The 56,556-nt window shown below is 74.8% G+C and carries 54 protein-coding genes (2 of these 54 running past the window's edge); 40 read left to right on the forward strand and 14 right to left on the reverse strand.

Features of this window, described 5'->3' with window-relative positions; translation table 11 throughout:
• A protein-coding gene (locus AC3WT4_RS10065) for a HelD family protein (protein WP_492315375.1) crosses the window boundary here: on the reverse strand, positions 1 to 5 show its start. 2,260 nt of this gene lie to the left of the window's left edge; only the first 5 of its 2,265 coding nucleotides appear in the window; the start codon lies at positions 3 to 5; its stop codon lies off the left edge, out of view.
• 167 nt (positions 6 to 172) lie between these two features.
• Here AC3WT4_RS10065 and AC3WT4_RS10070 point away from each other — a divergent pair, with 167 nt between their 5' ends.
• From AC3WT4_RS10070 to AC3WT4_RS10090, 5 genes are all read left to right on the forward strand, one after another.
• On the forward strand, positions 173 to 1,501 hold the full coding sequence (locus tag AC3WT4_RS10070) for a PP2C family protein-serine/threonine phosphatase (RefSeq protein WP_492315376.1): 1,329 nt from the start codon (positions 173 to 175) through the stop codon (positions 1,499 to 1,501).
• A complete protein-coding gene (locus tag AC3WT4_RS10075) occupies positions 1,498 to 3,168 on the forward strand; it encodes a sensor histidine kinase (RefSeq protein ID WP_108050191.1) in 1,671 nt (556 codons plus the stop codon). The genes AC3WT4_RS10070 and AC3WT4_RS10075 overlap by 4 nt, the downstream gene beginning before the upstream one ends.
• Positions 3,165 to 3,605, forward strand: a complete 441-nt coding sequence (locus AC3WT4_RS10080; protein WP_021482350.1) for a response regulator — start codon at positions 3,165 to 3,167, stop codon at positions 3,603 to 3,605. Before AC3WT4_RS10075 ends, AC3WT4_RS10080 begins: the two co-directional genes overlap by 4 nt.
• A gap of 111 nt (positions 3,606 to 3,716) precedes the next feature.
• Positions 3,717 to 4,643 carry a proteasome assembly chaperone family protein gene (locus AC3WT4_RS10085; RefSeq protein WP_492315377.1) on the forward strand — a complete coding sequence of 309 codons (927 nt, stop codon included), beginning with the start codon at positions 3,717 to 3,719 and terminating at the stop codon, positions 4,641 to 4,643.
• 302 nt (positions 4,644 to 4,945) lie between these two features.
• Positions 4,946 to 5,149 (forward strand): cold-shock protein, encoded by a 204-nt coding sequence (locus AC3WT4_RS10090; protein ID WP_074810042.1) that lies wholly within the window; start codon positions 4,946 to 4,948, stop codon positions 5,147 to 5,149.
• 87 nt (positions 5,150 to 5,236) lie between these two features.
• On the opposite strand, the gene AC3WT4_RS10095 is transcribed toward AC3WT4_RS10090, so the two are convergent.
• Complete coding sequence (locus AC3WT4_RS10095) at positions 5,237 to 6,283, reverse strand: spermidine synthase (RefSeq protein ID WP_167405777.1); 1,047 nt, start codon at positions 6,281 to 6,283, stop codon at positions 5,237 to 5,239.
• Positions 6,284 to 6,363: 80 nt separating this feature from the next.
• Between AC3WT4_RS10095 and AC3WT4_RS10100 the strand changes: the two genes are divergently transcribed.
• From AC3WT4_RS10100 to AC3WT4_RS10110, 3 genes are read left to right on the forward strand one after another with little or no spacing between them, the layout of a single operon-like run.
• Complete coding sequence (locus tag AC3WT4_RS10100) at positions 6,364 to 6,807, forward strand: SAV_6107 family HEPN domain-containing protein (RefSeq protein ID WP_074810044.1); 444 nt, start codon at positions 6,364 to 6,366, stop codon at positions 6,805 to 6,807.
• A gap of 39 nt (positions 6,808 to 6,846) precedes the next feature.
• The gene (locus tag AC3WT4_RS10105; protein WP_108050178.1) at positions 6,847 to 8,103 is read left to right on the forward strand and encodes a DNA polymerase IV; all 1,257 of its coding nucleotides are present in this window, start codon (positions 6,847 to 6,849) and stop codon (positions 8,101 to 8,103) included.
• A 37-nt stretch (positions 8,104 to 8,140) separates the two neighbouring features.
• Complete coding sequence (locus AC3WT4_RS10110) at positions 8,141 to 8,536, forward strand: SCO2097 family morphological protein (protein WP_074810134.1); 396 nt, start codon at positions 8,141 to 8,143, stop codon at positions 8,534 to 8,536.
• Here AC3WT4_RS10110 and AC3WT4_RS10115 read toward each other — a convergent pair.
• From AC3WT4_RS10115 to AC3WT4_RS10125, 3 genes are all read right to left on the reverse strand, one after another.
• Complete coding sequence (locus tag AC3WT4_RS10115) at positions 8,484 to 10,784, reverse strand: transglutaminase TgpA family protein (RefSeq protein ID WP_492315378.1); 2,301 nt, start codon at positions 10,782 to 10,784, stop codon at positions 8,484 to 8,486. The two genes, AC3WT4_RS10110 and AC3WT4_RS10115, sit on opposite strands and share 53 nt — an antisense overlap.
• Positions 10,781 to 12,040, reverse strand: a complete 1,260-nt coding sequence (locus AC3WT4_RS10120; protein WP_167405778.1) for a DUF58 domain-containing protein — start codon at positions 12,038 to 12,040, stop codon at positions 10,781 to 10,783. The genes AC3WT4_RS10115 and AC3WT4_RS10120 overlap by 4 nt, the downstream gene beginning before the upstream one ends.
• Before the next feature lie 82 nt (positions 12,041 to 12,122).
• Positions 12,123 to 13,130 carry an AAA family ATPase gene (locus AC3WT4_RS10125; RefSeq protein ID WP_074810136.1) on the reverse strand — a complete coding sequence of 336 codons (1,008 nt, stop codon included), beginning with the start codon at positions 13,128 to 13,130 and terminating at the stop codon, positions 12,123 to 12,125.
• Between the two features lie 473 nt (positions 13,131 to 13,603).
• Between AC3WT4_RS10125 and mraZ the strand changes: the two genes are divergently transcribed.
• The 23 genes from mraZ to AC3WT4_RS10240 all read left to right on the forward strand — a co-directional run bounded on the left by mraZ (position 13,604) and on the right by AC3WT4_RS10240 (position 40,047).
• Positions 13,604 to 14,038, forward strand: a complete 435-nt coding sequence (mraZ, locus tag AC3WT4_RS10130) for a division/cell wall cluster transcriptional repressor MraZ (RefSeq protein ID WP_031316739.1) — start codon at positions 13,604 to 13,606, stop codon at positions 14,036 to 14,038.
• A gap of 160 nt (positions 14,039 to 14,198) precedes the next feature.
• Positions 14,199 to 15,260 (forward strand): 16S rRNA (cytosine(1402)-N(4))-methyltransferase RsmH, encoded by a 1,062-nt coding sequence (rsmH, locus tag AC3WT4_RS10135; RefSeq protein WP_108050182.1) that lies wholly within the window; start codon positions 14,199 to 14,201, stop codon positions 15,258 to 15,260.
• Positions 15,257 to 15,706, forward strand: a complete 450-nt coding sequence (gene ftsL / locus AC3WT4_RS10140) for a cell division protein FtsL (RefSeq protein ID WP_074810049.1) — start codon at positions 15,257 to 15,259, stop codon at positions 15,704 to 15,706. The genes rsmH and ftsL overlap by 4 nt, the downstream gene beginning before the upstream one ends.
• 431 nt (positions 15,707 to 16,137) lie before the next feature.
• Positions 16,138 to 17,856, forward strand: coding sequence for a peptidoglycan D,D-transpeptidase FtsI family protein (locus AC3WT4_RS10145; RefSeq protein WP_286186431.1), 1,719 nt, complete (start codon positions 16,138 to 16,140; stop codon positions 17,854 to 17,856).
• Between the two features lie 115 nt (positions 17,857 to 17,971).
• Positions 17,972 to 19,627: a UDP-N-acetylmuramoyl-L-alanyl-D-glutamate--2,6-diaminopimelate ligase gene (locus tag AC3WT4_RS10150; protein ID WP_108051772.1), complete on the forward strand. Its 1,656-nt coding sequence runs from the start codon at positions 17,972 to 17,974 to the stop codon at positions 19,625 to 19,627.
• Positions 19,624 to 21,072: a UDP-N-acetylmuramoyl-tripeptide--D-alanyl-D-alanine ligase gene (locus AC3WT4_RS10155; RefSeq protein WP_108051770.1), complete on the forward strand. Its 1,449-nt coding sequence runs from the start codon at positions 19,624 to 19,626 to the stop codon at positions 21,070 to 21,072. The genes AC3WT4_RS10150 and AC3WT4_RS10155 overlap by 4 nt, the downstream gene beginning before the upstream one ends.
• Positions 21,069 to 22,151, forward strand: coding sequence for a phospho-N-acetylmuramoyl-pentapeptide-transferase (mraY, locus tag AC3WT4_RS10160; RefSeq protein WP_108051768.1), 1,083 nt, complete (start codon positions 21,069 to 21,071; stop codon positions 22,149 to 22,151). Before AC3WT4_RS10155 ends, mraY begins: the two co-directional genes overlap by 4 nt.
• A 26-nt stretch (positions 22,152 to 22,177) precedes the next feature.
• Complete coding sequence (gene murD / locus AC3WT4_RS10165) at positions 22,178 to 23,599, forward strand: UDP-N-acetylmuramoyl-L-alanine--D-glutamate ligase (RefSeq protein WP_492315379.1); 1,422 nt, start codon at positions 22,178 to 22,180, stop codon at positions 23,597 to 23,599.
• A 12-nt stretch (positions 23,600 to 23,611) separates the two neighbouring features.
• Positions 23,612 to 24,958 (forward strand): putative lipid II flippase FtsW, encoded by a 1,347-nt coding sequence (ftsW, locus tag AC3WT4_RS10170; RefSeq protein ID WP_108051764.1) that lies wholly within the window; start codon positions 23,612 to 23,614, stop codon positions 24,956 to 24,958.
• Between the two features lie 127 nt (positions 24,959 to 25,085).
• Positions 25,086 to 26,234: an undecaprenyldiphospho-muramoylpentapeptide beta-N-acetylglucosaminyltransferase gene (gene murG, locus AC3WT4_RS10175; protein WP_108051762.1), complete on the forward strand. Its 1,149-nt coding sequence runs from the start codon at positions 25,086 to 25,088 to the stop codon at positions 26,232 to 26,234.
• A gap of 77 nt (positions 26,235 to 26,311) precedes the next feature.
• On the forward strand, positions 26,312 to 27,709 hold the full coding sequence (gene murC, locus AC3WT4_RS10180; protein WP_108051774.1) for a UDP-N-acetylmuramate--L-alanine ligase: 1,398 nt from the start codon (positions 26,312 to 26,314) through the stop codon (positions 27,707 to 27,709).
• Positions 27,709 to 28,755, forward strand: coding sequence for a cell division protein FtsQ/DivIB (locus tag AC3WT4_RS10185; RefSeq protein ID WP_492315380.1), 1,047 nt, complete (start codon positions 27,709 to 27,711; stop codon positions 28,753 to 28,755). Before murC ends, AC3WT4_RS10185 begins: the two co-directional genes overlap by 1 nt.
• Positions 28,756 to 28,904: 149 nt before the next feature.
• Complete coding sequence (gene ftsZ / locus AC3WT4_RS10190) at positions 28,905 to 30,242, forward strand: cell division protein FtsZ (protein WP_076406550.1); 1,338 nt, start codon at positions 28,905 to 28,907, stop codon at positions 30,240 to 30,242.
• 34 nt (positions 30,243 to 30,276) lie between these two features.
• On the forward strand, positions 30,277 to 31,083 hold the full coding sequence (gene pgeF / locus AC3WT4_RS10195) for a peptidoglycan editing factor PgeF (RefSeq protein WP_492315381.1): 807 nt from the start codon (positions 30,277 to 30,279) through the stop codon (positions 31,081 to 31,083).
• Between the two features lie 139 nt (positions 31,084 to 31,222).
• Complete coding sequence (locus AC3WT4_RS10200; protein WP_034652914.1) at positions 31,223 to 31,708, forward strand: cell division protein SepF; 486 nt, start codon at positions 31,223 to 31,225, stop codon at positions 31,706 to 31,708.
• 151 nt (positions 31,709 to 31,859) lie between these two features.
• Positions 31,860 to 32,150 (forward strand): YggT family protein, encoded by a 291-nt coding sequence (locus tag AC3WT4_RS10205; RefSeq protein ID WP_240696747.1) that lies wholly within the window; start codon positions 31,860 to 31,862, stop codon positions 32,148 to 32,150.
• Between the two features lie 226 nt (positions 32,151 to 32,376).
• Positions 32,377 to 33,051: a DivIVA domain-containing protein gene (locus AC3WT4_RS10210; RefSeq protein ID WP_074810057.1), complete on the forward strand. Its 675-nt coding sequence runs from the start codon at positions 32,377 to 32,379 to the stop codon at positions 33,049 to 33,051.
• Positions 33,052 to 33,188: 137 nt separating this feature from the next.
• Positions 33,189 to 33,650 carry a TraR/DksA family transcriptional regulator gene (locus AC3WT4_RS10215; protein WP_021482712.1) on the forward strand — a complete coding sequence of 154 codons (462 nt, stop codon included), beginning with the start codon at positions 33,189 to 33,191 and terminating at the stop codon, positions 33,648 to 33,650.
• Positions 33,651 to 33,709: 59 nt separating this feature from the next.
• Positions 33,710 to 34,396, forward strand: a complete 687-nt coding sequence (locus AC3WT4_RS10220; protein WP_083385412.1) for a signal peptidase II — start codon at positions 33,710 to 33,712, stop codon at positions 34,394 to 34,396.
• Positions 34,393 to 35,322, forward strand: a complete 930-nt coding sequence (locus AC3WT4_RS10225; RefSeq protein WP_108051453.1) for an RluA family pseudouridine synthase — start codon at positions 34,393 to 34,395, stop codon at positions 35,320 to 35,322. The genes AC3WT4_RS10220 and AC3WT4_RS10225 overlap by 4 nt, the downstream gene beginning before the upstream one ends.
• The gene (locus AC3WT4_RS10230) at positions 35,319 to 35,840 is read left to right on the forward strand and encodes a GNAT family N-acetyltransferase (RefSeq protein WP_286186342.1); all 522 of its coding nucleotides are present in this window, start codon (positions 35,319 to 35,321) and stop codon (positions 35,838 to 35,840) included. The genes AC3WT4_RS10225 and AC3WT4_RS10230 overlap by 4 nt, the downstream gene beginning before the upstream one ends.
• Positions 35,841 to 35,939: 99 nt before the next feature.
• Positions 35,940 to 39,476 (forward strand): DNA polymerase III subunit alpha, encoded by a 3,537-nt coding sequence (gene dnaE / locus AC3WT4_RS10235; RefSeq protein WP_108051451.1) that lies wholly within the window; start codon positions 35,940 to 35,942, stop codon positions 39,474 to 39,476.
• 166 nt (positions 39,477 to 39,642) lie between these two features.
• Positions 39,643 to 40,047 carry a pyridoxamine 5'-phosphate oxidase family protein gene (locus tag AC3WT4_RS10240; RefSeq protein WP_074810060.1) on the forward strand — a complete coding sequence of 135 codons (405 nt, stop codon included), beginning with the start codon at positions 39,643 to 39,645 and terminating at the stop codon, positions 40,045 to 40,047.
• Between the two features lie 27 nt (positions 40,048 to 40,074).
• On the opposite strand, the gene AC3WT4_RS10245 is transcribed toward AC3WT4_RS10240, so the two are convergent.
• Complete coding sequence (locus AC3WT4_RS10245; protein WP_074810061.1) at positions 40,075 to 40,311, reverse strand: RNA-binding S4 domain-containing protein; 237 nt, start codon at positions 40,309 to 40,311, stop codon at positions 40,075 to 40,077.
• A 211-nt stretch (positions 40,312 to 40,522) separates the two neighbouring features.
• Between AC3WT4_RS10245 and hisD the strand changes: the two genes are divergently transcribed.
• Together hisD and AC3WT4_RS10255 are read left to right on the forward strand one after the other, a co-directional pair.
• Positions 40,523 to 41,848, forward strand: a complete 1,326-nt coding sequence (hisD, locus tag AC3WT4_RS10250) for a histidinol dehydrogenase (protein ID WP_108051449.1) — start codon at positions 40,523 to 40,525, stop codon at positions 41,846 to 41,848.
• Positions 41,845 to 42,384: a GNAT family N-acetyltransferase gene (locus tag AC3WT4_RS10255; RefSeq protein ID WP_286186340.1), complete on the forward strand. Its 540-nt coding sequence runs from the start codon at positions 41,845 to 41,847 to the stop codon at positions 42,382 to 42,384. The genes hisD and AC3WT4_RS10255 overlap by 4 nt, the downstream gene beginning before the upstream one ends.
• A gap of 27 nt (positions 42,385 to 42,411) precedes the next feature.
• On the opposite strand, the gene AC3WT4_RS10260 is transcribed toward AC3WT4_RS10255, so the two are convergent.
• The gene (locus tag AC3WT4_RS10260; RefSeq protein ID WP_108051463.1) at positions 42,412 to 44,679 is read right to left on the reverse strand and encodes a RecQ family ATP-dependent DNA helicase; all 2,268 of its coding nucleotides are present in this window, start codon (positions 44,677 to 44,679) and stop codon (positions 42,412 to 42,414) included.
• Between the two features lie 367 nt (positions 44,680 to 45,046).
• Positions 45,047 to 46,069, reverse strand: a complete 1,023-nt coding sequence (adhP, locus tag AC3WT4_RS10265; RefSeq protein ID WP_108051461.1) for an alcohol dehydrogenase AdhP — start codon at positions 46,067 to 46,069, stop codon at positions 45,047 to 45,049.
• Between the two features lie 294 nt (positions 46,070 to 46,363).
• On the opposite strand from adhP, the gene AC3WT4_RS10270 reads away from it, so the two are divergent.
• The 6 genes from AC3WT4_RS10270 (at position 46,364) to AC3WT4_RS10295 (ending at position 50,861) form a co-directional block, all read left to right on the forward strand.
• Entirely contained in the window at positions 46,364 to 47,527 is a 1,164-nt protein-coding gene (locus AC3WT4_RS10270) for a histidinol-phosphate transaminase (protein WP_492315382.1), read from the forward strand.
• Positions 47,524 to 48,123: an imidazoleglycerol-phosphate dehydratase HisB gene (gene hisB, locus AC3WT4_RS10275; RefSeq protein WP_074810064.1), complete on the forward strand. Its 600-nt coding sequence runs from the start codon at positions 47,524 to 47,526 to the stop codon at positions 48,121 to 48,123. The genes AC3WT4_RS10270 and hisB overlap by 4 nt, the downstream gene beginning before the upstream one ends.
• The gene (locus AC3WT4_RS10280; RefSeq protein WP_074810065.1) at positions 48,120 to 48,632 is read left to right on the forward strand and encodes a hypothetical protein; all 513 of its coding nucleotides are present in this window, start codon (positions 48,120 to 48,122) and stop codon (positions 48,630 to 48,632) included. The genes hisB and AC3WT4_RS10280 overlap by 4 nt, the downstream gene beginning before the upstream one ends.
• Positions 48,629 to 49,303 (forward strand): imidazole glycerol phosphate synthase subunit HisH, encoded by a 675-nt coding sequence (gene hisH, locus AC3WT4_RS10285; protein ID WP_492315383.1) that lies wholly within the window; start codon positions 48,629 to 48,631, stop codon positions 49,301 to 49,303. The genes AC3WT4_RS10280 and hisH overlap by 4 nt, the downstream gene beginning before the upstream one ends.
• Positions 49,304 to 49,386: 83 nt before the next feature.
• Positions 49,387 to 50,118, forward strand: coding sequence for a bifunctional 1-(5-phosphoribosyl)-5-((5-phosphoribosylamino)methylideneamino)imidazole-4-carboxamide isomerase/phosphoribosylanthranilate isomerase PriA (gene priA / locus AC3WT4_RS10290; RefSeq protein ID WP_074810154.1), 732 nt, complete (start codon positions 49,387 to 49,389; stop codon positions 50,116 to 50,118).
• Positions 50,115 to 50,861: an SseB family protein gene (locus AC3WT4_RS10295; RefSeq protein ID WP_492315384.1), complete on the forward strand. Its 747-nt coding sequence runs from the start codon at positions 50,115 to 50,117 to the stop codon at positions 50,859 to 50,861. Before priA ends, AC3WT4_RS10295 begins: the two co-directional genes overlap by 4 nt.
• 73 nt (positions 50,862 to 50,934) lie before the next feature.
• Here AC3WT4_RS10295 and AC3WT4_RS10300 read toward each other — a convergent pair whose 3' ends face one another.
• The 6 genes from AC3WT4_RS10300 to AC3WT4_RS10325 all read right to left on the reverse strand — a co-directional run bounded on the left by AC3WT4_RS10300 (position 50,935) and on the right by AC3WT4_RS10325 (position 55,686).
• Positions 50,935 to 51,462, reverse strand: coding sequence for a hypothetical protein (locus AC3WT4_RS10300; protein WP_492315385.1), 528 nt, complete (start codon positions 51,460 to 51,462; stop codon positions 50,935 to 50,937).
• Between the two features lie 94 nt (positions 51,463 to 51,556).
• Positions 51,557 to 52,318: a S1 family peptidase gene (locus tag AC3WT4_RS10305; protein WP_492315386.1), complete on the reverse strand. Its 762-nt coding sequence runs from the start codon at positions 52,316 to 52,318 to the stop codon at positions 51,557 to 51,559.
• Positions 52,315 to 53,013 (reverse strand): hypothetical protein, encoded by a 699-nt coding sequence (locus AC3WT4_RS10310; protein WP_257417903.1) that lies wholly within the window; start codon positions 53,011 to 53,013, stop codon positions 52,315 to 52,317. The genes AC3WT4_RS10305 and AC3WT4_RS10310 overlap by 4 nt, the downstream gene beginning before the upstream one ends.
• A 62-nt stretch (positions 53,014 to 53,075) precedes the next feature.
• Positions 53,076 to 53,438, reverse strand: coding sequence for a DUF1844 domain-containing protein (locus tag AC3WT4_RS10315; protein WP_074810159.1), 363 nt, complete (start codon positions 53,436 to 53,438; stop codon positions 53,076 to 53,078).
• Positions 53,439 to 53,593: 155 nt separating this feature from the next.
• Positions 53,594 to 55,108, reverse strand: coding sequence for a catalase (locus AC3WT4_RS10320; protein ID WP_074810070.1), 1,515 nt, complete (start codon positions 55,106 to 55,108; stop codon positions 53,594 to 53,596).
• 113 nt (positions 55,109 to 55,221) lie between these two features.
• Positions 55,222 to 55,686 carry a Fur family transcriptional regulator gene (locus tag AC3WT4_RS10325; RefSeq protein ID WP_081600341.1) on the reverse strand — a complete coding sequence of 155 codons (465 nt, stop codon included), beginning with the start codon at positions 55,684 to 55,686 and terminating at the stop codon, positions 55,222 to 55,224.
• Positions 55,687 to 56,119: 433 nt separating this feature from the next.
• Here AC3WT4_RS10325 and infC point away from each other — a divergent pair, with 433 nt between their 5' ends.
• Positions 56,120 to 56,556, forward strand: the 5' end (the start) of a protein-coding gene (gene infC, locus AC3WT4_RS10330; RefSeq protein ID WP_492315403.1) for a translation initiation factor IF-3. It continues 580 nt past the right edge of the window; the window shows 437 of its 1,017 coding nt (coding positions 1-437); it begins with the start codon at positions 56,120 to 56,122; the stop codon falls past the right edge of the window.

The following is a 56,556-nucleotide window of genomic DNA, read 5'->3' on the forward strand; positions in this document are numbered from 1 at the left end:
CCCACGCTGTCCCTTCCTCGACCTGCGGCGCGCCGCTCGCGCGGCCGTCCATTATGGCGTACGACCGCCGTCCGGGGGACCGGCGCCCGGCGCGTCCCGGACCCGTGACCGGGCCGGACGCGCGCCTGCGGCTAGGATCGTGGCCCATGGCGACCAGAGGGGAGCGGGCGTCGTGACCGGGAGCGAGCGTCGAGCCCCGGGCCGACCCTCCGCGCGCGGCGACGACGCCGCCGGACCGGACCAGACGCACTCCGGGCGCGCCGTGCTCGCCCCGACGGACGAGCTCCGGATCCTGCTCGTGGAGGACGACGACGGCGACGCGATCCTCGTCGAGGAGCTGCTGGCGGACGGCGACCTCAAGGTCGAGCTGCACCGCGCGACGACCCTCGACGGCGCCCTCGAGATGGTCGCGTCCCACGACGTCGACTGCGTCCTGCTGGACCTGGGCCTGCCCGACTCCGTGGGCCTGTCCGCCGTCGAGCGCGTGCGTGCCGGGTCGCGGCCGCCCGCGCTCGTCGTCCTGACCGGCCACTCGGGCATCGACCTCGGGGTGCAGGCGGTCGCCGCGGGCGCGGACGACTACCTCGTCAAGGGCGAGGTCGACGGCGACCTGCTCGGGCGGTCGGTGCGCTACGCGATCCAGCGGCGCATGTCCGTCGAGCAGCAGCGCGCGCTGTACCGCAGCGAGGTCCGCGCGGCCGAGACGGCGCGCCTCGAGCGCGCGCTCCTGCCGACCCCGCTCGTGCAGGACGTCCGGCTCGACGTCATGGTGGGCTACGTGCCCGGCGGCAACGGCCTGCTCGGCGGCGACTTCTTCGACGCGGTCGAACGCCCGGACGGGACCGTCCTGTGCGTCATCGGGGACGTCGCCGGGCACGGTCCGGACGAGGCCGCGCTCGGTGCGACGCTGCGCACGGCCTGGCGCACCATCGTGCTCAGCGACACCCAGCCGGAGGCGATCCTGCCGCTGCTCGAGCGCGTGCTCGTGCCCGAGCGCGCGCGGCCGGAGGTGTTCGTCACGCTGTGCCAGGTCGTCGTCTCGGCGGACCGTCGCAGCGCCGAGGTGTACCTGGCGGGACACCTCGCGCCGCTGCTCCTGCGCGACACGGCGTCGGAGATCACGCCGACCGCCCGCGGCCGCGCCCTGGGCATCCCGGTCGCGGGCGGGTGGACGTCGCAGCCGGTCGAGCTCGGCGAGCGCTGGGCGCTCATGCTCTACACCGACGGCCTCGTCGAGGCGACCGTCGCGGGCGCCGGGGCGGGCGACGCGCGCACCCGCCCCGAGCGCGTCGGCGTCGGCGGCCTGCGCCGCGCCGTGGACAGCGCCCTGGAGCAGGGCGTCGAGGGCGTCGTCGAGCGGGTCTTCCGTCGCGTGCGCGACCTGCACGGCGGCCCGCTCGCCGACGACGCGGCCCTCCTCGTCCTCGGGTGGGGCGGCGACGGCAGCTCCCCGGGCGAGCGGTCGGCGACCCTCGCGGACTCGGACGAGTGGGCCCGGTGAGCGCGGCGGGCGACCGCAGGCGCGCGGGCGAGCGTCGCGCCCCGACGCTGCGGCGCCGGCTCGGCTGGGCCCTCGTCGTCGCCGGCGTCATCCTCCTGGGCGTGCTCGCGACGTCCGCGATCGCCCTCTCGCGCGTCCTGACGATCCAGACCGACGTGACCGGGCCCTTCTTCGACGCCGTCACACAGGCGGACGGCGCGTACGTGGGCCTGCTCGACGCCGAGGTCGCCGTGCGCGCGTACGTCGCCACGGGCGACGACACGGCGCTCGAGGCCTACACGCGCGCCGTGGAGGTCGACGCCGCCGGCGTCGTCCCGGACGCCGGGCTGGTCGACCGCCTCGACCTCGACGACGAGCTCGCCGCCGCACGGGCGCAGGCCGAGTCCTCCGTGCGCGCCTGGGTCTCCGAGTACGCCGAGCGGGCGATCGCGACGACCGAGCAGGACGGCCCGGGGCGGGTCCGCGCCGTCGACCAGGCGCGCGGGAGCGAGCTCTTCGGGGCGGCGCGTGCGGACACCGCGCGGTACGACGACGCGCTCCGTGCCGAGCGCGTCGAGCGTCTCGACGCGCTCGACCGGTGGAGCCGCGCCCTGTTCGGGAGCGTGCTCGTCCTCGTCGGCTCGGCGCTCGCGGTGGGCATCATCCTGTGGGTCTGCCTCAAGCGCTGGGTGACCGAGCCGATGGCGGAGCTCGCGCACCGCGTGCGGCTCGTGAGCTCCGGGAGCCTCGACGAGCCGGTCGTCACGTCCGGGCCCGCCGAGATCGCGGACCTCGCGCAGGACGTCGAGCACATGCGCGTCGAGCTCGTGAACCAGGTCGCGGAGATCAAGGCGTCGCACGAGGACGCGGCGCGCTCGCACGAGCTGCTCGCCGAGCAGGCGCGCGAGCTGGAGCGCTCGAACCGCGACCTGGAGCAGTTCGCGTACGTCGCCTCGCACGACCTCCAGGAGCCGCTGCGCAAGGTCGCAAGCTTCACGCAGCTCCTCAAGAAGCGCTACGGGGGCGAGCTCGACGACCGCGCCGACCAGTACATCGACTTCGCGGTCGACGGCGCGAAGCGCATGCAGCGCCTCATCCAGGACCTGCTCGGGTTCTCCCGCGTCGGCCGGACGGGCACCGAGCGCGTCGACGTCGACCTCGAGCACGAGCTCCGGGGCGTGCTCGAGGACTTCTCGGAGAAGATCGCGGAGTCCGGGGCGCGCGTCACGCACGACCCCCTCCCCGTCGTCGTGGGGGAGCAGGCGCTCCTGCACCAGCTGCTCGCGAACCTGGTCGGCAACGCGCTGAAGTTCCGTCACCCCGACCGGCCGCCCGTCGTGCACGTGGGCGTGCTCGCGCGCGACACCCACTGGGAGCTGTCGGTCGAGGACAACGGGATCGGCATCGACCCGCAGTACGCCGACCGCGTGTTCGTCATCTTCCAGCGCCTGCACGCCAAGGACGTCTACGAGGGCACGGGCATCGGCCTGGCGCTGTGCAAGCGCATCGTCGAGTACCACGGCGGGCGCATCTGGATCGAGCCGCGCGAGGGCGGGACGACCATCCGCTTCACGCTCGCCCACGCCTACGTGCAGGCGCAGGTCGGCTACGCTCGCTCCGACCCCGGCGGCGCCGGTCCGGACGCCCCGGCCCCCGCGCGCCCCGACGACGAGGAGAGCCCCGCATGAGCCACGGCAGCAAGCCGATCGACGTCCTCCTGGTGGAGGACGACCCGGGCGACGTGCTCATGACCCGCGAGGCGTTCGAGGACCACAAGGTCACCAACCGCCTCTCGGTGGTGTCCGACGGCGTGAGCGCGCTGCAGTTCCTGCGCAAGGAGGGCGAGCACGCGGGCGCTCCGACGCCCGACCTCATCCTCCTCGACCTCAACCTGCCCCGGATGGACGGGCGCGAGGTCCTCGCCGAGCTCAAGGCCGACGACGCGCTGCGCAAGATCCCCGTCGTGGTGCTCACGACGTCGGAGGCCGAGGAGGACGTGGTGCGCAGCTACTCGCTGCACGCCAACGCCTACGTCACCAAGCCGGTCGACTTCGACCGGTTCATCGACGTCGTGCGGCAGATCGACGACTTCTTCGTCTCCGTGGTGCGGCTCCCCGGTCGCTGAGCGCCGGCACCGCCCGGCCGGGAATGATCCCCGGCCCGGGTCGCGTTACCTCGTCAGGCCCGCAGCGCGCCACCGGCGGCGCACGGGCGAAGGACGTGACGAGGAGGATGCATGCTGGACCCTCGCGGGATCTACGAGCTCGACGAGCAGGCCGTGGCGCGCCTGTGGCCCACGCCGCCCGAGGCGGGCTCCGGGCCGGTGCTGCTGCACGCGGTCGCGGGGTTCGTCGACGCGGGCAGCGCGGGAGAGGTGGCCGTCGACCACCTGCTGGAGATCGGTGAGGTCACCCGCCTGGTGACTTTCGACGCCGACCAGCTGATCGACTACCGCTCGAAGCGGGCCACGATGACCTTCAGCACGGACCGCTGGTCCGACTACGACGAGCCGTACCTCGTCGTCGACCACGTGCGCGACGCCGAGGGCACGGGCTTCCTGCTCCTGCACGGCGCCGAGCCCGACGTCCAGTGGGAGCGCGTGGTCGCCGCGGTGCGCGACGTCGTCGAACGCCTGGGCGTCGCGCTCGTCGTCGGCTTCCACGGCATCCCGATGGGCATCCCGCACACGCGGCCGCTCTCGGTGACGGCGCACGCGACGCGCCCCGAGCTGCTCGGTGAGCACACGTCGTGGTTCGGGACGGTCAAGGTCCCGGCGAGCCTCGCCGCGCTCCTCGAGCTGCGGCTCGGCCGCGCGGGCCACGACGCCGTCGGCTACACCGTGCACGTGCCGCACTACCTCGCCCAGTCGTCGTACCCCCCGGCAGCGGTCGTCGCGCTCGAGCACGTCCAGCGCGTGACGGGCCTCGACCTCGCCACGGGCGGCCTCGCGGAGGCGGTCCAGGACGCGAAGACCGAGGTCGAGCGCCAGGTGCGCGACTCCGAGGAGGTCGCGGCGGTCGTCCGGGCGCTCGAGGAGCAGTACGACGCCTTCGCCCGATCGGTCGGGCGCACGAGCCTGCTCGCCGAGTCGGCGCCGATCCCCACGGCCGACGAGCTCGGCGCGGAGTTCGAGCGCTTCCTCGCGCAGCAGTCGGGCGAGTGACGGCGCCCGCGGCCCCGCCGGGGAGTATGTGCCGAAAAATCAGCACGAGCGAGCCCGTTCTCCATGGCGGACCTGACGTGGTCCATGCCACACTGTGACCCGTTGCAGTGACGTACTTGCGCACGACCCGGTGCAGGGCCGGTACGTGGGTCCGCCCGGCGGGGTGGTCCGGCGTCGGGCCTGCCGGCCGCACACGGCCGGGCACCGGCGAAGGACGTGGGACATGGCATTGCGGCGCACGGGGGTGGACGAAGGGTCCGCCTGCTGATGTCCCCGGATGGACAGAAGGTCAGAGGAACAGCATGGCGCAGGGTTCTGTGAAGTGGTTCAACGCCGAGAAGGGCTTCGGCTTCATCGCGCAGGACGGCGGCGGTGCCGACGTCTTCGTGCACTACTCGGCGATCGAGTCGAACGGGTACCGCACGCTCGACGAGGCGCAGCGGGTCGAGTTCGAGATCACCCAGGGGCCGAAGGGCCCGCAGGCGGAGAAGGTCCGCCCGCTCTGACGTCCACGACGTCCTGCGGTCGGGCCACCCGGTCGTAGCAGCAGCGCAGGAGCCGCGTCCCCGCCCGGGGGCGCGGCTCCTGGCGTGTCAGCCCTCGCCCGTTCGCCGTGCTCGCTCGTCGGCCTGCTCGTCGGCCCGCTCGTCGGCCCGCTCGTCGGCCCGAGCGTCCGATGCCGCCCGCGCGAGCGCGGGTTCGTCGGGCGCGGGGCGCTCGGGCGCCGGGTCCACGAGCGGGGTCGCAGGGCCGACGAAGGTCCGCAGCTCGCCGCCCACGAGGACGCGCGCCGGCACGGCGAGCGAGCGCACCGCGCGCGCGAGCCCTGGTCCGGCCAGGCCGGGCTCGGCGCCGCCCGGCGCGACCGCAGCGAGGACGACGTTGCCGTACCGGCGCCCCTTGAGCTGCGCCGGCTCGGCGATCGCCGCGACGCGGCCGTCGTCCCAGGCGTCCTCGCCGAAGGCGGCCGCGAGCGTCGCGAGCTCGCGCCGTACCGCGGCGAGCGGCGGCCGGTCCGCGCAGTTGACCAGGTAGACGCCCCCGGGTCGCAGGACGCGCCGTACGTCGTCGGCCATGCCGAGGGTCACGAGGTGGTCGGGCGTCCGGTCACCGTGGAAGACGTCCCGGACCACGACGTCGAACGACGCGTCCGCGAGCCCCTCGACCGCGTGCCGGGCGTCGTCGGGCCGCAGCCGCAGCCGCGGGGAGCGCGGCAGGTCGAACCAGGCGCGGACGAGCTCGAGGAGTCGCGCGTCGAGGTCGACCCCGAGCTGCGTGGAGCCGGGGCGGGTGTGCTCGACCCAGCGCGGCAGGCTGCACCCCGCCGCGCCGAGGTGCAGCGCGCGCACGGGTCCGGGGTGCAGCGCGTCGACGACGGCGGCCATCTGCTGCATGTACTCGAACGCGAGCATCCCGGGGTCGTCCAGGTCGAGGTACGAGCTCGGGACGCCGTTGACGTAGAGGGTGACCGCGGACGGGCGGTCGGGGTCGCGCTCGACGCGCGCGGTCCCCGTCGTGGTCGCGACCGGCTCGCTCGGGAGGTCGGACGCCGCGGGAGCGCCGCGCGCGGGCCCCCGACGCCGGGGCGGTGTGGGTGGTGCGGGGGACCCTGGAGGTCGTCGGGAGGTGCGGCGGGCCATGTGCCCACCGTACGGGCTGCACGCCGCCGGCACGTTGACAGGATCGAACAGGTGTTCGATAGTGGAGCAGGAGGTGCACGATGTCGAACGAAGCAGGCGCGAGGGCGCAGGTCGTGGTTCCCGCCGAGGTGCGGCGGCTGCTCGCCCGCGCCGACGCGGAGCTCGTCGCGGCGTCACTCGCGCAGGACGCGGGGGAGCGGTTCGTCCACGCCCACCTCGGCGCGCTGCGGGCCGCGGCCGCGGTCGTCGCGCTCCGTGCGCGTCCCGTGCGCCGTGGGCGCGCCCGCACGGTCTGGGAGCAGCTCGCGGACGCCGAGCCCGGTCTCGCCGCGTGGTCGGTGTACTTCGCGAGCGGTGCGCGCGTGCGTGCCGCCGTGGACGCCGGGAGGTTCGACGAGGTCGACCCCCGCCGCGCCGACGAGCTCGTGGCGTGCGCCGAGGACTTCCGCGACGAGGTCGCGATGCTCGTCGACCCGGACGCCGGCTTCGTGCGGCTGCCCGGGCTGCGGACGGTGGCGTCGTGACGACCCGGCCGCCCGGCCCGCGGGCACGGTGAGCACCCGATGAGCCGGGGGCCGCGCGCGGTCGTGCGCCGGGACTGGGGGGACGACGAGAGCGGTTGCTCGATCCTCCACGTCGACATGGACGCGTTCTTCGCCTCGGTCGAGCTGGCGCGGCGTCCCCAGCTCGTCGGGCGACCGGTGATCGTCGGCGGTGCCGAGCGGGGCGTCGTCCTCGCCGCCACCTACGAGGCGCGCGCGTTCGGCGTCCACTCGGCGATGCCCATGACCACCGCGCGCCGGCTGTGCCCGCAGGCCGTCGTCGTGCCGCCGGACCACGCGCGCTACCACGAGGTCTCCAGGTCGGTCATGGCCGCGCTCGGCGAGATCACCGCGCTCGTGGAGCAGGTGAGCGTCGACGAGGCGTTCCTGGACGTCAGCGGCGCCCGGCGGCGTCTCGGCCCGCCCACGCGGATCGCCGCCGCGCTGCGGCGGAGGGTCCACGCGGACCACGGGATCACGTGCTCGGTCGGGATCGCGACGACGAAGTTCGTCGCGAAGCTCGCGTCCACGCACGCCAAGCCCGACGGCATGCTGCTCGTGCCCGCGGCGGCGACGGTCCCGTTCCTGCGCACCCTGCCGGTCGGGGCGCTGTGGGGCGTGGGTGAGCGCACGGAGGCCGTCCTCGCGCAGTGGGGCATCCGGACGGTCGCCGAGCTCGCCGACACCGACGTGGCGTCCCTGCAGACGGCGGTCGGCAAGGTCTCCGGTGCTCACCTGCACGACCTCGCGTGGGGTCGTGACCCGCGGCCCGTCCAGCCCGAGCGCTCGGAGCGGAGCATCGGCGCCGAGACGACCTTCGAGCACGACCTGCGCGACCTCGTCGCCGTGCAGGCCCGCGTCCTCGAGCTGGCCGACCGGTGCGCCGGCAGGCTCCGGCGCCAGGGCCTCGTCGCCCGCACGGTGAGCGTGAAGGTCCGCACGAGCGACTTCCGGACGGTCACGCGGGCCCGCACGCTCGGTGCCCCGACGGACGTCGCGCGCGAGATCCACCTCGTCGCCCGCGAGCTCGTGGCGGGGGTCGACCTGCGCGGGCTCGCGGTCCGGCTCGTCGGGGTGCGTGCGGAAGGTCTCGAGCCGCGTGCGGAGGCTGTGGTCCAGCCCACGCTCGAGGAGGCCGTGGTGGAGACGAACGCCGTCCGGCGACGCGCGGAGGAGGCCGTCGACGCCGTCCGTGGCCGTTTCGGGGTGAGATCCATCGCCCTGGGGCCCGCCCGGCCCCGCTCGACTACCACCCCCGCGGATGTCGATCTATCCTGAGGGTGTCACACGACCACCGTGGAGAATCGGGGTGCTCATGCCTCTGTCTGAGTACGAGCAGCGGGTCTTGGAGCAGATGGAGCGCGCGCTCACCTCGGACGATCCGCGGTTGGCGAACACGCTCCAGGCCCCTCGACGTCGCTCTGCGCTGCGCTACGTCCTTGCCGGTGTCGGCGTCGTGGGAGGGCTGCTCCTGCTGGTGCTGGGCGCCGCGCTCTCGCAGACCTGGCTCGGCGTCATCGGCTTCGTCCTCATGTTCGCCGGCGTCGTGCTGGTCTTCCAGGCGCCGCGTGCGTCCCGCAAGGGACCGGTGGGCACCGTCGACCCCGACGGCACCGTCCGCCCGGCCTCGGCGAGCAGGACGTCGCGGAAGCCGTTCCTCAGCCGACTCGAAGAGCGCTGGGACCGTCGGCGCGAGCAGGACGGTCGCTGAGCGACCTCTCGATCCCCTCGACCGCGGCGTCGACGAGCGCCTGGAGGTGCTCGGGGGTGACCGTCTCGCGCGGACGCGGGGCGTAGCGCTCCGACTCGAGCGCCGACGCGAGAGCTGTGAGCGCCTCGGCGACGTCCTCGTCCCCGGCGTCGACCCCGCGCCGTCCCTGCAGCGCCGCGACGACGACGGCGGGCACGCGGCGCGGCGTCGTGGACGACGGCCACCGCACGTCCAGCGCACCGAGCCGCGCCACGAGCTCGGCCCACGCGTCCTCCGCGTCCCGCAGGCTCTCCACCTCGCTCCGTCGGCGCAGCACGAACCACAGCCCTGCGGCGAGCACCGCCGCGACGAGCGTGGCCACGCCCACGACGAGCGGCCACGGGGTGGAGTCCTCCTGCGTGCCGCCCGTCGTGCCGCCGGCCCCCGGGGCGGTGGGTGTCGGCGTCGGCGCCGCCGACGGCGCGGCCGTGGTGGCGCCCGGCGTCGGGACGTTCCCGGGGTCCGCCGGGCCGCCGGGCGTGACGGCGACCGGGGTGGCCCACGCCGGCGTCGGACCGGTCTGCTGGGCGGGCGTCGGCTCGAAGCGCACCCAGCCCTGGCCCGGGAAGTACAGCTCGGGCCACGCGTGGGAGTCCCGGCCCGTGACCTCGTAGCTCGCCTCGTCGACGCGCTCGCCCGGGAGGAACCCGACGCCCAGCCGCGCGGGGATGCCGAGCGTGCGGGCCATCATCGTCATCGACGTCGCGAACTGGACGCAGTAGCCCGTCCGGTCCTGGAGGAAGTCCCAGACGGCGTCGCCCGAGTCGCCCGGCGGGACCTCGGTGGAGTACGTGAACTGCGAGATGTCGCGGAAGTAGGTCTGCAGCGCGAGCGCCTGGTCGTAGCGCGTCGTCGCACCGTCGACGACGGCCGTCGCGAGGTCGCGGATGTCCTGCTCGTGCTCCGTCGCGGGCACGTCGAGGTAGTTCGGGTCGTCCGGGTCCGCGCCGCTGGCACCGCGCAACGCGTCCGCGTCGAGCGGCCGCGGGAAGACCGTGAGCTCGTAGGACGTGCCCGCGCCCGTCGGCTGCACGCCGAGCACCTCGTCGCGCACGTCGTCGTACGCCCAGTCGCCGTCGATGCCGACGGAGCGCGGCTCGGTCGGGACGGGCAGCTTGGTGTCGCGCAGCGACTCGAGCGTGACGCGCAGCGACGTGGGGTCCCCGGTCGCGCCCGGGTCGTCGGGCCACAGGAGCTGCTCGCCGCCGTCGATGGGCGTGCCGTCGCGGTCGGCGCCGCGGCGCCAGTTGGTGCCGTCGAAGCCGGTGAGCGTGAAGACCCGCAGGGGACCGACGCCCTCGCCGTCGGTCCGGTAGCGCAGGACGACCTCGCCCGAGCGCTCGGCGAGGTCGCGCCGCATGTCCAGGTCGTCGGAGAGCCGGACGGTCTGGCCGGTCGAGGAGAAGAGGCGCGACCACGACGCGGACGCCACCTCGGGGAGCGAGGCGCTCGCGGACCCGAGACCCAGCGCGGTGACGGCCACGGCGACCGCCACGACGAGCGCGCCCGCGGCGCGCAGACCGCCGGCGGCGCGGTCCTCCGGGCGCCGCGCGGACGTCCCGCGCCGCACCGCGCGGTGCGGGTTGTCCACGGCGAGGAGGAGCACGAGGGCGGCCACCGTCACGACGAACGCGAGGGGCGGGATCTCGCCGACGATGACGAGCCCGGGCACCCACAGGGCGAGGAGCGGCAGCGCGACGCCCGCGCCGAGCCGCAGCCCCCCGGCCATGAGGTCGGCGACGACGAGCACCACGACCGCGCCGCCGACCGCCAGGAGCGCGATCGGCAGGCTGGGGTCGATCGGCGCGACCTCTGCGAGCGTGAGGTCGCGCGCGGTGGCGAGGCGGGACAGCACGCGGTCCACGTTGGACAGGCCGATGAGGAGCGAGAACCGGTCCGTCGGCCCGCCGTACAGCCCCAGCAGGGCCCACAGCCCGACGACGAGCCCCGCGAGCGAGGGGAGGAGCGCCGCCGGCGGGGCGAGCACCTCGCCGCGCGCCGCGTGGCTCCGTTCGAGCGCCCACCGGCTGAGGCCCGTGACGAGGGCGAGCACGGCGACGACGCGGACCACCGTGCCCGTCCAGCCGCCGGGCCCGACGACGCTGCCCAGCGCGTACGCCGACGCGACGACCGCCGTGGCGACGAGCGCGCTCGTCGCGAGCACGCGCAGGCCCGCGGAAGCCGAGGTGTCCGGTCGGGGTGCGGTCATCGTGAGCCCTCCACGAGCAGGGTCCAGGCGTGCTCGAGCGACACGGACGGGTCGACGAGGGCGGCGTGCCACCCCGTCGAGCGGAGCGCGGCGACGGTCTCGACGGCGTCGGCGTGCTCGGGCGCCCACGGCCGGGTGCTCACCACGAGGGCGCGGTGGACGCCGTCGCCGGCCATCGCGGCGACGGTGTGCCGGGCGACGGAGCCGAGCGGGCCGAGGACGGCGACGGTGATCTCGCCCGGGCGACGGTCGCGGCGCAGCGCCTCGGACGTCGTGACGACCGAGCGGTCGGCGTCCGCGACCACCTGGTGCCCGTGCAGGTCGACCGTGGCGTCGAGCAGGTCGGCCGGGCCCTCGCCGGACCGGTTGACCCGGAACCCCGTGCCGGAGACCACCGCGGCGAGCGACGTGGGGACGAGGCGGACGGGGTGCCCCGCCTGGAGCAGGGACACCCCGATCGACGCCGCGCACTCGACGGCCCACTCGCCGTCGGCCAGCGCGCGGGGGCTCGACGCGGCGAGCTCGGGGTGCGGCAGGAGGCCCCGGTCGAGGAGCACCGTGACGGGCGGCAGCCCGGCGCTCTCGTCGGAGCGCACCATGAGCTGGCCGCGGCGCGCGGCGCTGACCCAGTGCACGCGGCGGGGGTCGTCGCCGGTGACGTAGTCGCGCAGGATCGAGTCGTCGCTCGACGCGAGCCTCGCGCCGGAGGCCGAGCGCTCGTGCTCGCCGAACGCCCGCGTCCCGCGCACGGGCAGCTCGACGGTGCGCGGCCAGACGGCCACCGCGGTCGGGTCGCCGAGCTCCTGCGTCGCGCTGACGAGCCCGAACAGGTCGGTCCGCGTCGTGAGGAGCGGGCCGAGCGGCCACCGGCCGCGTCGCAGCGGCCGCAGCCGGTACCGCACGGCGATGTGGTCGCCGACCGTCGCGACCTGCGCGCGCAGCGAGCCCTGGTCGCACAGCTCGTGCGCGGCCTGCTCGCTGATCCGCAGGCGCGCGAGCGTGGACGCCGTCGACGACGTCGTGCGCGCCGCCGCGACGGCCAGGCGCGCGGTCGTGAACTGGCCGCGCACGGCGGGGTTGGGCTGGACGCGCCGCGTCACGTGCAGCGCGCCGCGCCCCCGGTCGATGCGTCGGACCGCCATCCAGCACCACGCGGCACCGACGGCGAGGATCCCGGCGGCACCGAGCCCGACGAGGTCGGGCAGGCCGAGCGTGACGCCGAGCACCACGAGCGCCGCTCCCGCGCCGAGCACCACGGTGCCCCGTCGCGTGGGGCGCGCGCTGGCGAGGCTCCGGGTCCTGCGCCGGAGCCGCGCGAGGAACGACGGGCCGCGCACGTCAGCGTCGCTCGGTCGCGTCCAGCGCGGGGATCGGCGTCTGCGCCACGAGGGACGCGACGACGGCCTCGGCGTCCTGGCCCGAGAGCCGCGCCTCGGTGGTGACGACGAGCCGGTGCGCGAGCACGGGCACCGCGAGGTACTGCACGTCGTCGGGGAGCACGTGGTCGCGGCCCGCCATCGCGGCCAGGGACTTGGCCGCGCGCAGGAGCTGGAGCGTCGTGCGGGGGGAGGCGCCGAGGCGCAGGCCGGGGTGCTCGCGCGTCGCGGTGACCAGCGCGAGGACGTAGCGCTTGACGGCCGTGGACGCGTGGACCGAGCGCGCGACCTGGGCGAACCGCAGCACGTCCGCGCCGGTGGTCACGGGCCGCAGGTGCGCGAGCGGGTTGTCCGTCTCCTGGCGGTCGAGCATGCGCAGCTCGGCGTCCACGTCGGGGTACCCCACGGTGAGCCGCGCCATGAAGCGGTCGCGCTGGGCCTCGGGGAGAGGGTAGGTGCCCTCCATCTCGACCGGGTTCTGGGTCGCGACGACGAGGAACGGGCTCGGGAGCATGTGGGTCGTGCCGTCGACCGTCGTCTGGCCCTCCTCCATGCACTCCAGGAGCGCCGACTGGGTCTTGGGGGAGGCGCGGTTGATCTCGTCGCCGATGACGATGTTGGAGAAGACGGGGCCCGGGCGGAACTCGAACTCGTGGTTCGCGGCGCGGTAGATGTTGACGCCGGTGAGGTCGCTCGGCAGGAGGTCGGGCGTGAACTGGATGCGGCCGACCTTGCAGTCGATCGTGCGTGCCAGGGCCTTGGCGAGCGTCGTTTTCCCGACGCCGGGGACGTCCTCGACGAGGAGGTGCCCCTGCGCCAGGAGGACGGCGACGGTGACGGTCACGAGGTCCGGCCGCCCGGTGACCACGGACTCGATGCCGGAGCGGATCCGTCCGGTCGTCTCGACCAGCTCGTCGAGTCCGGGGAGGCGACCTGACCCGGGCTCGTCGGAGGGCGCGACAGGGGCGATGTCGGGGAGCACGGGGACCTCCGTCGTCGGTGGCGCAGGGCCGCGGACCGGCGAGACCGCGGGTGGGAAGAGCCTAGTTGACGGAGGCAGGTCCGCCGACCCCGGCCCGGGGCCGTGCGGCCCCGGCCGCCCCGTGCTCCCTCCCTCTCCCTCCACGGGAGCCAGCTCTCCCTCTGCGGGAGCCCGCGCCCTCGCCGGGGGACCCGCCAGGAGCGCCCGGGCGCGCGCCCGGACGGCCGGGCACGCGACGGCGGGCTCCCGGGACGGCGCGCGCGACGCGCCCGGGGAGTTCTCCCCTCCACCTCGCTCCACCCTCTCTGACCTGCGGAGATCCTGCGAAGACGGGTGAAACTCAGGAGTTTCGCCGAGAGCGGTGGAGGGAAGTGGAGTACCGTGGAGCAGAAGGGAGAAGGAGGGGAGGTGCCTGGTGCATGTCCGGCTTCGTGGACGACGTGCTCGGCGGTTCCTCCGGCCTGCTCCTGGGCACCTTCACGCCGCGTCTGGACGACAAGGGGAGGCTCATCCTCCCCGCGAAGTTCCGGTCGCGGCTCGCTCCGGGTCTCGTCATGACACGGGGGCAGGAGCGCTGTCTGTTCCTGCTGCCGATGGACGAGTTCCGGCGCATGTACGACCAGATCCGGCAGGCGCCGGTGACGAGCAAGCAGGCCCGGGACTACCTGCGCGTCTTCCTCTCGGGGGCGAGCGACGAGATCCCGGACAAGCAGGGACGTGTCTCGATCCCCGCGCCCCTGCGGGCGTACGCGGGGCTCGACCGCGACGTCGCCGTGATCGGCGCCGGCACGCGCGTCGAGATCTGGGACGCGCAGGCGTGGGAGACGTACCTCGCGGAGCAGGAGTCGGCGTACTCCGACACCGCGGAGGAGGTGTTCCCGGACCTGCGCTTCTAGGGCCGAGCACCCCCGGCTCCGCACGGTGAGGCCTCCTCCCGCCCGGTCTGGCGCACTTCCCCGGCGCCAGAAAGGACGCGGAGGGAGACCTGACCGTACGGAGCCGACAGCACAGCATCACCAGCAGCGACGAGACCGACAGCACGGAGAGGAGGAGGACGTGACGAGCACCCCCGACGACGCCGCCGAGCGGCACGTCCCGGTCCTCCTCCAGCGCTGCGTCGACCTGCTCGCGCCCGTCCTCCGCGAGCCGGGCGCCGTGCTCGTCGACTGCACGCTCGGCATGGGCGGTCACACGGAGGCCGTCCTGGAGCAGGTGCCGACGGCGCGCGTGGTCGGCATCGACCGCGACCCCGAGGCGATCGACCGCGCGTCGCGCCGCCTCGCGCGCTTCGGCGAACGCTTCCGCGCCGTGCACGCCGTGTACGACGAGATCGACGACGTCGTCGCGGACGTGGTCGGGGCACCCGTCCAGGGCGTCCTCATGGACCTCGGCGTCTCCTCGCTCCAGATCGACGAGACGGAGCGCGGGTTCTCCTACGCCCACGACGCCCCGCTCGACATGCGCATGGACCCGACCGTGGGCCTCACGGCCGCGGACGTCCTCAACACGTACGACGAGCGCGCGCTCACGCGGATCCTGCGCGACTACGGCGAGGAGCGGTTCGCCCAGCGCATCGCGCGGGCCGTGGTGCGCCGGCGCGAGCAGCAGCCGTGGGAGCGCAGCGCGGACCTCGTCGACCTGGTCCGCGCGTCGATCCCGGCGGCCACCCGCACGACGGGCGGCAACCCCGCCAAGCGCACGTTCCAGGCGCTGCGGATCGAGGTGAACGGCGAGCTCGAGGTCCTCGAGCGCGCCGTCCCCGCCGCGGTGGACGTGCTGGCCGTGGGCGGGCGGATCGTCGTCGAGTCGTACCACTCGCTCGAGGACCGCATCGTCAAGCGTGTGCTCGCCGCCGGCGCGACGATCAGCGCGCCCGCCGGGCTGCCGGTCGTGCCCGAGCAGGACCAGCCGTACCTGCGCCTGCTGACCCGAGGGGCCGAGGAGGCGCCGGCCGGGGAGCGCGAGACGAACCCGCGGTCCGCGTCCGTGCGCCTGCGGGCCGCCGAGCGCACCCGCCCGACACCACCGCACCGCCGCCCGTCCGCCGCCCGCCGCTCGCCGGCGTCCGGCCACCGACCGACCGACCGACCGCACGACCCGGGGGAGACGACACGATGAGCGCACAGAGGTCGACCGCCGCCCGCCCGCTCCCGCGCCCGGCCCGGCCGGCGCCCGCGCCGCGCCCGTCGCTGACCGCCCTGCCGGGCGGCGCGTCCGAGCGGGCGCTGCGCTCGCGGCTCGAGCTCGTCCGGGCGCCGCTGCAGGCGCGCTCCAAGGTCCCGTTCCTCGTGGTCTGCATGTCGATCCTCGGCGCCGCGCTCCTGTGTGCTCTCCTGGTGAACACGACGATGGCGCGCAACTCCTACGAGATGTCGGAGCTGCGCCGGGAGGTGAGCCGCGTGGCCCAGGACACGCAGAGCCTGCAGCTGCAGGTCGCCGAGCAGAAGACGGCGCTGCCGGAGACCGCGCGCGGGCTCGGCATGGTCGAGGCGCAGGACCCGGCGATGGTCCGGCTGTCCGACGGCACGGTCCTCGGCGTCGCGCAGGAGGGGGCGGGGGAGTGACGCAGGGCACGGGCGCCGGGCGCACCGGCCGGTCACGACCGGCGGCGGGCACCCCACGCCCCCGTCCCGCCACCGCGGCCTCCCGGGCCTCCTCGGGGGGCCGTCCTGCGTCCGGTGCGCGGCGGGCGCCCACCGGCACGGCGGCGACGGGCCGCCCCGTGACGGCGGGCCGCCCGGCGCCGACCGCCCGGAGCGCGCCAGCACGGTCCGCGTCGGGCGGTACGTCCGGCGGCGCGCGCCCCGGTGGTACCTCGTCCGCGCGCACCCCCTCGGCGCGCGCGACGCCCGGACGCGCGTCGACGGCGCGCAGCACGTCAGGGCGCGCCCCGACGGCGCGCGCGCCGCGGGGCGCCGGCCGTCCGCCGGCACGTCCGGCGAGGAGCACGCGCGAGCCCGGCCGACCCGAGCGGCGGCAGCGCTGGCTCATCGTCGTGGCGGGCGTCATCACCGCGGTGTTCATCGCGCAGCTCGTCAACGTCCAGGTGCTCCGCGGGCCCGCGCTCGCGGCCGAGGCCCAGAACGACCGCACGCGCAGCTCGACGACGCTCGCGCACCGCGGCGACATCACGGACGCCGACGGCGTGGTGCTCGCGACGTCGGTGGACCGGTACACCGTCGCGGCCGACCTCCAGGCGATCGCGCGGTTCGAGCCGCGCTCCGGCGACCTCGTCGCCGGCGAGCCGCTCGAGGAGGGCGGCGCGGTCGGCGTCGCGAAGCTGCTCGCCCCGATCCTCGACCGGTCCGCGGTCGAGCTGGCGGCCGACCTCGTCGGCACGTCGCGGTACCTCATCCTCGAGAAGGACGTCACGCCCGAGGTGCAGCGCCAGATCGCCGACCTGCGGCTGTCCGCGTTCGTCAGCACCACGATGACGAGCGAGCGCACGTACCCGGCGGGCACGGTCGCCGGCAACCTCGTGGGCTTCGTCAACGACGAGCAGACGGGCGGGGGAGGCATCGAGGCGTCGTACGACGGCGTCCTCGCCGGGACGCCGGGCTCGCGCCGCTGCGAGGCGGGGCTCGGTGGACAGCTCATCCCGACGGGCCGGTGCGACGTCGTCGACGCGGTGCCCGGCCGGAACGTGCGGCTCACGCTCTCGCGCGACGTGCAGTGGAAGGCGCAGGACTCGGTCGACCGGGCCGTGAGCGACACGGGCGCGGAGTACGCGATCGCCGTCGTGCAGGACGTCCGGACGGGCGAGGTGCTCGCGCTCGCCGACTCGGGCACGGTGAACCCGAACGACCGCTCGACGGATGCGGTCGCGCGCCCGAGCCGCGCCGTCGCGAACGTGTTCGACCCCGGGTCGACGGGCAAGGTCGTGACGATGGCCGCGGCCATCGAGGGCGGCTTCGCGGACGCCGGGTCGCGGTTCGAGGTGCCCGACCGCTACACGACGCCGAACGGCCAGACCTTCAAGGACTCGCACGACCACCCGGTGCAGCGCCTCACGCTCGCGGGCATCCTCGCGGAGTCCTCGAACACGGGTACGGTCCAGGTCGGCGAGAAGCTCCCCAAGCAGGTCCGCTACGACTACCTGCGGAAGTTCGGCTTCGGCCAGAAGTCGGGTCTCGGCCTGCCGGGCGAGTCGGCGGGCATCCTGCACCCGGCGGACTCGTGGGACGGCCGTACCGAGTACGCCGTGCTCTTCGGCCAGAGCGTGTCGGTCAACGCGATCCAGGCGACGAGCGTCTTCTCGACGATCGCGAACGGCGGGGTCCGTGCGACCCCGAGCATCGTCGCCGGGACGACGGACGAGCGCGGCGAGCTCGTGCCCGCGGAGCGCCCGGCACCAGAGCGCGTCGTGTCCCAGGAGACCGCGGACACGGTGCTGCACATGATGGAGTCCGTCGTGGAGGAGGGCACCGGCTCGAGCGCCTCGGTGCCGGGCTACCGCGTCGCCGGCAAGACCGGTACCGCGGAGGCGGCCGGCGAGGACGGGCGGCTGTCCGGGATCATGGCCTCGTTCATCGGTGTCGCGCCCGCCGACGACCCCCGGTACACCGTGTCGGTGTTCCTCAAGAACCCGCACTCGTCGATCTTCGGCGGCGTGGTCGCGGCGCCGGTGTTCAGCGAGATCATGGGCTTCACCCTCGAGCACGAGGGCGTCCAGCCGAGCACCGAGCCCTACGTGCCGCTCCCGACGACGTGGTGAACCTCACCGCCCCTCTCCCGGTCGCCGGTGAAGGTCCCGTGAAGCGCGCCCCGGGCCGGGCGCAGCGGCCCGCGGGCTTGCGGGGCCGTCCGTCCCGGCACGGTAGGTTCTACACGTGACATCCCCGATCGACCGTCTTCGCCCTGCCACGACCACCCGCCGGTCGGTGGTGGACCTGGCAGCACGGTTCGGGCTCGACGTCCGCCCAGGTGGCGCGGCCACGGCGCCGGTCTCCGCCGAGGTGTGGTCGGTGGCGTCGGACGACCGCACCGCGGACGCGGGCGACCTCTTCGTGGCGCTCCCCGGCGCCCGCGCGCACGGGGCGCGGTTCGCGCCCGCCGCCGTGGGTCGCGGCGCCCGTGCCGTCCTCACGGACCCCGAGGGCGCCGCCCTGCTCGCGGACGCCGGCCTCGACGTGCCGGTGCTCGTCGCACCGGACCCGCGCGCGCTGCTCGGCCCCGTGGCGGCCTGGGTGTACGGCGCCCCCGCGCAGGACCTCACGACCTTCGGCGTGACGGGCACGAACGGCAAGACCACGACGACCTACCTCGTCGACCACGCGCTGCGCGCGCTCGGCTGGACGGGCGGTCTCATCGGGACGGTGGAGATGCGCTCGGGCGACCGCGTCCTGCCGAGCCGCCTCACGACCCCCGAGGCCGCGGACCTCCAGGCCCTGCTCGCGGCGATGCGCGAGGACGGCGTGCGCACGCTCGCGATGGAGGTCTCGTCGCACGCGCTCGCGCTCCACCGCGTCGACGGGCTCGTGTACGACGTCGTCGGCTTCACGAACCTCAGCCAGGACCACCTCGACTTCCACGGCGACCTCCAGGAGTACTTCGAGGCCAAGGCGCTGCTCTTCACGCCCGAGCACGCGCGCCGCGGCGTCGTCGTGGTCGACGACGCGTGGGGCGAGCGCATGGTCTCGGCCGCGCGCGTCCCGGTCGCGACGCTGCGCGTGGGCCCGACCGCGGCGGGCGACGAGCAGCCCGCGGCGGACTGGACCGTGCACGACGTCGAGCCGTCGGCGGCGGGAGGCTCGGCGTTCACGCTGCGCCACCGCGACGGCCGGAGCGTGCGCACGACGACGTCGCTGCCCGGGCACTTCAACGTCGCCAACGCTGCCCTCGCTCTCGCCCTGGTGCTCGAGGCGGGCACGGACGCGCGCGACCTCGAGACGGCCCTCGCGGCGGCCGGTGGGCTCGACCCGGCCGTCCCGGGCCGCATGGAGGTCGTCTCCGAGCCGCCGCACCGCCCGCGCGTCGTCGTCGACTTCGCCCACAACCCGGACGCGCTCGCCCTCGCGCTCGACGCGCTGCGGCCGACGACTCCCGGCCGGCTCGTGGTCGTGTTCGGTGCGACCGGCGACCGGGACCGCGGCAAGCGCCCCACGATGGGCGGCGTCGCGGTCGAGGGCGCCGACGTCGTGGTGGTGACCGACGACGACCCGCACGGCGAGGACCCGGCCGCGATCCGTGCGGAGGTGCTCCCGGGCGCCCACGCCGCGCGCGAGGCGGCGGCCACCGCGCCCGAGCCGCGCGACGTCGTCGTGCTCGAGGTCGCGCCCCGTGCCCGGGCGATCCGCGAGGCGATCCTCGCCGCGGGCCCGGACGACACGGTGCTCGTCGCGGGTCGCGGCCACGAGGTGTGGCAGGAGATCGCCGGCGTCGACCACCCCCTGGACGACCGCGTCGAGGCGCGGGCCGCGCTCGAGGAGCGCCCCGCGACGCCGACGCCTCACGACACCCCCGACCTGAAGGAGCACCACGCATGATCGAGCTCACTGCGGCGCAGGTGGCCGCAGCGACCGGCGGACGCCTGTCCGCCGACCCGGAAGTACGGGTCGGGGGGCCCGTGGTCGTCGACTCGCGCCGGGTCGCACCGGGGTCGCTCTTCGTGGCGCTGCCGGGCGAGCACGTCGACGGTCACGACTTCGCCGCCGGTGCGGTCGCCGCGGGCGCGACGCTCGTCCTCGCCGCGCGCGAGCTCGACGTGCCGTGCGTCGTCGTGGACGACGTCCAGGCCGCGCTGGGCGAGCTGGCCCGCCACGTGCTCGCGTCGCTGCGCGAGCGCGGCGACCTGCGCGTGGTCGGCGTCACGGGCTCCGTCGGCAAGACGACGACGAAGGACCTGCTCGGGCAGCTCCTGCGACCCGAGGGCCCCACCGTGGTGCCGCGCGGGTCGTTCAACAACGAGATCGGCCTGCCGCTCACGGTCCTCGAGGCCGACGAGTCCACGCGCTTCCTCGTGCTGGAGATGGGCGCGAGCGGAGTCGGTCACCTCAGCTACCTCACGCGCATCGCGCCCCCGGACGTCTCGGTCGTGCTCGTCGTCGGCAGCGCCCACCTGGGCGAGTTCGGCGGGATCGAGGCCGTGGCGCGCGCCAAGTCCGAGATCGTCACGGGCCTCGCGCCCGGCGGCGTCGCCGTGCTCAACGCGGACGACCTGCGGGTCGCGGCGATGGCCGACGCCGCGCCGGGCGAGGTCGTCACGTTCGGGACGATCCCCGCGGCGGACGTGCGCGCGGAGGACCTGGGCATCGACCGCACGGGCCGGGCGTCCTTCGCGCTGCGCGTGCGCCCCGGTGCGTCGGGCGACGCGACGCGCGACGCCGCCACGAGCGCGCGCGTGACGCTCGGCCTCGTCGGCGAGCACCACGTGACCAACGCCCTCGCGGCCGCGACGGCCGCGCTGCGTCTCGGCGTCGCGCTGCCCGACGTCGTCGCGCGGCTGTCCGACGCGCGCGCCCTGAGCCCGCACCGGATGCAGGTCACCGAGCGGCCCGACGGCATCACGGTGATCGACGACTCCTACAACGCCAACCCGGACTCGATGCGCGCCGCGCTCAAGGCGCTCGCCGTCATGGCAGGGCGCGACCGGCGGTCCGTCGCCGTGCTCGGCGAGATGCTGGAGCTCGGCGAGGACTCGCGCGTCGCGCACGACGACATCGGCCGGCTCGTGGTCCGATTGAACGTCAAGCTGCTCGTCGTGGTCGGTGAGGGTGCCGGCGGGATCCACGACGGCGCCACCCAGGAGGGGTCGTGGGGCGACGAGACGCGCTTCGTCCCCGACGTGGAGACGGCGTCGGCGCTGCTGCGCGACGAGCTGCAGGAGGGGGACGTCGTGCTCGTGAAGGCCTCGAACGGGTCCGGGCTGTGGCGGCTCGGCGACGAGCTGGCGGCCGCGGGCGCCGATGCGACGGGGGGTGAACGCGCGTGATCGCGATCATCGTCGCGGCGGGCGTCTCCCTGCTCGTCGCGCTCTTCGGGACGCCGCTGTTCATCCGGTTCCTCGTGCACCGCAACTACGGGCAGTTCGTCCGCCAGGACGGCCCGACGGCGCACTTCACCAAGCGCGGGACGCCCACGATGGGCGGGGTCGTCATCATCGGCGCGACGCTGCTCGGCTGGGCCATGTCGTACGTCGTCTCGGGGCGGTTCCCGAGCGTGTCCGCGCTGCTCGTCCTCTTCCTCATGACGGGCCTCGGGATCGTCGGCTTCCTCGACGACTTCACGAAGATCCGCAAGCAGCGCAGCCTCGGGCTCACGGCCCGCGCGAAGATCATCGGCCAGGGCGCGGTCGGCATCGCGTTCGCGGTGCTGGCGCTCCAGTTCCCCAACGAGCACGGCCGCACCCCGGCGTCGACCCGCATCTCCTTCCTGCGCGACACCAACCTCGACCTCGCGTTCGCGGGCGCCACCGTCGGGCTGATCCTGTTCGTGCTCTGGGCGAACTTCCTCATCACCGCGTGGTCGAACGCCGTCAACCTCACCGACGGTCTGGACGGTCTCGCGACGGGCGTCTCGCTCATCGTGTTCGGCTCGTACGTGCTCGTGGGCATCTGGCAGCTCAACCAGACCTGCCAGCGCCTCGCGTCCGCGGGCCCGAGCTGCTACGAGACCCGCGACCCGCAGGACCTCGCGATCGTGGCCGCCGCGATCGTGGGCGCGTGCTTCGGGTTCCTGTGGTGGAACGCGAGCCCCGCGAAGATCTTCATGGGTGACACGGGCTCGCTCGCGCTCGGCGGCGCGCTCGCGGGCCTGTCGATCCTCACGCGCACCGAGTTCCTGGCGCTCATCATCGGCGGGCTCTTCGTCATCATCGTGCTCTCCGACGTCATCCAGATCGGGTTCTTCAAGATGACCGGGCGGCGCGTGTTCAAGATGGCGCCGCTGCACCACCACTTCGAGCTGTCCGGGTGGGGCGAGGTCACGATCGTCATCCGCTTCTGGCTCATCGCCGGGCTGTTCGCGGCGCTGGGCATCGGGATCTTCTACGCGGAGTGGGTGGTCGGCTAGTGGCGCGCGACCCCCACGACCTCGCCGTGCCGCTCGAGCGTGCGCGCGTCGTCGTCGCCGGCCTCGGGGTGTCCGGGCGCGCCGCGGCGGTGGCGCTCCGCCCGCGCGCGGCGTCGGTCGTCACGCTCGACGACGGCGCCGCCGACGCCGACCTGCACGACGCGGCGGACGTGGACCTCGCGGCGACGGACCTCGTCGTCGTCTCGCCGGGCTGGCGCCCGAGCCACCCGCTGCTCGTCGCCGCCGCGGAGCGGGGCGTGCCCGTGTGGAGCGAGGTCGAGCTCGCGTGGCGCCTGCGGGTCGCCGGCCCGTCGGGACGGCCTGCGCCCTGGCTCGCCGTCACCGGGACGAACGGCAAGACGACGACCGTCGAGATGCTCGAGACGATCCTGCGGACCGCGGGCCTGCGGACGGCGGCGGTCGGGAACGTCGGGACGCCCGTCGTCGAGGCCGCGCTCGACCCGACGCTCGAGGTGCTCGCGGTCGAGCTGTCGAGCTTCCAGCTCCACTTCACGCACACGACGTCCCCCGAGGCGGGTGCCGTCCTCAACGTCGCTCCCGACCACCTCGACTGGCACGGCGGGATCGATGCCTACGCGGCCGACAAGGGCCGCGTCTTCGAGGACGCCCGGGTCGCGTGCGTCTACAACGTCGCGGACCCCCGCACCGAGGCGCTCGTCCGGGCGGCGGACGTCGTCGAGGGGGCGCGCGCGGTCGGCTTCACGCTCGGCGCCCCGGCGCGCGGCCAGCTCGGCGTCGTCGAGGACGTGCTCGTCGACCGCGCGTTCCACGCGCCCGCGGACGCACCGGACCGGCACACGCACGCCGCCGAGCTCGCGACGCTCGCGGACCTGTCGCACCTCGCGGGGGCCGACGGCGTCGTGCCCGCGCACGTCGTGGCGAACGCGCTCGCCGCGGCCGCCCTCGCGCGGGCGCACGGCGTCCCGGCCGTCGCGGTCCGCGACGGGCTGCGCACGTTCCGCACGGGCTCGCACCGCATCGAGCAGGTCGCGTCCGTCGACGGGGTGGCCTACGTCGACGACTCCAAGGCGACGAACGCGCACGCCGCGTCCGCGTCGCTCGCGGCGTTCGCGCCCGGGACCGTCGTGTGGGTCGCGGGCGGCCTCGCGAAGGGGGCGTCGTTCGACGAGCTCGTCGCCGCGCGCGCCGACCGGCTGCGCGCCGTCGTGCTCATCGGCGTCGACGCCGAGCCGTTCGCCGGTGCGCTCGCCCGACACGCGCCCGATATCCCCGTCGTGCGCGTCGATCCTGGCGACACTGGGACCGTGATGCCCCGCGCCGTCGACTCCGCCCGCCGCCTCGCGCAGGCCGGCGACACGGTGCTGCTCGCGCCCGCCGGCGCGTCGATGGACCAGTTCCGCTCGTACGCCGCGCGCGGCGAGGCGTTCGCCGAGGCGGCGCGCGCCCTGCGCCCCGACCACGGGTAGGCCGGGCAGCCCATGACCCAGACCGCGAACGGGCGAGGCGCGCCCTCGACGCGCACCGTCCCCCGCGCCGGCACGAGCCGGACGGTGCCGCGGGGCCGGGCGACGGCCCGCGAGCCGCGACGCCCGCGGCCCGAGCCCGCCGAGCGCCCGTGGCTCGGCCAGTGGAACAGCACGGTGACGAGCTACTACCTGCTCGTGGGCGCGACCGCGCTGCTCGCGATCATCGGTCTCGTCATGGTGTTCTCCAGCTCGGCGGTCACGCAGATCGCCGCGGGCAAGTCACCGTTCGGGGCGTTCTTCGAGCAGGCAAAGTTCGCCCTCATGGGCCTGCCCGTCCTGCTCGTCGCCACCCGCGTCCCGGTCGGCTGGTACAAGCGGCTCGCATGGCCCGCGCTCTTCGTGGCGCTCGGGCTGCAGATGCTCGTGTTCACCCCGCTCGCGAAGAACGTCAACGGCAACACCGGCTGGATCGACCTGGGGCTCTTCACGTTCCAGCCGGCCGAGGTCGCGAAGCTCGCGCTCGCGCTGTGGCTCGGCGTCGTCCTGGGGCGCAAGCAGCGGATGCTCGGGCAGTGGCGGCACGTGCTGATCCCCGCCGTCCCCGTCGCGGTCGCGGTCGTGGGCCTCGTGCTCGCGGGGCACGACCTCGGCACGGCGCTCGTGGTCATGGCGATCATCGCGGGGGCGTTCTTCGTCTCGGGGGCCGACGGGCGCCTGCTCGCCCTCGGGGCGGGCGGTGCCGCGTTCGTCGTCGGGTACGTCTTCATCCTCAACCAGTCGGGGGGCGACCGGCTCTCGCGCATCATGGCGACGTACCGCGAGTGCACCGACACGCTCGGCGAGTGCTACCAGTCCATGCACGGCCTCTACGCGCTCGGCACCGGCGGGCTCACGGGGGTCGGCCTCGGGGCGAGCCGCGAGAAGTGGTCGTACCTGCCGGAGGCGCACAACGACTTCATCTTCGCCGTCATCGGCGAGGAGCTCGGGCTGCTCGGCACGCTCCTGGTGCTGGGGCTGTTCGTCATCGTCGGCGTCGCCACCAGCCGGATCGTGCGCCGCCACCCCGACCCGTTCGTGAAGATCACCACGGCCGGGATCGCGTGCTGGATCGTCGGTCAGGCCTTCATCAACATCGGCGTCGTCATCGGGCTCCTGCCCGTGATCGGCGTCCCGCTGCCGCTCGTCTCCGCGGGCGGCTCCGCGCTCATCATGACGATGGCCGCGCTCGGCGTGCTCATCTCGTTCGCGCGCTCGGAACCGGGCGCCGCCGAGGCGCTCGCCGCGCGGGGGAGCGTCGTGCGGCGCTCGCTCGCCGTCGTCGGCCGGGCCGCTCGCCCTCGGCGCCGGGCCGCGCGATGACCTCCCCGGCCGTCGCGACCGCCCCGGCCGCGACGCCGGACCCGTGGGGCGGCGCGCGCCCCGCACGACAGACCTCCGCACGACGGACAGGACGCGGCACCCGCCGCAGGGAAGGACGACGAGGTACGTGACGACGATCGGTTCGGTGGTGCTCGCAGGCGGCGGGACGGCGGGGCACGTGAACCCGCTCCTGGCGGTGGCGGACGAGCTGCGGGCGCGTGAGCCCGGCGTGGTGGTGACCGCGCTCGGGGTCGCGGGCGGCCTGGAGGACGACCTCGTCCCCGCCCGGGGATACCCGCTGCGGCACGTGCCGCGCGTCCCGCTCCCGCGCCGCCCGAGCGCGGAGTGGGTCAACCTCCCGGGACGGCTCAAGTCCGCCGTGGACGCGGCGGGTGCCGTCATCGACGAGACCGGCGCGCGCGTCGTCGTCGGCTTCGGGGGCTACGTCTCGACGCCCGCGTACCTCGCGGCGCGCCGTCGCGACGTCCCCGTCGTGATCCACGAGCAGAACGCGCGCCCCGGCCTGGCGAACCGCCTCGGCGCCCGCTGGGCCGCGCGCGTCGGCGTGACGTTCGAGGGCACGCCGCTCAAGGGCGGCGTCGTCACCGGGCTGCCGCTGCGCCGCGAGATCCAGGACCTCGTGGCCGCGCGGACGGCGGACGCCGCGGCGGTGCGCGCGGACGCCGCGGCGCGCCTCGGCCTCGACCCCGGCGCGCGCACGCTCGTCGTCACCGGCGGCTCGCTCGGGGCGCAGAGCCTCAACGAGGCGGTGTCGGGGGCCGCCGGCGCACTCCTCGGGACGGGCACGCAGATCCTCCACCTGACGGGCAAGGGCAAGGACGGCGCGGTGCGCGAGGCCGCGGCCGCTGCCGTCGCGGCCCAGCCGGGTGCGCGCTACGACGTGCGCGAGTACCTCGCCGAGATGCAGCTCGCGCTCGCGGTCGCGGACCTCGTCGTGTGCCGCGCGGGCGCGGGCACGGTGGGCGAGCTCGCCGCGCTGGGCATCCCGGCCGTCTACGTGCCGCTGCCCATCGGCAACGGGGAGCAGCGGCTCAACGCCGGTCCCGTCGTCGCCGCGGGCGGTGGCCTGCTCGTCGACGACGCGCAGCTCGACGCCGCGTGGGTCGCGCGCGAGGTCCCCGCGCTGCTCGGTGACCCGGGCCGGCTCGACGCGATGGCCGCGGCCGCCGCGGGGGCGGGCGTGCGCGACGGCGCCGCGCGCGTCGCGGACCTCGTCGCCGAGGCCGTCGCCGGTGCTCCGGGGGCGCGACCGTGACCGCGCCGTCCGGCGAGGGCCCGCTCGCGCTCGAGGCCCTCGGCACGGTCCACCTCGTCGGTGTCGGCGGCGCGGGGATGTCCGTCGTCGCCCGCCTCCTCGCCGCGCACGGCGTCCCGGTCCAGGGCTCGGACGCGCGCGAGGGCGACGCGCTCGCCGCGCTGCGCACCGACGGCGTCCGGGTGTGGGTGGGGCACGACGCCGCGCACGTCGCCGGCGCGGACACCGTCGTCGTGTCGAGCGCGGTGCGCGAGACGAACCCCGAGCTCGCCGCGGCGCGGGCGGCCGGGCTGCGCGTGCTGCACCGCTCGCAGGCGCTGGCCGCGCTCATGGCGCGCGGCCGGTCCGTGGCGGTGGCGGGCGCGCACGGCAAGACGACGACCTCCGCGATGATCGCGACCGTCCTCCGGGGTGCGGGCCTCGACCCGTCGTTCGCGATCGGCGGCACGGTGCTCACCGAGGACGGCCCGGTCGCGGGCGGCCACCTCGGGTCGGACGTCCTGGTCGCCGAGGCCGACGAGTCGGACGGGTCGTTCCTCAACTACGCCCCCGACGTCGCCGTCGTCACCAACGTCGAGCCCGACCACCTCGACCACTACGGGTCGCGCGCCGCGTTCGAGCAGGCGTTCGTCGACTTCGCCGCGCGGATCGTCCCGGGCGGGACGCTCGTCGCGTGCGCCGACGACGCGGGGGCGCGTGCGCTCGCCGTCGCGCACGCGCGCGACGGGGGAGCGGTGGTCACGTACGGCACGTCCGCGGACGCGGACGTGCGCGTGGCGGGCGTGGTCGCCACCGAGGACGCGGGCCGGCCGGGGGCGCGAGCCTCGCTCACGGGCACGGTCGGCGCGGCGCACCTCGACGGGCTCGAGCTGCGGCTGCGCGTCCCGGGCCGTCACAACGCGCTCAACGCGACCGCGGCCGTCGTGACGGCGGTCGTGCTGGGCGTCGACCCGGCGGCGGCGGTCGCCGCCGCGCACGGCTTCCTCGGCACCGGCCGGCGCTTCGAGGCCCGCGGCGAGGCGGGCGGCGTGCGCGTCGTCGACGACTACGCGCACCACCCGACCGAGGTGGCCGCGCTGCTCGCCGCCGCCCGACCCGTCGCGGCCGGCGGCCGGGTGCTCGTGCTCTTCCAGCCGCACCTGTTCTCGCGCACCGCGACGTTCGCCCGCGAGTTCGCGCAGGCGCTCGCCGGTGCGGACGAGGTCGTGGTCACGGGCGTCTACGCGGCGCGCGAGGAGCCGGACCCGGCCGTGAGCGCGCGCACGATCACCGACCTGGTCGACGCCCCCGGCGTGGTCGTCGCGGCGGTCGAGGACCGCGTCGAGGCCGCGCACCGCGTCGCGGACGCCGCCCGCCCGGGAGACCTCGTGCTCACCGTCGGGGCGGGGGACGTCACGGAGCTGGGCACCGTCGTCCTCGAGCGCATCCGCGCGCGTCGCGACGGCGCCCCGGCGCCCGGAGGGGGCGAGGCCTGATGCGTCCGCCGCCCAAGCCTCGTCCCGCCGCGCCGCGGCCGGGCCGGTCGGGCGCGGGCGAGCGGGCCGGACGGCCCGCGGACCCGGGCCCCGCGAAGCCGGCCCCGCCCGCGAGCGCGCGCCGGGCGCCGGTCGAGGACACGCCGACGCGCCCGGTGCGCCGCGTCGCGGCCCCGAGCTCGGAGCTCGTGCGCTCGTCCGGCGGCCGCCCCGCGGCCGGGCGCCCTCCCGCTGCGCGCGGCGGTGGCCGGGGCGCGGGCGCGACGACGTCGGTCCCGCGCGGTGCGTCGACGGCTCCGACCGGGGTGGTCTCGCACGGCATGGCCGAGCGCCTCGCCGAGCGCGACGCGATGCGCCGCCACCGCGTGCGCACGCGCATCCTCGGCTGGGCCGCGGGGCTCCTCGTCGTCGCCGGACTCGCGTGGGTCGCGTTCTTCTCGCCCGTGCTCGGTCTCGACCTCGAGAAGGTCACGGTGTCCGGCGAGGGCACGGTGATCGACCCGCAGCAGGTCCGCGACGTCGTCGCCGCGGCGGACGGCGTGCCCCTGCCGCGGCTCGACACAGTCGCGCTGCGCGAGCAGGTGCTCGACCTCAACGGTGTGCGCGACGTCGAGATCCGGCGTGCCTGGCCCTCGGGGCTGGACGTGCTGCTCGAGTCGCGCGAGCCCGTCGTGGCGGTCCCCGTGGACGACGGCTTCGCGCTGCTCGACGCGGACGGCGTCCACGTGCGCACCGACCCGGCGGTGCCCGAGGGGCTGCCGGAGATCGACGCGCCGCTCGACGACCATGGGGCGCGCGCTCTCGACGCCGCGCTCGTGCTGCTCAACGCGCTCCCGGCGGACCTCCACGCGCAGGTCGCGGAGGTCTCGGCGCCCACGCGCGACGCGGTCCGCATGACGCTGCGGGACGGCGTCGTCGTCGAGTGGGGGAGCTCGGAGGAGGCGGCGCTGAAGGTGCGCGTCCTGCAGACGCTCCGGGCCGTCCCGGAGAACGCGGGGGTCTCCGTGTACGACGTCTCGGCCCCGCGGCTCCCCGTGACGCGATGAATGGGCGCGGGGCGATCTCCGACACGCGCGAGACGGTCGTTGATGATGGGCACGTCGACACCTACGGTCGACCCATGAACGACCTGACATAACTATAACCCTCTACTTGAGGGTGAAGGTTCAGGGCTGACCGATCGAGAGGCATTGACGTGGCAACTCCGCAGAACTACCTAGCAGTGATCAAGGTGGTCGGCATCGGCGGTGGGGGCGTGAACGCCGTCAACCGGATGATCGAGGTCGGCCTCAAGGGTGTCGAGTTCATCGCCATCAACACGGACGCGCAGGCGCTCCTCATGTCCGACGCGGACGTCAAGCTCGACGTCGGCCGTGAGCTCACGCGCGGCCTCGGCGCCGGTGCCGACCCGGAGGTCGGCAAGAAGGCGGCCGAGGACCACGCCGAGGAGATCGAGGACGTGCTGCGCGGCGCGGACATGGTCTTCGTCACGGCGGGCGAGGGCGGCGGCACCGGTACGGGCGGCGCGCCCGTCGTCGCGCGCATCGCGCGCTCGCTCGGCGCGCTGACCGTCGGCGTCGTGACGCGGCCCTTCACGTTCGAGGGCCGCCGCCGCTCCGTCCAGGCGGACCAGGGCATCGAGAACCTCCGCAACGAGGTCGACACCCTCATCGTCATCCCGAACGACCGCCTCCTGTCGATGTCGGACCGCAACGTCAGCGCGCTCCAGGCGTTCCACCAGGCCGACCAGGTGCTGCTGTCCGGTGTCCAGGGCATCACCGACCTCATCACGACCCCCGGTCTGATCAACCTCGACTTCGCGGACGTCAAGTCCGTCATGCAGGGCGCGGGCAGCGCCCTCATGGGCATCGGCAACGCGCGGGGCGACGACCGCGCGGTGCAGGCGGCCGAGATGGCGATCTCGTCGCCGCTCCTCGAGGCGAGCATCGACGGCGCCCACGGCGTGCTGCTCTCCATCCAGGGTGGCTCCGACCTCGGCCTGTTCGAGATCAACGAGGCCGCCCGCCTCGTCCACGAGGCCGCGCACACCGAGGCGAACATCATCTTCGGTGCCGTGATCGACGACGCGCTGGGCGACGAGGTCCGCGTCACCGTCATCGCGGCCGGCTTCGACGGCGGTGCCCCGCAGGTGCGGGGCGACGCGCGAGCGCTCGGCCAGGTGGCCGGGGCGCAGCGTCCCGCGACGAGCGCGATCCCGGTCGTGCCCGCCGCGCGCGCCGTGCCGCCGGCACCGACGACGGGCGCGCACACGCTGCCGCGGCCGGTGGTCCCGATCCAGCCGGAGGCCGACGACGTGCCCGTCACGCTCGACGGCGGGCACGGCCCGGTGCCGGTGCAGCCCGTGGCGCCCGCGCCCTTCACCGTGGTCGGTTCCGGCGACGCCGGGAACCACAACGCGGAGGCCGTCCCGGGCGGGCAGAACGAGGGCGTCGACGTGCCGCCGCGGATCTTCGACGAGGAGCCTCCGCGCCGCAAGGTCGAGGAGCTCGACGTGCCCGACTTCCTCAAGTGACGCGGCGCGGCCGCGCGACGCGGCGCGGGGCTCCGTGAGCGCCGTGCCCGTGCAGGACGGGAGGGGCGGTGTCGACGGCGCCGCCCCTCCCGTCGTGCTCGAGGTGGACCTCGGGCCGGGCGTGCGCGCCGGCTTCACGACCCGCACCGGCGGTGTCTCGCCGGCGCCGTGGGACACGCTCAACCTCGGGCTGAACGTGACCGACGACGCCGACCGGGTGCGCGCGAACCGCGCGCGGGCAGCCGCGTGGCTCGGGGCGGACCCGGCCTTCGCGACGCAGGTCCACGGCACCCGGGTCGCGACGGTGGAGCCTGCGCCGCGCGGTACGACCCCGGCTGACACGGTGGGGGAGGCGGACGCCCTCGTCGCCGCGTCCCGCGGCGCGGGCCTGGGCGTCCTCGTGGCCGACTGCGTGCCCGTCCTCCTCGCGGACGCCGAGGCCGGCGTCGTCGGCGTCGCGCACGCGGGTCGCCGCGGGCTCGCGCACGGGGTGGTCGCGGCAGCGCTGGACGCCCTGGTCGCCGCGGGTGCCCGGGTCGACCGGGTGCGTGCCGCCGTCGGGCCGAGCGCGTGCGGCCGGTGCTACGAGGTCCCCGCGACGATGCGGGACGACGTGGCGCTCGGACGTCCCGACACGTGGTCGACGACGTCCTGGGGGACGCCCGCGCTCGACCTGCCGGCCGGGGTCGTCGCCGACCTGGTCGCCGCGGGCGTGGCGGACGTCGTCCGCGTCGCGGCGTGCACGATCGAGGACGAGCGGTTCTTCTCGCACCGTCGCGCCACGCGCCACGGGACGACGACCGGCCGGTTCGCCGGTCTCGTGGCGCTCACCGGTACCTGAGCGGGCTCGGTCCGACCTCCGCACGAGGTTGCGCACGCCGGGCGTGTCGTCCGGGGCTCGCCGCGCACCCTCGGTTAGCGTGAACGCACCGGTCCGACGGCCGGTGGACCGAGGATCGATCGAGGACGGAGCAAGGCCCATGGCGGGAGCGCTGCGCAAGACCATGCTGTATCTGGGCCTCGCTGATGATCGCGGCGAGGACGAGCAGGACGAGTACGTCGACGAGCTCGACGAGACGGGGGCGGACGTGGCGCACGACTACCAGGCACCGGTGACGCCGCTGCACCGCGCGCTCGGGCCGCGCGAGGTGCCGCAGACGAGCATGTCGGCGGCCGAGCTGCGGCGGATCACGACGGTGCACCCGCGCTCGTACAACGACGCGCGCGTGATCGGCGAGGCGTTCCGCGGCGGCACCCCGGTGATCATGAACCTCTCGGACATGGACGACGCGGACGCGAAGCGCCTCGTCGACTTCTCCGCAGGCCTCATCTTCGGGCTGCACGGGGCCATCGAGCGCGTCACCAACAAGGTGTTCCTGCTCTCGCCCGAGCACGTCGAGATCACCGGCGAGGAGCAGGCCGCCGCGCCGGCCCCCGGTCGCGCGGGCTTCTACAACCAGAGCTGAGCGCGCGCGCGGCGCGACGCACCCGCCGAGCACGCGCCGCATGCACGGAGGGACGGGCGCGGTGACGCGCCCGTCCCTCCTGCGCGTCCGCCCTGGGCGTAGCGCGTGTCCCCGGCGGGGCCGGGGGCGGCGCGTCTGGCACAGTTGACCCGTGATCTGGGACCTCATCACAGGCATCGTCGGATTCCTGCTCTGGCTCTACCTGCTGCTGCTCATCGGTCGGCTCGTGTTCGACTGGGTGCAGTTCTTCGCGCGCGACTGGAGGCCCCGGGGGGTCCTGCTGGTGCTCGCCGAGGTGATCTACTCGGCGACGGACCCGCCCCTGCGCGCGCTGCGCCGGCTCATCCCGCCGCTCTCGCTGGGTCAGGTGCGTCTCGACCTGGCCTTCATCATCCTGTTCTTCGCCGTGACGATCGCGGCGCAGGTCGTGTCCTCGCTCTGAGACGCACGTCACGTGAACGGGACGTCGGGCCGGTCCGGACCGGGCCGCTACGTCCGGTTCGCCCCGACCCCCACCGCACGCCCGCGCACGCTGCACGTCGTCGGCACGGTTCCGACGGCGCGCGACGGCGCGGCTGCCCCCGCCCCTGAGGGCAATGTCCGCTACTTTGGAGTCTGGTGATCGCGAGGTCGCCCGGACCGACACGCAAACGCTATGAGGTGAACCGATGGCACTGCTCACTGCAGAGGACATCCTGAACAAGAAGTTCTCGGCGACGAAGTTCCGCGAGGGCTACGACGTCGAAGAGGTCGACGACTTCTTGGACGAGGTGGTGAGGACCCTCAACTCCGTGCAGGAGGAGAACGAGGACCTCAAGTCGAAGCTCGCTGCGGCGGAGCGTCGTCTCGCCGAGCTCAGCCGGGCCGACGCGTCCAGCGCTGCGGTGCAGCCCCCCGTCGTCGAGACGCCGAAGGCGCCCGAGCCGGAGCCGGAGCCCGTGCGCGCGGCCCCGATCTCGCAGGCCGTCGTCACGAAGAACGCGGCGGAGCCCGAGTCGGCGACCGGCATGCTCCAGCTGGCCCAGAAGCTGCACGACGACTACGTGCGCTCCGGCCAGGAGGAGGGCGACCGCCTCATCGCGGAGGCCAAGGAGGAGGGCTCGCGCATCGTGCGCGAGGCCGAGGAGACCTCGCACCGCACGCTCTCGCAGCTCGAGCAGGAGCGTTCGCTCCTCGAGCGCAAGATCGACGAGCTGCGGATCTTCGAGCGCGACTACCGCACGCGTCTCAAGAGCTACCTGCAGAACCTGCTGGGTGACCTGGACAACCGGGGCAGCGCCCTCCCGCCGCGCAGCAACGTCGGCGGGGCGAGCCGCACGAGCGACCTCGCTCCCGGCATCTAGCACCTGCGTCGACAGTCCGGCAGCGGCCGGTACGCCTCGCACCTGCGCCTTTCTCCCGCCTCGGCGGTCCGGCGTGGTGTGTTGTGCGTGCCGGCCGCTGCGTCTACTCTCGCGTGACTCGAACTTGGAGGGGCGACATGACCAAGCTCACCACCGCGGCCCGTTCGGCCGTGCGCGACCGATTCCCGAACCTCGCGAAGGACGTCAAGTCCTTCCCCGTGCGCGACGGGGAGGAGCCCTGGACCCTGCGCGAGGCCGAGGAGCTCGCCGCGGAGCTGCTCGCCGAGAAGGAGCGGCTGGAGGGGGAGCTCGCCGTCGCCGACGAGGAGCTGTCGAACCTCCTGCGGCACTCCGGTGACGGCGCCGGCGACGACCAGGCCGATTCCGGGTCCAGCGCCCTGGAGCGTGAGCAGGAGCTGACGCTCGTCAACAACGTGCGCGACCTCCTCGCGCAGACCTCGCACGCGCTCGACCGCATCGCGGCCGGCACGTACGCGACGTGCGAGGAGACGGGGCTGCCGATCGGCAAGGCGCGCCTGCAGGCGTTCCCGCGCGCGAACCTCTCCGTCGAGGCCAAGCAGCGCGCCGAGCGGCGCTGAGCGCCGGTCCGTCGCCGGGCCGCGTCGACCAGGGCGACGACGTGGCAGACTTGCCGCCGATGTCCACCTCCGCGCGCCCCGAGCCCACCGACCCCGCCGACGCCTCCCCGCAGGCGCCCGCCGAACCCTCCGCAGGAGCCGTCCGGCGCGGTCCGCGCCGCGTCCTGGTCGTGTGGACCGTCGTCCTCGCCGTCCTCGTCCTCGTGCTCGACCAGCTCACCAAGTGGTGGGCGGAGTCGAGCCTGACGCTCGGCGACGACACGATCCCGCTCGTGGGTTCGCTGCTCGGGCTGCGGCTCATCTACAACCCCGGTGCGGCGCTCTCCATCGCGACCGGCATGACGTGGCTCCTGACGATCGTCGTGGTCGCGGTCGTCGTCGTCATCGTGCGCATGGTGAGCCGCATCGGCTCGCGCGCGTGGGCGGTCGCGCTGGGCCTGCTGCTGGGCGGTGCGCTCGGCAACCTCGTCGACCGCTTCTTCCGCGAGCCCGGCTTCGCGCGCGGGCACGTCGTCGACTTCATCGCCTACGCGAACTGGTTCGTGGGCAACGTCGCGGACATCGCGATCGTGGCCGCGGCCGTGATGATCGCCGTCCTGTCGGTGCTCGGGATCGGTCTCGACGGGACGCGTCACGGTGGTGACGACGCGGACGGCGCGTCGAGCGCGGAGGGCGTCGTCGAGCCGACGTCGGGGCCCGCGCCCGAGCCGACCGTCTCGCGGACCGACGACGAGGGGGCGCGGTGAGCCTCCGGTCGCTCCCGGTGCCCGACGGCCTCGCGGGCGAGCGCGTCGACGCCGGACTGTCCCGGCTCCTCGGCCTCTCGCGGACCCGGGCGGCGGAGCTCGCCGCGAGCGGCGCGGTCCGCCTCGACGGGCGCGAGGTCGGCAAGTCCGACCGGCTCGTCCCGGGCGGGTGGCTCGAGGTCGACGTGCCCGACGCCGCGCCCGCGGTCGAGGTCGTCGCGGAACCCGTGCCGGGCATGGGCATCGTGCACGACGACGACGACCTGGTGGTCGTCGACAAGCCCGTCGGGGTCGCGGCCCACCCGTCGCCGGGCTGGACCGGTCCGACCGTCGTCGGCGCCCTCGCGGCCGCGGGGTACCGGATCTCGACGTCGGGCGCCGCGGAGCGCCAGGGCATCGTGCACCGCCTCGACGCCGGGACGTCGGGGCTCATGGTCGTCGCGAAGAGCGAGGTCGCGTACACCGCGCTCAAGCGCGCCTTCAAGGAGCGCACGGTCGAGAAGGTGTACCACGCGCTCGTCCAGGGCCACCCCGAGCCGACCACCGGGACGATCGACGCACCGATCGGGCGGCACCCGAGCGCGGACTGGAAGTTCGCCGTCACGGCGGAGGGCAAGCCGTCGGTCACGCACTACGAGGTGCTCGAGATGCTGCCCGCCGCGTCCCTCGTCGAGGTGCACCTCGAGACGGGCCGCACGCACCAGATCCGCGTGCACTTCTCCGCGCTGCGGCACCCGTGCGTCGGCGACCTCACGTACGGCGCCGACCCGGTGCTGGCCTCGCGCGTGGCCCTGACGCGCCAGTGGCTGCACGCGATGCGCCTCGGGTTCGAGCACCCCACGACCGGGCAGTGGCTCGAGCTGACGAGCGAGTACCCGGACGACCTCGCGCACGCGCTCGAGGTGCTGCGCGGGGCGTACGCGTGACCGTCGCCGCCCCGGGGCCGGGCGACGCCCGGCTCGCCGTGGAGCGCGTGGTCGACGACGCCGGGCTGGCCGCCGCGCACGCGCTGCGGCTCGCGGTGTTCGTCGACGAGCAGGGCGTCCCGGTCGAGGAGGAGATCGACGACCTGGACACCGCGGAGACGACCACGCACGTGCTCGTGCGGGACCGCGAGCGGGGCGGGGAGGTGGTCGGCACGGGCCGGCTCCTCACGGACCCCGGGCACCCGGGCGAGGTGCACGTCGGCCGGGTCGCGGTCGCCGCGGTCGCACGCGGCACCGGCGCGGGCGCCGCGGTGATGCGCGCGCTGGAGGAGGTCGCGCTCGCCGAGCACGCGGTCCCCGGACCGGACGGACGCCGCACCGTGCGCGTGCTCCTCTCCGCCCAGGTCCAGGCGATCGGCTTCTACGAGCGGCTCGGCTACGCCGTGTCCGGGCCCGTCTACCTCGACGCGGGCATCGACCACCGCGACGCCGCGAAGACCCTCACGACCGACGTCTGACGTGCCGTCGGGCGGGGGCGGCGGGTCGTCCGCGTGACGTGCTGCACGACCCGCCGCGACCTCGCGGGAGTGTGGGTGGGGCACGCCTAAGATCGGTGCATGCCCACCGCGACTGAGGACTTCGTCCACCTCCACGTCCACACCGAGTACTCGATGCTGGACGGCGCGGCCCGGATCGGGGACCTGTTCGACGAGGTCGAGCGCCTGGGGCAGAAGGCCATCGCGACGACGGACCACGGCTACGTGTTCGGGGCGTTCGAGTTCTGGTCGCGGGCGCAGGCGAAGGGCATCAAGCCGATCATCGGCGTGGAGGCGTACGTCACGCCGGGCACGAGCCGGTTCGACCAGACCCGCGTGCGGTTCGGGCAGCAGGGGCAGGAGTCCGACGACGTCTCGGCGCGCGGTGCGTACACGCACATGACGCTGCTCGCGAAGGACAACGAAGGGCTGCACAACCTGTTCCGGGCGTCGTCGCTCGCGTCGCTCGAGGGCCAGATGGGCAAGTGGCCGCGCATGGACCGCGACCTGCTCCAGCGCTACGGCAAGGGCCTCGTCGCGACGAGCGGGTGCCCGTCGGGCGAGATCCAGACGCGCCTGCGCCTCGGCCAGTGGGACGAGGCGGTGCGGACGGCGGGCGAGCTCCAGGACATCTTCGGCCGCGAGAACTTCTTCGTCGAGCTCATGGACCACGGGATCGACATCGAGACCCGGGTCACGAAGGACCTGCTCCGCCTCGCGGAGACCATCGGCGCGCGGCTCGTCGCGACGAACGACCTCCACTACGTGCGCGAGGAGGACGCGTCCAGCCAGGAGGCGCTGCTCGCGATCAACTCCGGGTCGACGCTCGACGACCCGGACCGGTTCAAGTTCGACGGCACCGGCTACTACGTGAAGTCGGCGGCCGAGATGCGCCGGGTGTTCGCGGAGCTCCCCGAGGCGTGCGACAACACGCTGCTCATCGCCGAGCAGTGCGAGGTGTCGTTCAACACGAAGGCGAACTACATGCCGCGGTTCCCCGTCCCCGAGGGCGAGGACGAGACGAGCTGGTTCGTCAAGGAGGTCGAGCGCGGGCTGCACCGCCGCTACCCGAACGGCATCCCGGACGCGGCGCGCAAGCAGGCGCAGTACGAGACCGAGGTCATCATCCAGATGGGCTTCCCGGGGTACTTCCTCGTGGTCGCCGACTTCATCAACTGGGCCAAGGACCAGGGCATCCGCGTCGGGCCCGGCCGTGGGTCGGCCGCCGGCTCGATGGCGTCGTACCTCATGGGCATCACGGAGCTCGACCCGCTGGAGCACGGGCTGATCTTCGAGCGGTTCCTCAACCCCGAGCGCGTCTCCATGCCCGACGTCGACGTCGACTTCGACGAGCGTCGGCGCGGGGAGGTCATCCGGTACGTCACCGAGAAGTACGGCGACGACCGCGTCGCCCAGATCGTCACCTACGGGACGATCAAGGCCAAGCAGGCCCTCAAGGACTCGGCACGGCTCCTCGGCTTCCCGTTCGCGATGGGGGAGAAGCTCACCAAGGCGATGCCGCCGGCCGTGATGGGCAAGGACATCCCCCTGTCGGGGATCTTCGACCCGAAGCACGAGCGGTACTCCGAGGCCGCGGAGTTCCGCCAGCTCCACGACACCGACCCGGAGGCGCAGCGCGTCGTCGAGCTCGCGCGCGGCATCGAGGGCCTGAAGCGGCAGTGGGGCGTGCACGCGGCGGGCGTCATCATGTCGAGCGACCCGCTCATCGACATCATCCCGATCATGCGCCGTCCCCAGGACGGCGCGGTCATCACGCAGTTCGACTACCCGACGTCCGAGGGCCTCGGCCTCATCAAGATGGACTTCCTCGGGCTGCGCAACCTCACCATCCTCGACGACGCGCTCGAGAACATCGAGATGAACGGCAAGGAGCCGATCGAGATCGAGTCGCTCACGCTCGACGACAAGGCGTCGTACGAGCTGCTCGCGCGCGGCGACACGCTCGGCGTGTTCCAGCTCGACGGCGGCCCCATGCGCGCGCTCCTGCGCCAGATGAAGCCGGACAAGTTCGACGACCTCTCGGCCGTCATCGCGCTCTACCGCCCGGGCCCGATGGGCATGAACTCGCACACGAACTACGCGCTGCGCAAGAACGGCCTGCAGAAGATCGAGCCCATCCACCCGGAGCTCGAGCAGCCCCTCGCGGAGATCCTGGACGAGACCTACGGCCTCATCGTCTACCAGGAGCAGGTCCAGAGGGCCGCGCAGATCCTCGCCGGGTACTCGCTCGGGCAGGCCGACCTGCTGCGGCGTGCGATGGGCAAGAAGAAGAAGGAGATCCTCGACAAGGAGTTCGTGCCGTTCCAGGCGGGCTGCCGCGAGCGCGGGTACTCCGACGCCGCGATCCGGGCGGTCTGGGACACGCTGGTCCCCTTCGCGGGCTACGCCTTCAACAAGGCGCACTCCGCGGGGTACGGCCTCGTGGCGTACTGGACGGCGTTCCTCAAGGCGAACTACCCGACGGAGTACATGGCGGCGCTCCTGCAGAGCGTGCGCGACGACAAGGACAAGCTGGCCCTCTACCTCAACGAGTGCCGGCGCATGCACATCACCGTTCTCCCGCCGGACGTGAACGACTCGGCGGCGAAGTTCACCGCGGTGGGCGGCGACATCCGGTTCGGCCTCACGGGCGTGCGCAACGTCGGCGCGAACGTCGTCGACGCGATCATCCGCACGCGCGAGGAGAAGGGCGCGTTCACGTCGTTCACCGACTTCCTCGACAAGGTGCCGGCCGTCGTCTGCAACAAGCGCACCATCGAGTCGCTCATCAAGGCGGGCGCGTTCGACTCGCTCGGGCACGCGCGGCGAGCCCTGCTCGTCGTGCACGAGCAGGCCGTCGACTCGGTGATCAGCGTCAAGCGCAAGGAGGCGGAGGGCCAGTTCGACCTCTTCGCCGACTTCGGGGGCGCCGACGCCGAGGACGGCATGTCGTTCTCCGTCGACGTGCCCGACCTCCCGGACTGGGACAAGAAGCAGCGCCTCGCGTTCGAGCGCGAGATGCTCGGCCTGTACGTCTCCGACCACCCGCTGTCCGGTCTCGAGCACGTGCTGACGCGCGCGGCGGACACCGGGATCGCCAACCTGCTCGCCGACGAGGGCCGGCCCGACGGCTCCACCGTGACGATCGCCGGCCTCGTGACGTCGCTCCAGCGCAAGATGAGCAAGAACGGCAACCCGTGGGCCGCCGTGACGATCGAGGACCTCGAGGGCGCCGTCGAGGTGATGTTCTTCGGCGAGACGTACCTCGCCTACTCGACCGTCCTCGCCGAGGACCAGGTCGTGGTCCTGCGCGGGCGCGTGCGTCGGCGCGACGACACGATGCAGCTCCAGGCGATGGAGGTCTCGCTCCCGGACATCACCGTGGGCGCGGAGTCGCCGCTCGCCGTGAAGGTCTCGCACACGCGCTGCGTCGAGCCGATCATCCTGCGCCTGCGCGAGGTCCTCGCGACGCACCCCGGCTCGGCCGAGGTGCACGTCCAGGTCCTCGAGCCCGGCAAGACGACGGTCGTGCGCGCGGGCGACGGGCTGCGGGTCGAGAAGTCGCCGGCGCTGTTCGGCGACCTCAAGGCGCTGCTCGGGCCGTCCTGCCTGCTCTGACAGCGTGCCGTCGTCGGTCTCCGGCCCTGCGCGCGGTGCCGCACGGGGACGGCGCGTCCCGGACCCGCCCGTGCCGTACCCAGGCGGCACGGCCCCCGGCACCGTGTGACGACCGGCACGGGTCGGCTCCGGCCGACGCCGCGCGGCCACGCCTAGACTCGCGAGCGTGATCCGACTCAACCCCGAGCAGCGCGTCTTCGTCACCGAGCGGCACCTGGCCACGCTCACGACCCTGCGCGAGGACGGGAGCCCGCACGTCGTCCCGGTGGCGTTCACCTGGGACCCGGACGCGGGCGTCGTGCGGATCACGACGAACCGCGGGTCGGTGAAGGCGCGCAACGCCCGCCGGACCGGCCCGGACGGCGCCCACCCGCGCGCCGCGGTGTGCCAGGTCGACGGCGGGCGGTGGCTCACGCTCGAGGGGACGATCGAGGTCGTCGAGGACGCGGACGAGGTGGCGGACGCCGTCGCGCGCTACGCCCGTCGCTACCGCCCGCTGACGCCCAAGCCGGAGCGTGTCGTGCTGCGCCTCACGCCGGACAAGGTGATGGCCTCGACCTACATGGCCTGACCCGGCCGGGCGGGCCGTACCGGCCGCTCAGGCGACGGTCGCGCTCTCCCGACCCTGCGGCCGGTCGACCGTGACGACGTCGCCGCGGTGCAGCTGGCGTCCCCGGCGGGTGTCCACCTCGCCGTTCACGCGGACCTCGCCCTCGGTGACGAGGTCGCGCGCCTCCGCGCCGGACTCGGCGAGCCCCGCGAGCTTGAGGAACTGCCCGAGGCGGATGACGTCGTCGGAGATCTCGACCGGGCGGGCGTCGTCGGAGGGGTTCATGACGCCATTCTCCCCGGCGGTGAGCGCTGCGACGACACGACGCTCGACGACACGACGCTCGGCGGGACGGGTCTCGGCGGGACGGGTCTCGGCGGGACGTCACCGGCGTGACGGCCGAGCGCGCGGGTCGCGACGCGCAGGTGCGCCGCCGAGAGGACCGCAGGGCGGAACGCGCTCGTCGCGGAGCCCCCGGAACTCCTAGACTCGTCGCATGATCTCCCGCATCGATCTCCGAGGGCGTTCCCTGTCCGCACGCGAGCTCGCCGAGGCCCTGCCGCGCGCAGAGGTCGGCGTGGAGGACGCGGCGCATCGGGTCGCGCCGATCCTCGAGGCGGTGCGGACGCGCGGGGCCGAGGCCCTGCGCGAGTACGCCGAGCGCTTCGACGGCGTGCGGCCGGAGCACCTGCGGGTCCCGGCCGGCGAGATCGCCGCGGCGCTCGCGGCGCTCGACCCGCAGGTCCGCGCGGGCCTCGAGGAGTCGATCCGCCGGGTCCGGCTCGTGCACGCGGCGCAGCGCCCGCAGGACTTCACGGTCCAGGTCGCGCCGGGCGCCCAGGTCCGCCAGCGGTGGGTGCCCGTGCGCCGCGTCGGGCTCTACGCCCCCGGTGGCCTGGCCGTCTACCCGTCGTCCGTCGTGATGAACGTCGTCGCGGCGCAGGAGGCGGGCGTGCCGAGCCTCGCCGTCGCGTCGCCGCCCCAGCGGGACAGCGGCGGCCTGCCGCACCCGACGATCCTCGCCGCGTGCGCGCTGCTCGGCGTCGACGAGGTGTACGCCGTCGGCGGGGCGCAGGCGGTCGCGATGTTCGCGTACGGCGCGGCCGGCAGCGAGCCGCAGGACGGCGCCGTGCTGTGCGAGCCGGTCGACGTGGTGACGGGCCCCGGCAACGTCTTCGTCGCGGCGGCCAAGCGCCTCGTGCGGGGCGTCGTCGGCATCGACGCGGAGGCGGGTCCCACCGAGATCGCGGTCCTCGCCGACGCCTCGGCGGACCCGGGGCACGTCGCGGCCGACCTCATCAGCCAGGCGGAGCACGACCCGCTGGCTGCCGCGGTGCTCGTCACCCCGTCGGTCGAGCTCGCCGCCGCGGTGGAGGCGCGTCTCGCGGGCCTCGTGACCGCGACCAAGCACGCGCAGCGCGTCGCGCAGTCGCTCGCGGGCCCGCAGTCCGCGATCGTGCTCGTCGACGACCTCGAGCACGGGCTGCAGGTGGTGGACGCCTACGGCGCGGAGCACCTGGAGATCCAGGCCGCGGGGGCGGCCGAGCTCGCCGAGCGCGTCACGAGCGCGGGGGCGATCTTCGTCGGCCCGTGGTCGCCGGTCTCCCTCGGCGACTACATGGCCGGGTCGAACCACGTCCTGCCGACGGGCGGCTGCGCGCACTTCTCCAGCGGGCTCGGCGTGCACAGCTACGTCAAGGCCGTCCAGGTGGTCGAGTACGACCGCGACGCGCTCGAGGACCTCGCGGACCGGATCGTCGCGGTGGCGAACGACGAAGACCTCCCGGCGCACGGCGAGGCGGTGCGGGCGCGGTTCCTGTGACCGCCGCGCAGGACGGCGTCCCGCACGACGGCGGCCCGCACGACGGTGCCTCGCACGGTGCCGCGGCGCGGGACGGCGTCGTGCGGGTGCGGCGTGCGGTCCCGCGCGACGCCGCCGACCTGGTGTCGCTGCGGGTGCACCTCATGCGCGCGATGGGCGAGCCCGGCGCGGAGGACCCGACGTGGCAGGAGCGGGCTCGCGAGTGGTTCGCCGCGGGTCTCGCGACGGCGGACGTCGCCGCGTTCGTCGTGGACGCGCCGGGACGCCTCGCCGCGTGCGCGCTCGTCGAGCTGCACCGGTCCGTGCCGTCGGCCCGCAACCCCCGCGGCACGACGGCGCACCTGTCGAACGTCTGCACGCACCCGGCCGACCGCGGCCGGGGGTTCGGGCGCGCGTGCGTCGGAGCGGCCCTCGACTGGGCACGCGAAGCGGGCACGGACTCCGTGTCCCTCCACGCGACGCCGGAGGGCGAGCCGCTCTACCGCTCGCTCGGCTTCGTCGACACGACGTACACCGAGCTGCGCCTGCGCTGGTGACGCGCCCGGCCCTGGCACGGGACCGCGTCAGCGCACCCCGAGCACGAACGGGTGCACCGCCGCCGCCCCGGCGCGGCGCAGCAGGCGCGCCGCGACCGTGAGGGTCCAGCCCGACTCGGTGTAGTCGTCGACGAGCAGCACGCGGCGACCGGCGAGACCCGCGCGCGCGGCGTCCGACAGCTCGAGCTGGAGACGGCCCGCGACGCCCGCGAGGCGCGTCGCGGAGTTGACGTCGTGCCGGCCCGGCTCCTCGCGGCCCGGGACCGGCCCGACCGCGCCGATGAGCGGCTTGCCGAGGTAGCTCGCGAGGCCGGTCGCCAGGTGGAACGTGAGCCGCGGTCGCGTCGCGGAGCGGACCGCGACGACGCCGTCCACGAGCAGCCGCCGCTCGGCGGGACCCCCGCCGCCGCCGGGTGCGTCGTCGGCGAGGGTCTCCCCGTCCGGCTGCGGGGCGGCCTCGTAGAGCTCCGCCCAGTCGTCGAGGACGCGCGCGGCGGCGCGCCGGAGCGCGACGGGGGTGTCGCCGTCGGGCGTCGTGGCCGCGAAGAGCTCGCGCAGCGGCGCGGACCAGCCGAGCCCGTCGAGGCGCGCGACCGCGCGCCCGGTCTCCGCGAGCTCGTCCGCACCGAGGCGCCCGCGCAGGTCGAGCCCCAGGCGGTCCATGCCGCTCGGCCACTGCCGACGCGCCACGACCTCGACGCCCGGGCGGTCCATGTCGGCGCGCGCGGCGGCGACGGCCTCCGCGTCGGGGAGCGCGGGCAGCGTCACGCCGCCGCACGTGTCGCAGCGGCCGCACCGCCAGCCGTCCTCGAGCTCCGGGTCGTCGAGCGCGGCGCGCAGGAACGCCATGCGGCACCCGTCGGTGGCCTCGTAGTCGAGCATCGCCTGCTGCTCGGCCGAGCGCGTGGCGTCGACGCGCTCATAGCGCTCGGAGTCGTACGTCCAGGGCTCGCCCGTGGCCTCCCACCCGCCCTTGACCCGGCGGACCGCGCCGTCGACGTCGAGCACCTTGAGCATGCCCTCGAGGCGCGACCGCTTGAGGTCGACCTGCGTCTCGAGCTGCGCGACGGACTGCGCGCCGCCCGCGCCGAGGGCGTCGAGGGTCGCGCGCACCTGGTCCTGCGGCGGGAACGCGGTGGACGCGAACCACTCCCAGATGCGGCGGTCCTCCTCGCCCGGCAGCAGCACCACGACGGCCGAGTCCACGCCACGGCCCGCGCGCCCGACCTGCTGGTAGTACGCGATGGGCGAGCTCGGCGCCCCGAGGTGGACGACGAAGGCCAGGTCCGGCTTGTCGAAGCCCATCCCGAGCGCGGAGGTCGCGACGAGCGCCTTGACCCGGTTCTCCTTGAGGTCCTCCTCGAGCCGCTCGCGCTCGGCGGGGTCCGTCTGGCCCGTGTACGACGCGACCGCCAGACCGGCGGCGCGGAGCTGGCTCGCGACCTGCTCGGCGGCGGAGACGGTGAGGCAGTACACGATCCCCGAGCCGTCGACGTCCTGCAGCGCCTCGACGAGCCACGCGACGCGCGTCGGCTGGTCGGGCAGGCGCAGGACGGCGAGGTGCAGCGACTCGCGGTCCAGGCCGCCGCGCAGGACCAGCACGTCCTCGTGGGCTGCCGCGCCCGCGGCGTCGCCGACGGCCCCGCCCGCGGCGTGCGCCGCCGTCACGCCGAGCTGTTCCGCGACGTCGGCGGTCACGCGCTCGTTCGCCGTCGCGGTCGTCGCGAGCACCGGGATGCCGGGCGGCAGGTCGGCGAGCAGGGTGCGGATGCGCCGGTAGTCCGGACGGAAGTCGTGGCCCCAGTCCGAGATGCAGTGCGCCTCGTCGATGACGACGAGGCCCGCGTCGGCCGCGAGCCGGGGGAGCACCTCGTCGCGGAAGCCGGGGTTGTTGAGCCGCTCCGGCGAGCACAGGAGCACGTCGACCTCGCCGTCCGCGATCGCGCGGTGGACGTCGTCCCACTCGGTGACGTTGGCCGAGTTGATCGTCACCGCCTTGATCCCGGCCCGGGCCGCCGCCGAGATCTGGTCGCGCATGAGCGCGAGGAGGGGGGACACGATCACCGTCGGGCCGGCACCGCGGTCGCGCAGCAGCCGGGTCGCGACGAAGTACACGGCGGACTTGCCCCACCCCGTGCGCTGCACGACGAGCGCGCGGCGGCGGAACGCCACGAGGGCCTCGATCGCGCGCCACTGGTCCTCGCGCAGCGTCGCGTCGTCACGCCCCACGAGGGCGCGCAGCGCGGTCTCGGCGTCCTCGCGCAGCGACTGCCCGTCGAGGAGGCCGCGCAGCATGGCGAGCTTGGCCCGCTTGGCTGCCTCGCCGCCGTCGGCCGCCGGAACGGGCGCGGGGTCGGGCGCGGGGTCGCCGCCCCGGGCGTCCGTGCCCGGGACCTCGACGCCGGCCGGGCCCGCGGCGGGAGCCGCGGTCCCCGCCGCCTGCGGCGCCGCCCCCGCCCACGGGTCGCCGAACGGGTCGGCGGGCTCGTCGAGCGGCGGCTCGTCGGCCGGGTCGAAGGGCAGGTCGGCGTACGGGTCGGTGGGGCTCACCCGCACGATCGTAGGCGCACCCGCCGACCCTCGGGGCGTCGTGCACAGGCCGCGGCCCGCGACCCGGTCGGGGGTCACGGGCCGGGACGCCGCGAGGGGCAGCGGCGCGACGTCAGGAGCGCATGTCCATCACGACGCGCCCGTCGATCCGGCCCTCCTCCATCTCGGCGAAGATCGCGTTGACGTCGTCGAGCGGACGCACCGTGTACGTCGGGCTGATCTTCCCGCGCGCGAAGAAGTCGAGCGCCTCCGCCATGTCCTTGCGCGTCCCCACGATGGAGCCGCGCACGGTCAGGCCGAAGAGGACGGTCGTGAAGATGTCGAGCGGGAACTTCTCCGGCGGGAGACCGACGAGCGAGACCGTGCCACCGCGGCGCAGCGCGCCCACGGCCTGCGGGAACGCGTGCGCGTTGACGGCGGTGACGAGTGCGCCGTGGACGCCGCCGCCCGTCTGCTCCCGGATCTCCGCCGCGGCGTCGGGCGACGTCGCCGCGTTCACCGTGACCTCGGCACCGTGCTTGCGCGCGAGCGCGAGCTTCTCGTCGTCGACGTCGACCGCGGCGACGCGGCGGCCCATGGCGACCGCGTACTGCACCGCGATGTGGCCGAGGCCGCCGATCCCGGAGACCAGCACCCACTCGCCGGGCTGGGTGTCCGTGACCTTGAGCCCTTTGTAGACGGTGACGCCGGCGCACAGGATCGGCCCGACGGCGGAGAGGTCGACCCCGTCCGGGACCACGGGGCAGTACCGCGAGTCGACGAGCATGTACTGGCCGAACGACCCGTCGACCGAGTAGCCGCCGTTCTTCTGCTGCGGGCACAGGGTCTCCCAGCCCGTCTCGCAGTACTCGCACTCGCCGCACGCGCTCCACAGCCAGGCGTTGCCGACCGTGTCGCCCACCCGCACGCGCGTCACCTGGTCGCCGACGGCGACGACCGTGCCGACGCCCTCGTGGCCCGGCACGAACGGGGGAGCGGGCTTCACCGGCCAGTCACCGCGCGCGGCGTGCAGGTCCGTGTGGCACACGCCGGTGTAGTCGACCTTGACCAGGGCCTCGTGGGGCCCGGGCGACGGGACGTCGAGCTCCTCGACGACCAGCGGGTCGGTGAACGAACGGACGACGGCGGCACGCATGGTGGGCACGGGGATCACCTCGTCTTCTCGGGGAGAGGGGCCAGGAGGACCCTGCCGACGGTCCTCCCTACCCTTTCGACGCTACGCGCGCGAGGCCGCTCCGGCGCCCCGGACGGCCGGACCGGCGACCGACGTCCGTCCAGGTCGGGACCTTCGCCTCTCGCCGGCGAGGCCGACCGTCCCGGCCGACCGCGCGCCGACCGCCCCGGGTGACCGCCGCGCGCCGGTCGTCCCGGGTGACCGCGTGCCGGACGTCACGGGCGACCGCGCGCCGACGGTTCGTAGACTGTGGGGGTGACCCCACCCTCCGTCGCGGGACGACCCCTGCTCCCGCTGCGCCCCGAGCTCGCCGGCGTCGAGCCGTACGGCGCGCCGCAGCTCGACGTCCCGGTCCTGCTCAACGTCAACGAGAACCCGCACGCGCCGAGCGAGGCCGTCGTCGCGACGATCACCCGCGCGGTGCACGACGCCGCCACCGGGCTGAACCGCTACCCCGACCGCGACTTCCTCGGCCTGCGCGCCGACCTCGCCGCCTACCTCGGCACGGAGTCGGGCGTCGCGCTGGAGGCGGACCGGCTGTGGGTCGCGAACGGCTCGAACGAGATCATGCTCCACGTGCTGCAGGCGTTCGGCGGCCCGGGGCGCATGGCCGTCTCCTTCGCCCCGACGTACTCGATGTACCCCGAGTACGCGCGCGACACCCACACGGCGTGGGTCGTCGGGCGCCGCGCGGACGACTTCACGCTCGACCCCGAGCACGCCCGCGAGGTCGTCGCGCGCGAGCAGCCGTCCGTCGTCCTGCTCGCGAGCCCGAACAACCCGACCGGCACGGCGCTGCCCGCCGCGACGGTCGAGGCGGTGTGCGAGGCGGCGCTCGCGGTGCGGGTCCCGCTCCCCGACGGGCGGGACGCACCCGCCGTGGTGGTCGTCGACGAGGCGTACGGCGAGTTCCGGCGGGCGGGGACGCCGTCGGCCCTCGAGCTGCTCGATCGCTACCCGAACCTCGCGGTGACGCGCACGATGTCTAAGGCGTTCGCGCTCGCGGGCGCCCGCGTCGGGTACCTCGCGGCGTCGCGCGAGCTCGTCGACGCGCTGCGCGTCGTGCGCCTGCCCTACCACCTGTCGGCCGTGACGCAGGCGGTCGCGCGCGCGGCCCTCGCGCACTCGGGCGAGCTGCTCGCGCAGGTGTCCGCGCTGCGCGAGCGCCGCGACGAGACCGTCGCGTGGCTGCGCTCGCTGCGGCACCCGGACGGTCGCCCGCTCGACGTCGCGGAGTCCGACGCCAACTTCGTCCTGTTCGGCACGTTCGCCGACCGGCACGCGGTCTGGGCGGCGTTGTTGGAGCGGGGCGTGCTCATCCGGGAGACTGGTCCCGACGGCTGGCTGCGGGTGTCGATCGGCACCGGCGACGAGATGAGGGCCTTCCGACAGGCCCTCGTGGAGGTGGCAGGACTGTGAAGCGCACCGCGCGCATCGAGCGCGCGACGTCCGAGTCGAGCGTGCTCGTCGAGCTCGACCTCGACGGGTCGGGGGTCACCGAGATCTCGACGACCGTCCCGTTCTACGACCACATGCTGACGGCGCTGGGCAAGCACTCGCTCATCGACCTCAAGGTGGTCGCGACGGGGGACACCCACATCGACGCGCACCACACGGTGGAGGACGTCGCGATCACGATCGGCGAGGCGCTGCGCGTCGCGCTCGGCGACAAGGTGGGCATCGGGCGCTTCGGCGACGCGACGGTCCCGCTCGACGAGGCCCTCGCGCTCGCCGTCGTGGACGTGTCCGGGCGCCCGTACCTCGTGCACTCGGGGGAGCCCGAGGGCCAGGAGTACCACCTCATCGGCGGGCACTTCACGGGGTCGCTCACGCGGCACGTGCTCGAGTCGATCGCGCACCACGCGGGCATCTGCATCCACGTGCGCGTCCTCGCGGGCCGCGACCCGCACCACATCGTCGAGGCGCAGTTCAAGGCGCTCGCCCGGGCGCTGCGCGCCGCCGTCGCGCCGGACCCGCGCGTCGAGGGCGTCCCGTCCACGAAGGGAGCCCTGTGAGCACGCACGACGACGACGCGCTGGACGGCGTCGAGATCCCCGACGACCTCTCGTCGCTGACGGCCTCGGCGGTCCCCGACCTCGTGGCGCTCATCACGCAGATCGCGGGCGCGGAGCCGCTCGCGGCGGCGTGCTCGCTCGCACAGGTCGAGGCGGACGTCGTCCCGACCGACGTCGGTGCCGTGGCGGTGCTGCGCGACCCGGCGGGCGACGCGCCCGCGCACGCGGCCGCCGCCCTGACCACCCTCGTCAAGGGCGTGCCGCTCGTGCTCGTCGAGCGCAGCGGCGAGCAGCTCACGATGACGCGCTGGGCGGACGGCGTGCAGGGCGACCGCCTCGCGCCGGGCCTCGTGCTCGGCGGTGCGCCCGAGTCGCTCGAGGACCTGATCACCGGCACGACGACGCTCGCCGACCAGGACGGCGTCGTGGCGAGCTCGTCGATCTCCCGCTGGAAGGCGATGCGCCTGCTCACGTCCGCGGCGCGGCGCGCACGGAAGGACGGCGCATGACCGAGCCCGGCGCCACGCCGTCGACCGCCCGCCGCCCGTCCGTCGTCGTGCTCGACTACGGCTTCGGCAACGTCCGCTCGGCCGTTCGCGCGCTCGAGCGTGTCGGCGCGGACGTCGAGCTGACCGCCGACCGGGCGCGCGCGCAGGACGCGGACGGCCTCGTCGTCCCGGGCGTCGGCGCGTTCGCCGCGGTCATGACCGGCCTGCGCGGCGTGCGCGGCGACGAGATCGTCGGCCGGCGTCTCGCCGGCGGGCGGCCCGTCCTCGGGATCTGCGTGGGCATGCAGGTCATGTTCGAGCAGGGCGACGAGCACGGGACGCTCACCGACGGGCTCGGGGAGTGGGCGGGCCTCGTCGACCGCCTCGAGGCCGACGTCGTGCCGCACATGGGCTGGGACACGGTCGAGGTGCCCGAGGGCAGCGTGCTGTTCCGCGGCGTCGAGCACGAGCGCTTCTACTTCGTGCACTCCTACGCCGCCCGGTCGTTCACGACCGGGCAGGACCTCCCGGCGGACTCGCCCGTCCGCCGACCGCTCGTCACGTGGTCCGAGCACGGTGGCCGCTTCGTCGCGGCCGTCGAGAACGGCCCGCTGTCCGCGACGCAGTTCCACCCCGAGAAGTCGGGCGACGCCGGCGCGACCCTGCTCGAGAACTGGGTCCGCTCGCTCTGAAAGTCTGCGCACCGAGGCACACCGCCCGGCGCGCACCACCCGGCGCGAGCGACGCGCCACCGCCTACACCGATGGAGACCCCCGTGACCGACCGCCTCGTGCTGCTCCCCGCCGTCGACGTCGCCGACGGCCAGGCCGTCCGCCTCGTCCAGGGCGAGGCGGGCTCCGAGACCTCGTACGGCGACCCGCTCGCCGCCGCGCTCGACTGGCAGTCCGGCGGCGCGGAGTGGATCCACCTCGTGGACCTCGACGCCGCGTTCGGCCGCGGCTCCAACGCGGAGCTGCTCGCGGACGTCGTCGGGCGCCTCGACGTCCAGGTCGAGCTGTCCGGGGGCATCCGCGACGACGCGTCGCTCGAGCGTGCGCTCGCGACCGGCGCCCGCCGCGTCAACCTCGGGACGGCCGCGCTCGAGAACCCCGAGTGGACCGCGAAGGTCATCGCGGAGCACGGCGACGCGGTCGCCGTCGGTCTGGACGTGCGCGGCACGACGCTCGCCGCGCGCGGTTGGACGCAGGAGGGCGGCGACCTCTGGGAGGTCCTCGACCGCCTCGAGGCGGCCGGGTGCGCGCGGTACGTCGTCACGGACGTGACGAAGGACGGGACGCTGCGCGGCCCGAACCTCGACCTGCTGCGCGACGTCGCGGCGCGCACCGACGCGCCCGTCGTCGCCTCCGGCGGCATCTCGAGCCTCGAGGACCTCGAGGCGCTGCGCTCGCTCGTGCCGGCCGGCGTCGAGGGCGCGATCGTGGGCAAGGCCCTCTACGCGGGCGCGTTCACGCTCCCGCAGGCGCTCGACGTCGCGGGCCGGCCGTGACGACCGACCACGAGGCCGCAGGCTCGGGCAAGGCGCTCCCGCCGTCCTCCGGCTTCGCGGGCGACGACGGATCGGCCGACCCCGCGCTCGCCGCGCTCCTCGACGCCTACGCCGCGGGCTCGGCCTCGCTGTCCGACGTCGTCGCGCGTCTCGGCGAGACGCGCGTGCTCGTGCCGGTCCTCGCCGAGCTGGAGAGCGCGGGCGAGGGCGAGCACGGGCACACGGTGGACAAGGAGGCGTCGGCCGGGGTCGTCGCCATCGAGGCGCCGGACGGGCGTCGCGCGCTGCCCGTGTTCACGTCCGTCGCGGCGATGGCGGCCTGGCGCGCCGGCGCGCGGCCGGTGCCGGTGGACGCGCGCCGCGCGGCGCTGTCCGCCGTGAGCGAGGACTGGTCGCTGCTCGTGCTCGACCCGGCGGGACCGGTCACGGCGCTCGTGCCGCGCCCGGCCGTGTGGGCGCTCGCGCAGGGCAAGGACTGGTCGCCCGCCGTCGTCGACGGGGTCGTCGTGCCCGAGGTGCTCGCCGCGGTCCAGGGGTCGCTCGCGGGCGTGCCGCACGTGGCGCGCGTCTGGGCCGAGCCGGGCCGCCGGGCGGAGGTCGCGGTGGTCCTGCGCATCGACGCCGGTCTCGACCGTGCCGGCCTCGACGCCGTGCTCGGGCAGGTCAACGCCGCGCTCGCGACGGACGCCGTGGTGTCCGAGCGCGTCGACGGGCTCGAGCTGCGCGTCGGTCGGGCCGACTGAGGCGGTCGGTCGGCCCGGTGAGGCCGGCGCGTCCGCGGGGCCGGTCCAGGCCGACCGACCGCCCGGTCCGGGCTCAGCGCCGACGCAGGCGGCTGAGGCCCCACGCGAGCGCGGCCGAGAACGCCACGACCGCGCCGAGCGCCTGACCGCCGAGGATCACGCGGTTGAGGTCGAGGGCCGGCTGCCAGCGCACCCCCGCGTCGTCGACGACGTAGACGCCCTTCGCGACGACGCGCACCCCGAACCCGCCGCCACCGCCCGAGCCCTCGCCGCCCGCCTCGCCCCCGGCGTTGCCGGAACCGGGGTCGGACGACGAGCCGCCGTCCGCGGTGCCGTCGCCCGGGTCGGCGTCCGCCTTGCGCGCGGACACCGCGCCGACGCGACGCCGCCAGTCCGCGGCCCCCTTGCCGGAGAGCTCGCCGGTGCCGGACCCCCAGCCGGAGCCTGTGCCGCCCCAGACCGTCGCGACGGGGATGACGAGCGTGCCGTCCCGCTCGTAGGACTCCCCGAAGACGCGACGCACGGTGAGCGTGTCGCGTGCCGCGTGGGTGATGTGCGCCGGGTCGACGGGGGGCGTGTCCGAGCTCGCGTGTGTGCTCATGGCACGAAGGGTAGACCTGAGGTCCTTGGTGCGCGCGGGAACCGCGCGCACCGCCTCGTCGTCGAGGCCGCGGGCGCTCGGACGCCGGGACGGGTCAGGCGTCGCACTCCGGGAGGGCGGTGAACGCGGACTCGTCGCCGAGCATCGTCTGGAGGGTGCTCACGGGCACGAGCAGGGACTTCTCCGTCGAGGTCTTCGCGTAGACGACGCCGATCACCTCGCCCGCCGCGTTGAGCGCGGCGGAGCCCGAGCTGCCCGGCTCGACGGGGGCGTCGGTGACGAGCACCTCGCCGAGGTTCTCGTGCAGCGGGTCCGTCGTCGTGCCGATGACCGCGCCCTGCGTGATGGTCAGCCGTCCGCCCTCGGGGTACCCGACGACCGTCACCGCGTCGCCCGGCGCCGGGTCGGCGGCGGCGAGGGTCGGGGCGGACGGGAGGTCCTCCGCCGTCCGGACGATCGCGAGGTCCGCCAGGCCCGCGACGCTCGCCGTCTGGGCCGCGATGTCGCGCCCGTCGTAGGTGAGGAGCTGGAGCGAGCGCGACGAGTCGACCACGTGCTTGTTGGTGATGAGCGTGCGGGAGTCGACGGCGAACCCCGACCCGGTGGACAGGCCGTCGCACCGCACGTTGCGGATGCGCACGGCCATGCGCTGCACGGCGTCGAACCCGTCGGGGGAGAGGTGCTCCGAGCCGGCCGGGTCGTCCGGCGCCACGAGCGACGGGACGACCGAGCCCGGGACCGGCTCGGGGAGCTCCGGGAGGACACCGCACGCGGCGAGCGCACCGCCCACGAGCGACAGCCCGAGCACCGAGCCGACGGCGCGGACGGCCGCGCGCCGCGACGGGCGGCGCGTCATCCGGCGAGCTCCTGCTGGAGCTGGGCGTTCGCGTCGGTGGCCTGCTGGCACAGCACCCCGACCTGGTCCGCGAACCGGTCGATGTCGGCGGGGTCGTACGCGTCCCGGTTGTTGAGGTACCCGATGAGCTGCGTCTGCGCCGTCGTGCACTGGCCGAGCGCGGCCGCGACCTTGCCCGCGGCGTCCGACACCCGGCTCTGGTAGTCCAGGTACTGCTGGGACGCCTCGTTCTCGTCGCCCAGCTGGGCCTTCTCGTTGGCGAGGTCGCTGATGCGGTCCTGGGCGGCGGTGAGCTGCGTGCGCGCGGACTCGAGCTCCGCGTTCGCGCCGTCGAGCTCGGTGCGCAGCTGCGCGACGTCCTGCCCGAGGCCGCGCGCCTCCGACTCCCACGCGGCGCTCGTCTCCTGCCAGCGCGTCGTGGTGAGCCACAGGTACGCACCGACGCCCAGCGCCGCGGCGAGGGCCAGCGCGAGCACGACGATCGCGACCACGGCCCCGCGACGACGTCGCGGCCGGGCCGCGACGTCGCCGCTCGTGGCCGCGCCGTCGCCCGGCGCGGTCGCCGTGGTCGTCGTGGCGGACGTCGCTCCGAGGGCGGCACCTCCGGGCCCGGCCGCCGCGGGCGCGAACGACGGCGGCCCGACGGCGCCCGGCCCGGTCGCCGGGATCGCACCGGCGGGGGTGCCCCGCGGCACGCTCTCGGGCGGCTGCGGCGGTCTCGCGGGACCGCCGTGCGGGGGCGGGACCGGGGGAGTGCTCAACTCACGGCGCCCGTGTACTTCTCGCCCGGCCCCTCGCCCGGGGCGTCCGGGTAGACCGACGCCTCGCGGAAGGCCAGCTGGAGCGAGCGCAGCCCGTCGCGGAGCGAGCGGGCGTGCTGGTTGCCGATGTCGGGGGCGCTCGCGGTCACGAGCGCGGCGAGCGCGTTGATGAGCTTGCGCGCCTCGTCCAGGTCGAGGTGGCCCTGCTCCTGCGCGTCCTCCGCGAGCCCGCACTTGACGGCGGCGGCGCTCATGAGGTGGACGGCCGCGGACGTGATGACCTCCACGGCGGCCACGTCGGCGATGTCGCGCACCGCGTCGGTGGAGGGGTCGGGCACGGCGGCGTTCTCGGTACTCATGGCGACCATCTTTCCATCCGGCGGCGGGAGCGGTGGCCCGGTGCACGGGACGGGCGCCCGCCGCGCCCCGGGCCGGGGACGACGTCGGCCGCCGCCCCAGGCGAGGGGCGACGGCCGACGGGGTGCGACCGCCCCGCAGGGCGGCCGCGACGGGGTCAGACCCGGACCGGCTCCGCGGCCGTCCCGGGCTGGCCGCCCTCGAGCGGGGCGTCCGCGGCGGCGAGGGCCGCACGCAGGTCGCGACCCAGGTTCGCGTCGACGTACGTCCAGTACTGCACGGCGCGCTCGCGGATGTCCTCGCTGCGCACTGCGCCGACGTGGCCCGTGATCGTCTCGAGGAAGCGCGCGCGTGCGGCGTCGTCGAAGACCTCGCGGTAGAGCGTGCCCGCCTGGCCGAAGTCGTCGTCCTCGGGGTGCAGCGTCGCGGCGCTGCGCGTCAGCTCGCCGTCGGCCTCCCAGCCGGCGGACTCCGCGGCGCGCGCCGGGTCGGCGTGCGCGCCGCCCCGGCTGTTGGGCGCGTACACCGGCGTGGTCGCCGACGAGAACGCGTAGCGCATCGACCCGTCCTTCGCGTACGAGTGGCCGGCCTCGGCCGCGGCGTGCGGCGCGTTCACCGGCAGCTGGGCGTGGTTCGTGCCCACGCGGTACCGGTGGGCGTCGGCGTAGGAGAAGATGCGCGCGAGCAGCATCTTGTCCGGGCTCGTGGCGATGCCCGGCACGAAGTTGCTCGGCGCGAACGTCGCCTGCTCGATCTGCGCGAAGTAGTTCTCCGGGTTGCGGTTCAGCTCCATCACGCCCACCTCGATCAGCGGGTAGTCGGCGTGCGGCCACACCTTCGTGAGGTCGAACGGGTTGAACCGGTAGGTCTTGGCGTCCTCGTACGGCATGACCTGGACCGAGAGCGTCCAGCGCGGGAAGTCGCCCCCCTCGATGTGCTCGTACAGGTCGCGGATGTGGTGGTCCGAGTCCGACCCGGCGAGCTGCGAGGCCTCGTCGGCCGTGAGGTTCTTGATGCCCTGCTGGGTCTTGAAGTGGTACTTGACCCAGAACCGCTCGCCCGCCGCGTTGATCCACTGGTAGGTGTGCGAGCCGAAGCCGTCCATGTGGCGCCAGCTCGACGGGAGGCCGCGGTCGCCCATGAGCCAGGTCACCTGGTGCGCCGACTCGGGGGAGAGCGACCAGAAGTCCCACTGCATGTCGTTGTCGCGGAGGTTCGAGCCCGGCAGACGCTTCTGCGAGCGGATGAAGTCGGGGAACTTGATGCCGTCGCGCAGGAAGAACACGGGCGTGTTGTTGCCGACGAGGTCGTAGTTGCCCTCGGTCGTGTAGAACTTCAGCGCGAAGCCGCGCGGGTCGCGCCAGGTGTCGGGCGAGCCCTGCTCGCCGGCGACGGAGGAGAAGCGGGCGAGCATCTCGGTCGTCGTGCCGGGCTGGAACAGCGCCGCACGGGTGTACGCGCTGACGTCCTGGGTCACGGTGAACGTGCCGAACGCGCCGCCGCCCTTGGCGTGCACGACGCGCTCCGGGACGCGCTCGCGGTTGAACTGCGCGAGCTTCTCGACGAGGTAGTGGTCGTGCAGGACGATCGGGCCGTCGGCGCCGACGGACTGGGAGTGGGCGTCCGAGGCGACGGGGGCGCCGGCGTTCGTGGTGGTGAAGGGGGCGGTCATGGGTCTCCTTCCGTGAGCCGCGGGTACGGCTCGTGTGGCGTTCTCAAACAGTGCATCCGTGAGGAAACGGACGCGCTCCGGGTGCACGAGGCCCCGGGGCGGGTGGTGCGGGGTCAGTCGGCGCAGTCCGGGCAGAGTCCCCAGAACGTCACCTCGGCGGTGTCGATCCGGAACCCGGCGGTGCTGCTGGGGGTGAGGCACGGGGCGTGGCCCACGGTGCAGTCCACGTCGGCGACGGCGCCGCAGCCCCGGCACACCACGTGGTGGTGGTTGTCGCCGAGCCGGCGCTCGTAGCGGGCCGGGTGCCCGGCCGGCTCGATGCGGCGCACGAGCCCCTTGTCGGTGAGCGTGTGCAGGACGTCGTAGACGGCCTGGACGGAGACGGAGCCCAGCGCCGTGCGCGCGGCGCGCAGCACGTCGTCGGCGTCCGCGTGCTGCTGCACCTCGACGGCGTCGAGCACCGCCAGGCGTGCGGCGGTGACGCGCAGGCCGTGGTCGCGCAGCTCGCTCTCGTGGCGTGCGCGGCGGGGCCCGTCCTCGAGGCCGGTGCCTGCGGTCGACGTCGCTCCTGTGGTCATGTCGCCCACTCTACCCCCCTATTCTGGAAGAGTTCCAATGATGGATCGGATCAGATGACGGGTGGGCCGGTCGGCTCGACGCGCTCGCTCGCTCTGCTATCCTTGACAGCTGACCGACTCGTACGTGTTCCACGCCGCCCGACACCGGGTGGATGGAGGCGGGCGAGTGCGCAAGTGGATGACATCCCACCCGGGTCTCGACCGCCGACTCACGTCGCGACAGAGGCCGGGTCCTGGTCCGGAGCGAGCCCCCCCGGGGGACCGCTCCGCCGTGGTCGTCGCGTTCGCGTGACGTCCCGACCTGATGGCCTCCGCCCTGCGCCAGGGACGGAGGCCTTCTTCGTGTCCGGGCGGTCTACCGACGACTTCCTAGGAGCATCACATCAGCGAGCCTCGCATCAACGATCGGATCCGCGTCCCCGAGGTCCGACTCATCGGTCCCGGCGGGGAGCAGGTCGGCGTCGTCCGCACCGAGGTTGCCCTGAGCCTTGCCCAGGACGCGGACCTCGACCTCGTCGAGGTCGCCCCGGACGCCCGGCCCCCCGTCGCCAAGCTCATGGACTTCGGCAAGTTCAAGTACGAGTCCGACATGAAGGCGCGTGAGGCGCGGCGCAACCAGGCGAACACGGTCCTCAAGGAGATCCGTTTCCGCCTCAAGATCGACCCGCACGACTACGGCACCAAGAAGGGCCACGTCGAGCGCTTCCTCGCGGCGGGCGACAAGGTCAAGGTCATGATCATGTTCCGCGGCCGTGAGCAGTCGCGCCCCGAGATGGGTGTCCGCCTGCTCCAGCGCCTCGCGGACGACGTCGCGGAGCTCGGCTTCGTGGAGTCCATGCCGAAGCAGGACGGGCGCAACATGACCATGGT

The sequence above is a fragment of the Cellulosimicrobium sp. EB106-03-01-XG111 genome (assembly GCF_058792115.1).

Coding starts and splice junctions, on each gene's coding strand:
- AC3WT4_RS10110 (WP_074810134.1), top strand. CDS start 8,141: ATGCCTCTGTCTGAGTACGAGCAGCGGGTCTTGGAGCAGATGGAGCGC.
- AC3WT4_RS10080 (WP_021482350.1), top strand. CDS start 3,165: ATGAGCCACGGCAGCAAGCCGATCGACGTCCTCCTGGTGGAGGACGAC.
- AC3WT4_RS10325 (WP_081600341.1), bottom strand. CDS start 55,686: ATGACCACAGGAGCGACGTCGACCGCAGGCACCGGCCTCGAGGACGGG.
- AC3WT4_RS10245 (WP_074810061.1), bottom strand. CDS start 40,311: ATGAACCCCTCCGACGACGCCCGCCCGGTCGAGATCTCCGACGACGTC.
- ftsL (WP_074810049.1), top strand. CDS start 15,257: ATGAGCGCACAGAGGTCGACCGCCGCCCGCCCGCTCCCGCGCCCGGCC.
- AC3WT4_RS10200 (WP_034652914.1), top strand. CDS start 31,223: ATGGCGGGAGCGCTGCGCAAGACCATGCTGTATCTGGGCCTCGCTGAT.
- hisD (WP_108051449.1), top strand. CDS start 40,523: ATGATCTCCCGCATCGATCTCCGAGGGCGTTCCCTGTCCGCACGCGAG.
- dnaE (WP_108051451.1), top strand. CDS start 35,940: ATGCCCACCGCGACTGAGGACTTCGTCCACCTCCACGTCCACACCGAG.
- AC3WT4_RS10260 (WP_108051463.1), bottom strand. CDS start 44,679: ATGCTGCGCGGCCTCCTCGACGGGCAGTCGCTGCGCGAGGACGCCGAG.
- AC3WT4_RS10185 (WP_492315380.1), top strand. CDS start 27,709: ATGCGTCCGCCGCCCAAGCCTCGTCCCGCCGCGCCGCGGCCGGGCCGG.
- AC3WT4_RS10315 (WP_074810159.1), bottom strand. CDS start 53,438: ATGAGTACCGAGAACGCCGCCGTGCCCGACCCCTCCACCGACGCGGTG.
- AC3WT4_RS10100 (WP_074810044.1), top strand. CDS start 6,364: ATGTCGAACGAAGCAGGCGCGAGGGCGCAGGTCGTGGTTCCCGCCGAG.
- AC3WT4_RS10090 (WP_074810042.1), top strand. CDS start 4,946: ATGGCGCAGGGTTCTGTGAAGTGGTTCAACGCCGAGAAGGGCTTCGGC.
- AC3WT4_RS10215 (WP_021482712.1), top strand. CDS start 33,189: ATGACCAAGCTCACCACCGCGGCCCGTTCGGCCGTGCGCGACCGATTC.
- AC3WT4_RS10220 (WP_083385412.1), top strand. CDS start 33,710: ATGTCCACCTCCGCGCGCCCCGAGCCCACCGACCCCGCCGACGCCTCC.
- AC3WT4_RS10085 (WP_492315377.1), top strand. CDS start 3,717: ATGCTGGACCCTCGCGGGATCTACGAGCTCGACGAGCAGGCCGTGGCG.
- AC3WT4_RS10115 (WP_492315378.1), bottom strand. CDS start 10,784: ATGACCGCACCCCGACCGGACACCTCGGCTTCCGCGGGCCTGCGCGTG.
- AC3WT4_RS10305 (WP_492315386.1), bottom strand. CDS start 52,318: ATGACGCGCCGCCCGTCGCGGCGCGCGGCCGTCCGCGCCGTCGGCTCG.
- AC3WT4_RS10210 (WP_074810057.1), top strand. CDS start 32,377: ATGGCACTGCTCACTGCAGAGGACATCCTGAACAAGAAGTTCTCGGCG.
- AC3WT4_RS10300 (WP_492315385.1), bottom strand. CDS start 51,462: ATGAGCACACACGCGAGCTCGGACACGCCCCCCGTCGACCCGGCGCAC.
- hisH (WP_492315383.1), top strand. CDS start 48,629: ATGACCGAGCCCGGCGCCACGCCGTCGACCGCCCGCCGCCCGTCCGTC.
- AC3WT4_RS10320 (WP_074810070.1), bottom strand. CDS start 55,108: ATGACCGCCCCCTTCACCACCACGAACGCCGGCGCCCCCGTCGCCTCG.
- murC (WP_108051774.1), top strand. CDS start 26,312: ATGTCCGTCGTCGCCCGCCTCCTCGCCGCGCACGGCGTCCCGGTCCAG.
- ftsW (WP_108051764.1), top strand. CDS start 23,612: ATGACCCAGACCGCGAACGGGCGAGGCGCGCCCTCGACGCGCACCGTC.
- AC3WT4_RS10105 (WP_108050178.1), top strand. CDS start 6,847: ATGAGCCGGGGGCCGCGCGCGGTCGTGCGCCGGGACTGGGGGGACGAC.
- AC3WT4_RS10095 (WP_167405777.1), bottom strand. CDS start 6,283: ATGGCCCGCCGCACCTCCCGACGACCTCCAGGGTCCCCCGCACCACCC.
- adhP (WP_108051461.1), bottom strand. CDS start 46,069: ATGCGTGCCGCCGTCGTCCGTTCGTTCACCGACCCGCTGGTCGTCGAG.
- AC3WT4_RS10155 (WP_108051770.1), top strand. CDS start 19,624: ATGATCGAGCTCACTGCGGCGCAGGTGGCCGCAGCGACCGGCGGACGC.